Annotated in this window: 55 protein-coding genes (2 of these 55 cut by a window edge); 39 read left to right on the top strand and 16 right to left on the bottom strand. The window is 71.5% G+C overall.

The window, feature by feature from the left end:
* Positions 1-1,642, top strand: the 3' portion of a protein-coding gene (locus tag ACBJ32_RS22635) for a cellulose binding domain-containing protein (protein WP_375128373.1). The gene continues 1,031 nt to the left of window position 1, outside the view; only the last 1,642 of its 2,673 coding nucleotides appear in the window; the start codon falls outside the window, past its left edge; its stop codon occupies positions 1,640-1,642.
* Between the two features lie 260 nt (positions 1,643-1,902).
* Here the strand turns inward: ACBJ32_RS22635 and ACBJ32_RS22630 are convergent, their stop codons facing one another.
* The gene (locus ACBJ32_RS22630) at positions 1,903-2,313 is read right to left on the bottom strand and encodes a hypothetical protein (RefSeq protein ID WP_375128371.1); all 411 of its coding nucleotides are present in this window, start codon (positions 2,311-2,313) and stop codon (positions 1,903-1,905) included.
* A gap of 452 nt (positions 2,314-2,765) precedes the next feature.
* Between ACBJ32_RS22630 and ACBJ32_RS22625 the strand changes: the two genes are divergently transcribed.
* Positions 2,766-3,221 (top strand): hypothetical protein, encoded by a 456-nt coding sequence (locus ACBJ32_RS22625; RefSeq protein ID WP_375128370.1) that lies wholly within the window; start codon positions 2,766-2,768, stop codon positions 3,219-3,221.
* A 34-nt stretch (positions 3,222-3,255) separates the two neighbouring features.
* Here ACBJ32_RS22625 and ACBJ32_RS22620 read toward each other — a convergent pair whose 3' ends face one another.
* From ACBJ32_RS22620 to ACBJ32_RS22610, 3 genes are all read right to left on the bottom strand, one after another.
* Complete coding sequence (locus tag ACBJ32_RS22620; protein WP_357886677.1) at positions 3,256-4,167, bottom strand: carbohydrate ABC transporter permease; 912 nt, start codon at positions 4,165-4,167, stop codon at positions 3,256-3,258.
* The gene (locus tag ACBJ32_RS22615; protein WP_375128369.1) at positions 4,164-5,147 is read right to left on the bottom strand and encodes an ABC transporter permease; all 984 of its coding nucleotides are present in this window, start codon (positions 5,145-5,147) and stop codon (positions 4,164-4,166) included. Before ACBJ32_RS22615 ends, ACBJ32_RS22620 begins: the two co-directional genes overlap by 4 nt.
* A gap of 81 nt (positions 5,148-5,228) precedes the next feature.
* A complete protein-coding gene (locus tag ACBJ32_RS22610) occupies positions 5,229-6,863 on the bottom strand; it encodes an extracellular solute-binding protein (protein WP_375128368.1) in 1,635 nt (544 codons plus the stop codon).
* A 179-nt stretch (positions 6,864-7,042) separates the two neighbouring features.
* Here ACBJ32_RS22610 and ACBJ32_RS22605 point away from each other — a divergent pair, with 179 nt between their 5' ends.
* The 11 genes from ACBJ32_RS22605 (at position 7,043) to ACBJ32_RS22555 (ending at position 15,669) form a co-directional block, all read left to right on the top strand.
* Entirely contained in the window at positions 7,043-8,254 is a 1,212-nt protein-coding gene (locus ACBJ32_RS22605; protein ID WP_375128367.1) for an ROK family protein, read from the top strand.
* Positions 8,255-8,352: 98 nt separating this feature from the next.
* Entirely contained in the window at positions 8,353-11,124 is a 2,772-nt protein-coding gene (locus tag ACBJ32_RS22600) for a glycoside hydrolase family 3 C-terminal domain-containing protein (RefSeq protein WP_375128366.1), read from the top strand.
* Positions 11,121-12,125 carry a LacI family DNA-binding transcriptional regulator gene (locus tag ACBJ32_RS22595; protein ID WP_357886662.1) on the top strand — a complete coding sequence of 335 codons (1,005 nt, stop codon included), beginning with the start codon at positions 11,121-11,123 and terminating at the stop codon, positions 12,123-12,125. Before ACBJ32_RS22600 ends, ACBJ32_RS22595 begins: the two co-directional genes overlap by 4 nt.
* Before the next feature lie 141 nt (positions 12,126-12,266).
* Positions 12,267-12,740: a gas vesicle protein GvpJ gene (gene gvpJ, locus ACBJ32_RS22590; protein WP_375128365.1), complete on the top strand. Its 474-nt coding sequence runs from the start codon at positions 12,267-12,269 to the stop codon at positions 12,738-12,740.
* Positions 12,741-12,742: 2 nt separating this feature from the next.
* Positions 12,743-13,546: a GvpL/GvpF family gas vesicle protein gene (locus tag ACBJ32_RS22585; protein WP_375128364.1), complete on the top strand. Its 804-nt coding sequence runs from the start codon at positions 12,743-12,745 to the stop codon at positions 13,544-13,546.
* 14 nt (positions 13,547-13,560) lie between these two features.
* Entirely contained in the window at positions 13,561-13,785 is a 225-nt protein-coding gene (locus ACBJ32_RS22580) for a gas vesicle protein GvpG (RefSeq protein ID WP_375128363.1), read from the top strand.
* Between the two features lie 2 nt (positions 13,786-13,787).
* Positions 13,788-14,084 carry a gas vesicle protein GvpO gene (gene gvpO / locus ACBJ32_RS22575; protein ID WP_357886650.1) on the top strand — a complete coding sequence of 99 codons (297 nt, stop codon included), beginning with the start codon at positions 13,788-13,790 and terminating at the stop codon, positions 14,082-14,084.
* Position 14,085: 1 nt separating this feature from the next.
* Positions 14,086-14,424 (top strand): gas vesicle protein, encoded by a 339-nt coding sequence (locus ACBJ32_RS22570; protein ID WP_357886647.1) that lies wholly within the window; start codon positions 14,086-14,088, stop codon positions 14,422-14,424.
* Positions 14,417-15,193, top strand: coding sequence for a GvpL/GvpF family gas vesicle protein (locus ACBJ32_RS22565; protein ID WP_375128362.1), 777 nt, complete (start codon positions 14,417-14,419; stop codon positions 15,191-15,193). The genes ACBJ32_RS22570 and ACBJ32_RS22565 overlap by 8 nt, the downstream gene beginning before the upstream one ends.
* On the top strand, positions 15,190-15,384 hold the full coding sequence (locus tag ACBJ32_RS22560) for a gas vesicle protein (RefSeq protein ID WP_357886642.1): 195 nt from the start codon (positions 15,190-15,192) through the stop codon (positions 15,382-15,384). Before ACBJ32_RS22565 ends, ACBJ32_RS22560 begins: the two co-directional genes overlap by 4 nt.
* Complete coding sequence (locus tag ACBJ32_RS22555; RefSeq protein ID WP_375128361.1) at positions 15,385-15,669, top strand: gas vesicle protein K; 285 nt, start codon at positions 15,385-15,387, stop codon at positions 15,667-15,669. It begins immediately after the preceding gene.
* On the opposite strand, the gene ACBJ32_RS22550 is transcribed toward ACBJ32_RS22555, so the two are convergent.
* Entirely contained in the window at positions 15,623-16,219 is a 597-nt protein-coding gene (locus ACBJ32_RS22550) for a DUF6506 family protein (protein WP_375128360.1), read from the bottom strand. The two genes, ACBJ32_RS22555 and ACBJ32_RS22550, sit on opposite strands and share 47 nt — an antisense overlap.
* A gap of 140 nt (positions 16,220-16,359) precedes the next feature.
* Between ACBJ32_RS22550 and ACBJ32_RS22545 the strand changes: the two genes are divergently transcribed.
* Together ACBJ32_RS22545 and ACBJ32_RS22540 are read left to right on the top strand one after the other, a co-directional pair.
* Complete coding sequence (locus ACBJ32_RS22545; RefSeq protein ID WP_375128359.1) at positions 16,360-16,968, top strand: RNA polymerase sigma factor; 609 nt, start codon at positions 16,360-16,362, stop codon at positions 16,966-16,968.
* On the top strand, positions 16,958-17,950 hold the full coding sequence (locus tag ACBJ32_RS22540; protein ID WP_375128358.1) for a CU044_5270 family protein: 993 nt from the start codon (positions 16,958-16,960) through the stop codon (positions 17,948-17,950). The genes ACBJ32_RS22545 and ACBJ32_RS22540 overlap by 11 nt, the downstream gene beginning before the upstream one ends.
* A gap of 16 nt (positions 17,951-17,966) precedes the next feature.
* On the opposite strand, the gene ACBJ32_RS22535 is transcribed toward ACBJ32_RS22540, so the two are convergent.
* Positions 17,967-18,503, bottom strand: a complete 537-nt coding sequence (locus tag ACBJ32_RS22535; protein WP_375128357.1) for a GNAT family N-acetyltransferase — start codon at positions 18,501-18,503, stop codon at positions 17,967-17,969.
* Positions 18,504-18,718: 215 nt separating this feature from the next.
* Here ACBJ32_RS22535 and ACBJ32_RS22530 point away from each other — a divergent pair, with 215 nt between their 5' ends.
* From ACBJ32_RS22530 to ACBJ32_RS22510, 5 genes are all read left to right on the top strand, one after another.
* Positions 18,719-19,192, top strand: a complete 474-nt coding sequence (locus ACBJ32_RS22530) for a DUF1772 domain-containing protein (protein ID WP_375128356.1) — start codon at positions 18,719-18,721, stop codon at positions 19,190-19,192.
* A gap of 17 nt (positions 19,193-19,209) precedes the next feature.
* Positions 19,210-19,788, top strand: coding sequence for a calcium-binding protein (locus ACBJ32_RS22525; RefSeq protein ID WP_375128355.1), 579 nt, complete (start codon positions 19,210-19,212; stop codon positions 19,786-19,788).
* Between the two features lie 162 nt (positions 19,789-19,950).
* Positions 19,951-20,514 (top strand): AAA family ATPase, encoded by a 564-nt coding sequence (locus ACBJ32_RS22520; RefSeq protein WP_375128354.1) that lies wholly within the window; start codon positions 19,951-19,953, stop codon positions 20,512-20,514.
* Between the two features lie 68 nt (positions 20,515-20,582).
* Positions 20,583-21,242, top strand: coding sequence for a TetR/AcrR family transcriptional regulator (locus tag ACBJ32_RS22515; protein ID WP_375128353.1), 660 nt, complete (start codon positions 20,583-20,585; stop codon positions 21,240-21,242).
* Positions 21,243-21,282: 40 nt separating this feature from the next.
* Complete coding sequence (locus ACBJ32_RS22510; protein WP_375128352.1) at positions 21,283-21,558, top strand: hypothetical protein; 276 nt, start codon at positions 21,283-21,285, stop codon at positions 21,556-21,558.
* Between the two features lie 194 nt (positions 21,559-21,752).
* Here the strand turns inward: ACBJ32_RS22510 and ACBJ32_RS22505 are convergent, their stop codons facing one another.
* From ACBJ32_RS22505 to ACBJ32_RS22495, 3 genes are all read right to left on the bottom strand, one after another.
* Entirely contained in the window at positions 21,753-23,117 is a 1,365-nt protein-coding gene (locus ACBJ32_RS22505; RefSeq protein WP_375128351.1) for a hypothetical protein, read from the bottom strand.
* A 182-nt stretch (positions 23,118-23,299) separates the two neighbouring features.
* A complete protein-coding gene (locus ACBJ32_RS22500) occupies positions 23,300-25,051 on the bottom strand; it encodes an acetyl/propionyl/methylcrotonyl-CoA carboxylase subunit alpha (protein WP_375128350.1) in 1,752 nt (583 codons plus the stop codon).
* A 23-nt stretch (positions 25,052-25,074) separates the two neighbouring features.
* Positions 25,075-25,794, bottom strand: a complete 720-nt coding sequence (locus tag ACBJ32_RS22495; RefSeq protein ID WP_375128349.1) for an SDR family NAD(P)-dependent oxidoreductase — start codon at positions 25,792-25,794, stop codon at positions 25,075-25,077.
* A 120-nt stretch (positions 25,795-25,914) separates the two neighbouring features.
* Between ACBJ32_RS22495 and ACBJ32_RS22490 the strand changes: the two genes are divergently transcribed.
* The 3 genes from ACBJ32_RS22490 to ACBJ32_RS22480 all read left to right on the top strand — a co-directional run bounded on the left by ACBJ32_RS22490 (position 25,915) and on the right by ACBJ32_RS22480 (position 29,854).
* Entirely contained in the window at positions 25,915-26,187 is a 273-nt protein-coding gene (locus ACBJ32_RS22490) for a WXG100 family type VII secretion target (protein WP_168013589.1), read from the top strand.
* A 95-nt stretch (positions 26,188-26,282) separates the two neighbouring features.
* The gene (locus tag ACBJ32_RS22485) at positions 26,283-27,425 is read left to right on the top strand and encodes a S8 family serine peptidase (protein ID WP_357886615.1); all 1,143 of its coding nucleotides are present in this window, start codon (positions 26,283-26,285) and stop codon (positions 27,423-27,425) included.
* A gap of 98 nt (positions 27,426-27,523) precedes the next feature.
* The gene (locus tag ACBJ32_RS22480) at positions 27,524-29,854 is read left to right on the top strand and encodes a protein kinase (RefSeq protein WP_375128348.1); all 2,331 of its coding nucleotides are present in this window, start codon (positions 27,524-27,526) and stop codon (positions 29,852-29,854) included.
* 40 nt (positions 29,855-29,894) lie between these two features.
* Here ACBJ32_RS22480 and ACBJ32_RS22475 read toward each other — a convergent pair whose 3' ends face one another.
* Genes ACBJ32_RS22475 through eccCa form a run of 3 tightly spaced genes read right to left on the bottom strand, consistent with a single transcriptional unit; the run spans position 29,895 to position 35,246 of the window.
* Positions 29,895-30,974 carry a WXG100 family type VII secretion target gene (locus ACBJ32_RS22475; RefSeq protein WP_375128347.1) on the bottom strand — a complete coding sequence of 360 codons (1,080 nt, stop codon included), beginning with the start codon at positions 30,972-30,974 and terminating at the stop codon, positions 29,895-29,897.
* The gene (locus ACBJ32_RS22470) at positions 30,971-31,255 is read right to left on the bottom strand and encodes a hypothetical protein (protein ID WP_357886606.1); all 285 of its coding nucleotides are present in this window, start codon (positions 31,253-31,255) and stop codon (positions 30,971-30,973) included. Before ACBJ32_RS22470 ends, ACBJ32_RS22475 begins: the two co-directional genes overlap by 4 nt.
* 7 nt (positions 31,256-31,262) lie before the next feature.
* Complete coding sequence (gene eccCa / locus ACBJ32_RS22465) at positions 31,263-35,246, bottom strand: type VII secretion protein EccCa (protein WP_375128346.1); 3,984 nt, start codon at positions 35,244-35,246, stop codon at positions 31,263-31,265.
* Positions 35,247-35,347: 101 nt separating this feature from the next.
* Here eccCa and eccD point away from each other — a divergent pair, with 101 nt between their 5' ends.
* A complete protein-coding gene (gene eccD / locus ACBJ32_RS22460; RefSeq protein WP_357886600.1) occupies positions 35,348-36,781 on the top strand; it encodes a type VII secretion integral membrane protein EccD in 1,434 nt (477 codons plus the stop codon).
* Between the two features lie 20 nt (positions 36,782-36,801).
* Here eccD and ACBJ32_RS22455 read toward each other — a convergent pair whose 3' ends face one another.
* Positions 36,802-37,233: a YbaB/EbfC family nucleoid-associated protein gene (locus tag ACBJ32_RS22455; RefSeq protein ID WP_375128345.1), complete on the bottom strand. Its 432-nt coding sequence runs from the start codon at positions 37,231-37,233 to the stop codon at positions 36,802-36,804.
* A 124-nt stretch (positions 37,234-37,357) separates the two neighbouring features.
* Between ACBJ32_RS22455 and ACBJ32_RS22450 the strand changes: the two genes are divergently transcribed.
* The 9 genes from ACBJ32_RS22450 (at position 37,358) to ACBJ32_RS22410 (ending at position 43,474) form a co-directional block, all read left to right on the top strand.
* A complete protein-coding gene (locus tag ACBJ32_RS22450) occupies positions 37,358-37,672 on the top strand; it encodes a hypothetical protein (protein ID WP_357886595.1) in 315 nt (104 codons plus the stop codon).
* Entirely contained in the window at positions 37,669-38,517 is an 849-nt protein-coding gene (locus ACBJ32_RS22445; protein WP_375128344.1) for a WXG100 family type VII secretion target, read from the top strand. The genes ACBJ32_RS22450 and ACBJ32_RS22445 overlap by 4 nt, the downstream gene beginning before the upstream one ends.
* Positions 38,518-38,545: 28 nt before the next feature.
* The gene (locus tag ACBJ32_RS22440) at positions 38,546-38,989 is read left to right on the top strand and encodes a YbaB/EbfC family nucleoid-associated protein (protein ID WP_375128343.1); all 444 of its coding nucleotides are present in this window, start codon (positions 38,546-38,548) and stop codon (positions 38,987-38,989) included.
* A gap of 127 nt (positions 38,990-39,116) precedes the next feature.
* Entirely contained in the window at positions 39,117-39,440 is a 324-nt protein-coding gene (locus tag ACBJ32_RS22435; protein WP_375128342.1) for a WXG100 family type VII secretion target, read from the top strand.
* 12 nt (positions 39,441-39,452) lie between these two features.
* Positions 39,453-39,767 (top strand): WXG100 family type VII secretion target, encoded by a 315-nt coding sequence (locus tag ACBJ32_RS22430; protein ID WP_357886583.1) that lies wholly within the window; start codon positions 39,453-39,455, stop codon positions 39,765-39,767.
* A gap of 68 nt (positions 39,768-39,835) precedes the next feature.
* Entirely contained in the window at positions 39,836-40,246 is a 411-nt protein-coding gene (locus tag ACBJ32_RS22425) for a hypothetical protein (RefSeq protein ID WP_357886580.1), read from the top strand.
* Between the two features lie 12 nt (positions 40,247-40,258).
* Positions 40,259-41,698, top strand: a complete 1,440-nt coding sequence (locus ACBJ32_RS22420; RefSeq protein ID WP_375128341.1) for a WXG100 family type VII secretion target — start codon at positions 40,259-40,261, stop codon at positions 41,696-41,698.
* 10 nt (positions 41,699-41,708) lie between these two features.
* A complete protein-coding gene (locus tag ACBJ32_RS22415; protein WP_375128340.1) occupies positions 41,709-42,173 on the top strand; it encodes a hypothetical protein in 465 nt (154 codons plus the stop codon).
* A gap of 17 nt (positions 42,174-42,190) precedes the next feature.
* On the top strand, positions 42,191-43,474 hold the full coding sequence (locus ACBJ32_RS22410; RefSeq protein WP_375128339.1) for a hypothetical protein: 1,284 nt from the start codon (positions 42,191-42,193) through the stop codon (positions 43,472-43,474).
* A 2-nt stretch (positions 43,475-43,476) separates the two neighbouring features.
* Here ACBJ32_RS22410 and ACBJ32_RS22405 read toward each other — a convergent pair whose 3' ends face one another.
* Positions 43,477-44,394: a M23 family metallopeptidase gene (locus tag ACBJ32_RS22405; RefSeq protein WP_375128338.1), complete on the bottom strand. Its 918-nt coding sequence runs from the start codon at positions 44,392-44,394 to the stop codon at positions 43,477-43,479.
* A gap of 130 nt (positions 44,395-44,524) precedes the next feature.
* Here ACBJ32_RS22405 and ACBJ32_RS22400 point away from each other — a divergent pair, with 130 nt between their 5' ends.
* Together ACBJ32_RS22400 and ACBJ32_RS22395 are read left to right on the top strand one after the other, a co-directional pair.
* Positions 44,525-45,604 (top strand): hypothetical protein, encoded by a 1,080-nt coding sequence (locus tag ACBJ32_RS22400; RefSeq protein WP_375128337.1) that lies wholly within the window; start codon positions 44,525-44,527, stop codon positions 45,602-45,604.
* 16 nt (positions 45,605-45,620) lie between these two features.
* A complete protein-coding gene (locus ACBJ32_RS22395; protein ID WP_375128336.1) occupies positions 45,621-46,397 on the top strand; it encodes a hypothetical protein in 777 nt (258 codons plus the stop codon).
* 44 nt (positions 46,398-46,441) lie between these two features.
* Here the strand turns inward: ACBJ32_RS22395 and eccB are convergent, their stop codons facing one another.
* Together eccB and ACBJ32_RS22385 are read right to left on the bottom strand one after the other, a co-directional pair.
* On the bottom strand, positions 46,442-47,851 hold the full coding sequence (gene eccB / locus ACBJ32_RS22390; protein WP_375128335.1) for a type VII secretion protein EccB: 1,410 nt from the start codon (positions 47,849-47,851) through the stop codon (positions 46,442-46,444).
* A 72-nt stretch (positions 47,852-47,923) separates the two neighbouring features.
* Complete coding sequence (locus ACBJ32_RS22385) at positions 47,924-52,738, bottom strand: FtsK/SpoIIIE domain-containing protein (RefSeq protein WP_375128334.1); 4,815 nt, start codon at positions 52,736-52,738, stop codon at positions 47,924-47,926.
* Between the two features lie 311 nt (positions 52,739-53,049).
* Here ACBJ32_RS22385 and ACBJ32_RS22380 point away from each other — a divergent pair, with 311 nt between their 5' ends.
* The 4 genes in view from ACBJ32_RS22380 to ACBJ32_RS22365 are tightly spaced (at most 5 nt apart) and all read left to right on the top strand, a layout consistent with a single transcriptional unit that may run on beyond the window.
* Positions 53,050-53,721, top strand: coding sequence for a hypothetical protein (locus ACBJ32_RS22380; RefSeq protein WP_375128333.1), 672 nt, complete (start codon positions 53,050-53,052; stop codon positions 53,719-53,721).
* A 1-nt stretch (position 53,722) separates the two neighbouring features.
* Positions 53,723-54,439 (top strand): hypothetical protein, encoded by a 717-nt coding sequence (locus tag ACBJ32_RS22375; protein ID WP_375128332.1) that lies wholly within the window; start codon positions 53,723-53,725, stop codon positions 54,437-54,439.
* Positions 54,436-55,731, top strand: a complete 1,296-nt coding sequence (locus tag ACBJ32_RS22370; protein WP_357886546.1) for an ATPase, T2SS/T4P/T4SS family — start codon at positions 54,436-54,438, stop codon at positions 55,729-55,731. Before ACBJ32_RS22375 ends, ACBJ32_RS22370 begins: the two co-directional genes overlap by 4 nt.
* A gap of 5 nt (positions 55,732-55,736) precedes the next feature.
* Positions 55,737-56,092: the beginning of a type II secretion system F family protein gene (locus ACBJ32_RS22365; RefSeq protein ID WP_357886543.1), read on the top strand. Its footprint extends 496 nt past the window's final position; only the first 356 of its 852 coding nucleotides appear in the window; the start codon lies at positions 55,737-55,739; its stop codon lies beyond the right edge, outside the window.

The raw sequence follows: 56,092 nt of genomic DNA, 5'->3' as shown, positions 1-56,092 counted from the left end.
GCAGATCTCCTGGTGGCCGGACGTCATCTTCTTCCGCTCCACCGACTCCGGCGCGACGTGGACCCGCGTGTGGGACTGGACCTCCTACCCCAACCGCTCGTTCCGCTACAAGATGGACGTCTCCGCGAACCCGTGGCTGACCTTCGGCACCAACCCGCAGCCGCCCGAGGTCACACCCAAGCTCGGCTGGATGACCGAGTCGCTGGAGATCGACCCGTTCGACTCCGACCGGATGATGTACGGCACCGGCGCCACCATCTACGGCACCGAGGACCTGGGCCTGTGGGACTCCGGCGGCCAGTTCACCATCAAGCCCATGGCCAAGGGCCTGGAGGAGACGGCCGTGCTCGACCTGATCAGCCCGCCCAGCGGCGCGCCCCTGGTCAGCGGCCTCGGCGACATCGCCGGCTTCCGCCATACGAGCCTGGACGCCGTACCGTCCATGATGTTCACCCAGCCCAACTTCACCTCCACCACCAGCCTCGACTACGCCGAGAAGTCGCCCTCGATCATGGTCAGGGCCGGCAACTTCACCGACGCCGACCGCCCGAACGACAGCCACGTGGCCTTCTCCACCGACGGCGGCGCGAACTGGTTCCAGGGCACCGAGCCCGGCGGCGTCAACGAGGGCGGCACGGTCGCGGCGGCGGCCGACGGCTCCCGCTTCGTCTGGGCGCCCAAGGGCGTCACGCCCGTCTACTCCGTCGGGTACGGCAACTCCTGGCAGACCGCCTCCGGCCTGCCCACCGGCGCCACCGTGGAGTCGGACCGGGTCAACCCGATGAAGTTCTACGGCCTCAGCGGCGGCCGCCTCTACGTCAGCACCAACGGCGGCGCCACCTTCACCGCCACCGCCGCCACGGGCCTGCCCGCGACCGCCACCAAGTTCAAGGCCGTGCCCGGGATCGAGGGCGACCTGTGGCTGGCCGGCGAGGGCGGCCTGTGGCACTCGACGAACAGCGGCGCCTCGTTCACCAAGGTGTCCGGGGTGACGAACTCCGTGAACGTCGGCTTCGGCAAGGCGGCGCCCGGCGCGACGTACCTGGCGATCTACGCTGTCGCCACCGTGGACGGCACCACCGGCCTCTACCGATCCGACGACGGCGGGTCCGGCTGGGTGCGCATCAACGACGACAAGCACCAGTGGGGGAACATGGGCGAGGCGCTGACGGGGGACCCGCGGGTGTACGGCCGCGTCTACCTGGGCACGAACGGCCGCGGCATCATCTACGGCGACCGCACCGGCCCGCCCGTCACCGTCACCCCCACCGTGACCCCGACCGTGACCCCGACCGTCACGCCCACCGTGACGCCCACCGTGACCCCGACCACCGGGACCGGCTGCACGGCCACCTACAAGCCGGGCAACTCCTGGCCGGGCGGCTTCCAGGCCGAGGTCTCCGTCCAGAACACCGGCACGTCCGCCATCACCGGCTGGAAGGTGACCTGGACCTGGCCCGGTGACCAGAAGATCACCACGATCTGGAGCGCCGCCCAGACGCAGTCGGGCGCGAACGTGACGGCCGCGAACGCCGGCTACAACGGCAACCTGGCGGCCGGCGCCACGACGTCGTTCGGCTTCAACGGCAGCTACACCGGCACCAACACCGCACCCGGCACCCTCACCTGCACCCCGGCTTGAGGGCTCGGCGCCGCTCGCAGATGCGGACGAGGGGCGCGGCGCCTCGCCTCGCCCGACTGATCGCTTCCGGTGGATATTCGCTCGGTCGGTGGATTGGCACAACCCGCCGGCCAGCTCGCCCGCCTGCTGCGCCTGTCGCTGCGGCTGGCGACGTGACCTGTGCTCCTGTCCCCCGAGCGGCCCGCCCCCGGGCCGCCAGATCGTCATGCGGCCCGGCGGGGACCTCCGGAAAATACCTGGCTGCGCAGGCCGGCCTCCCATCAGGCGACATCGAGAGCCTCGGTGATCTTCCGGGCCATCTCGGCCATGGCGGGGCTGGGCTCACCCTTCTGTGACCGGGTGGCGGCTTCGACGGCGACGACGACGGTGCGGCGGAAGTTCTCCACCTCGGCCGGGTCCTGCTGCCTGAGCAGGTTCATGGACGCGGTCAGGGCGGGCAGCACCTGGTCGGCGAGTTCGGCCACGGTCCTGCCGTACCTCACGCCCTTCGGCGCCTTGGCGAGCACGTGCCCGACCAGGCCGGTCGCGGAGGTCAGGGCGATGGAGCCCTCGGTGCCGGCCTTGTGGGCCGAGCCGGCGGCGCCGGCGGCCGACATCAGGAAGACGGCGCCCCAGGCGGCGATCCGGAGGGTGAGCTGGTCCTGGTCGGTGAGGGCGAGGGTGACGGACATGGTGGTGTGCTCCTTCGCGGCTGGTGATCGCTGAACCGTTCGGTTCATGGCGTTCACTCTCGCCGGCCGCTCTGATGCGGGACCGTCGCCGCCCTGACGCGGCCACTGACACGAGACCGCCTCCCCGGCGGCGCCATCCGCATCCTGATGGCCCCCTCAACGACCGCCATTGGCCTCCGCCCCAGCGTGCTCCCCATGCCCCATCACCGGAGCGGCACGGGATGGCCGCTGCTCCCGTGCCGGACGGCCGGAGAGGCCCCGTACCCGTCGGCTCCGCCGTACCGGACATCACGCGCGCCATGCGCGACCTCACCCGGACCACCGGCCCGGCCTGGAACGAGGTACGCGACGGCACGTTGGGTACCTGGGGGTACCGCATCGTGTTCTCCCGAAGCGGCCGCAGTTCCTGCGGACCTGGGCCTGCGTAGCGGCCGCGCGGGTAGCAGCCCCACATGCACACAGTCGTCAAAAGCCTGATCGCGGGAGCGGCAGGCACCAGCGCGCTCAATATCGCCACCTATCTCGACATGGCGATCCGGGCCCGTGGCGCCAGCAGCACCCCGCAGCAGGCCGTGGAGAAGCTGACCGACCTGGCGGACGTCAGCCTCGGCGCCGGCGAGCAGGCCGAGAACCGCAAGGAGGCCCTCGGCTCGCTCCTCGGCTACGCCACGGGCGCGGGCGCGGCCCTCTGCTACAGCCTGCTCGCGCCGCCGGGCCGGCGCCTGCCGTGGCCGGTGGGGGTGTCGGCGCTGACGGCTCTCGCCATGACCGGCTCGAACGCTCCGCTGACCGCACTCGGCACCACGAACCCGCGCGAGTGGCCGCCCTCGGCCTGGATCTCGGACGCCGTCCCGCATCTGGCGTACGGGATCACCGCGTACGTGGCCTACGAGCTGCTGCGGTCATGACAGGGGAATCGCCGTCCCGGTTCGGGCGCGACTCTCAGCCCTTGATGGCACCCACAATGACGCCCTTGGTGAAGTGGCGTTGGACCAGCGGGTACATGATGAGGGCGGGGATGACGGCGATCACCACGATGGCCATTTTGATCGCCAGGGTGGGCGGGGCGTCTCCCGTGACGCCGGCCGTGGCCGCCGGCAAGGGGTTGGAGTCCACCACGTACTGGCGCAGGATCAGCGCCAGGGGCCATTTCCGGGTGTCGTCCATGTACAGCATCGCGTTGAACCACGCGTTCCAGTACCCCACCGCGTAGAACATCGCCACCACGGCCGTGACCGCCTTCGACATGGGCAGCACGATGCGGAACAGGATGCGGAACTCACCGGCCCCGTCGATCCGGGCGCTGTCCAGGATCTCCTGCGGGATGTTCATGAAGAACGAGCGCAGCACCACCACGTTGAACGCCGACACGGCCGTCGGCAGGATCAGCGACCAGTAGCTGTCCTTCAGCCCCAGCCCGCTCACCATCAGGTACACGGGGATGATGCCGGGGAAGAACACGAACATCAGCAACACGCTGAACAGCAGCGGCCGGTGCAGGAACGAGCCGGGCCGCGACAGCGAGTACGCCCCGAGGATGCTCACCCCTGCGCTGATCAGCGTGCCGACGACGGTGACGCCGGTGCTGACGAGCACGGCCCGGCTGACGACGGTGTCGGAGAAGATCTGCCGGTACGCCTCGAACGTGATCCCGTCGGGCACCAGCACGAGCCCGCCCGCGCGGGTGACGGTGGCCGAGGAGCTGAGGCTGGTCAGCACGATCGTGTAGAGCGGTCCCAGCACGGCGACGAGGATCAGGGTGATCAGGGCGCCCTTGCCGAGCTGGCCGACCGGTGAAGGGCGTTCCTCCCACGGTGCCAGCCGGGAGGGCTTCCGCGATGTCAGCGTGGTCATGATCTCGAATACACCCCTCGTTCGCCGAACGCGTGCGCCACCCGGTTGGCCGCGATGATGAGCAGCAGCCCCACGACGCCCTTGAACAGCCCGGCCGCCGCCCCGTACCCGAGGTCCCCGGTGCGGATGCCCGACCAGTACACGAACGTGTCGAACACCTCGGACGCCTCGCTGCCGACGGCGCTGCGTTGCAGCATGAACTGTTCGAAGCCGACGTTCAGGGCGTCGCCCAGGCGCAGGATCAGCAGCAGGACGATCACGGGGCGCAGGCCGGGCAGCGTGATGTGCCACATGCGCCGCCACCTGCGGGCGCCGTCCACGGCGGCGGCCTCGTACAGGTTGGGGTCGATGGTGCTGAGGGCGGCCAGGAAGATGATGGCGCCCCAGCCGGCGTCCTTCCAGATGGTCTGGGAGGTGAGCAGCAGGATGAACGTGTCGGAGTTCGTCATCAGGTCGACGCCCTCGTAGCCGTTCTGCCGCAGGGTCTGCGCCAGCAGGCCCGCGCCGCCGAACATCTGCTGGAAGATGGCGATGACCAGCACCCAGGAGAAGAAGAACGGCATGTAGACCACGCCCTGCACGAACGCCCTCAGCTTGGCCGAGACGATGCTGTTCAGCAGCAGCGCCAGCATGATCGGCACGGGGAAGTAGAAGACGAGCTGGAAGGCGGTGATCGACAGGGTGTTGGTGATGGCGCGGATGAACTGCGGGTCCTGGAAGAGCAGCGCGAAGTTGGTGAAGCCGATGATCGGGCTGCCGAGGATGCCGTCGGTGTACGGGTTGTAGTCCTGGAAGGCGATCACGTTGCCGAGCGCCGGGACCCACCAGAAGGCCACGACGACCAGCAACATCGGCAGGTTCATCACCAGCAGCGGCCAGTCCCGGCGGAGCTTGGCCCGCCAGGTCAGGTCGTGGGGCTTGGTACTGGTCGAGGGGGGTGTGGTGCGTCCGGGGGAGCGCCGGGTGGTCACGACGCCCACGGCATGCCCTTCTTCGCGCTGCGTCGCAAGCCCTGCGCCGTGGCCCATGACAGGCCCCTCATCGCGTTCATGAAGAGCTCCTCAAAGCCTGCCGTTCTCACGCGCGACCTTCATGTAGAACTCGCGCGCCTCGTTCCCGCCCTGCTCCTGCCACTCCTTGACGATCTTGGGCCACTCGGAGACGGGGCGCTTGCCGCGGAAGATCTCCTGCATCTTGTCCTCGATGGGGGTGGTCAGGCCGGCCATCTTGGACGGCGTCTCCACGCGGATGCCCACGAACGGGTCGTTCTCCAGGATCTTGGACGCCTTGGTCTGCCAGTCCCACATGGCTTGGACCAGGCCCTCGTACTGGCTCATCGAGTTGGCGTTGGGCCGGCCCGACAGGAACAGGTAGGTGGGCGCGACCTCCTTGCGGCCGAGCGCGGTCTGCTTGACCTTGCCGTCCTCGACCGTGTAGTGCTTGCCCTCGACGCCGTTGTAGCACAGCTCGTACTCCTGGGTGCCGAACGGCGCTGAGGCCCAGTTCGACAGCGCGAGCAGCTCGCGGGTGCGGGCGTCGCCGAGGCCTTTCTTGATGAAGACGAACATGCTGGCGGGCTCGTTGCGCCACATGATGGGCGTGCCGCCGGCGTGCGCCGGGTACGGGTCGACGATCTTCATGTCGAACTTCGGGTTGTCGGCCTGGAAGCGGCCCAGCGCCTCGTGCCAGGCGCCGAGGCCGTCGCGGTAGACGACCATCTCGCCGCTGCCGAAGATGGCCTTGTTGTCGGCGTCCTTGTTGGCCACGATGTCCGGATGCACGTAGCCGGCCTCGAAGAGCTTGGTGAGGAACTCGATGTGGGCGGCCCACTCCTCGGTCTCGTACTTGTAGACGAGCGTGCCGTCGCTCTTCTTGCGCCACTCGCGCGGCGCGCCGAAGGCTCGCTGGAGCTCTTGCTCCAGGCCGCCGCCGAACGCCCAGCGCTTCTTCTTGGCGTCGGTGATCGCCTTGCCGAGCGCGACCAGGTCGTCGGCGCTCTTGGGATGCTCCAGGCCGAGCTCCTGCAGGATGTCCTGGCGGACGAAGGTGGCGAACGGGTACGGGTCGTTCTGCCAGGGGATGCCCTGCAGGATGCCGCCGAAGACGCCGTACTGCCAGGCGGCGGTGTCGTAGTTGGCCAGCAGCGGGAACTCCTTGGCCTTGTCCCCGGCCAGGTAGGGGGACAGGTCGGCGAAGAGCTTGTTGGCGGCCTCCGTGAAGTGGCCGATCTTGATCAGCTCCCACTGCGGCACCATCACCATCTCGGGCACGTCGCCGCTGGCCAGGACGGTGCTGAGCTTCTGCCCGTAGGTGTTGCCGTCGGAGATGTTGAAGCGGACGACGCCCCCGAGGCGCTTGTTGACCTCCTCGTAGTAGGAGTTGTCGCCGATGCCGGGCGGCACCGTGCCCCACAGCGGCGTCATCGCGGTCACCTCCTTGCCGCTGGTGAGCGGCGGGGTGGTGACGGCCTGCACCATCTGGGCGGGGCGGGTCAGGAAGCCGGGCTGGACGAACTCGCTGCCGGCCAGGTCGGGCTTGAGCCCGGGGATGTCGAACGGGATCCTGTTGGGGACCAGGCTCTTGAGCTTGTCGGCCGCTACAGCCGTGCCCTTGGACACCTGTCTCTTCTCGGCGCAGCCCGCCACCAGAACGCTCGCGCCGACTAGGCCGAGGAACCCGCGGCGAGTCGTGGACATGGGCATGGCTCGCTCCCTTCTCCGAGTGGGGATGGCCTACAGAAATTAGTTGGTATTCCGGCCAAACAAATTAGTAGACTGTGACCGCACCCACAAGTGAGCGCGGTGGTCACAGGTTGGTGAAGGGAGCCGGCGATGCGGCATGCTGGGATCACTTCTTGGCGGGAACGGGGCTGATATTGATCACTTCTACGACCGGCCCTCAGCCGGCCGACTTCGCCGACGTACGGGCCACCAATCTCGCGGTCGTGCTGCGGTTCGTACGCGAGCACGCGCCGTGCTCGCGCGCCGACATCGCGGCCTCCACCGGGCTGAACAAGGCGACGGTCTCCAGCCTGGTCGCCGACCTGATCGACCGCCGGCTGGTACGCGAGACCGGGCTCACGGAGAACCGCGTCGGCAGGCCGGCCACGATGCTCGTGCTCGACGGCTCCCCGTACGCCGCCATCGGCGTCGAGATCAACGTCGACACCGTGTCGGCGGTGGCCACCGACCTGGCGGGGGAGCGGCTGCTGACCTGGCGGCGCTCGTTCTCGGGGGGCGAGTCGGTCAACCAGGGCATGGCGGCCGTCGGCGCGATCATCAGGCGCGTGGTGAACCGCATGGCCAAGGAGGAGCGCCAGGTGCTCGGCCTGGCCGTGGCCGTGCCCGGGCTGATCGACGTGCAGGGCACCGTACGCATCGCCCCCAACCTCGGCTGGCATGACGCCGACATCGGGGGCGACCTGGCCAAGGCGCTGCGCGACCCCGGCTTCCCCGTCCAGGTCGACAACGACGCCAACCTCGGGGCCCTGGCCGAGCAGCGCTTCGGCGCGCACGCGGGCGCCTCCGACCTGGTCTATCTCACCGGCGAGCTGGGCGTGGGCGCCGGTATCATCCTCGACGGGCGGCTGCGGCGCGGCGGGCGCGGCTACAGCGGCGAGATCGGCCACGTGCAGCTCGACCCCGAGGGTCCCGTCTGCCGCTGCGGCCGGCGCGGCTGCCTGGAGGCCATGGCGGGCATCGGCGCCGTGCTGCGCAGGGACCCGTCGCCGGCGGAGATCCAGATCGAGATCGAGGAGGTCGTGCGCCTGGCGCGCGCCGGTGACACCGGCACCCTCGGCACGCTCGGCGAGGTGGGCCGGAGCCTGGGCAGGGGCGTGTCCATCCTGGCGAACCTGCTCAACCCCGAGGTGGTGATCCTCGGCGGGTACTACGTGCCGCTGGCGCCGTGGCTGCTGCCCGGCGTGCACGAGGAGGTCGGCTCCCGCGTGATCGCCGCCGAGGCCGGAGGTCTGCAGGTCGTGGCCTCGACGCTGGGGTACGACGCGGCCGCGCTCGGGGGTGCGGCCAGGGTGCTCGACTCCGTCGATTCGGGAAGATTGCCGGGAGGATTGTCGCGAATCCCTTGACCTTGGTCACGGGGACGTGCACCCTTCAGTCAACCCACCGAAATGTCCGCGTAACTTCCCCAGGCCGGTCGTCGAAGCGCTTCGACACTCTCAGAGGGATGATCATGCACCAACCCCCCTTCCGCGACCCAGCGGCCCCGCTTCGAGACCGGATCGACGACCTGATGAGCAGGCTCACGCTCGAGGAGAAGGTGGGCCTGCTGCACCAGTACCAGGCGCCGGTCGAGCGGCTGGGGCTGGGCGCGTTCCGCACGGGCACCGAGGCGCTGCACGGCCTGGCCTGGCTCGGCCCCGCCACCGTCTTCCCGCAGGCCATCGGGCTCGCCTCGACCTGGGACCGCGACCTCGTCCGCCGGGTCGGCGAGGCGACGGGTGACGAGGTCCTGGCCTTCCACCACAAGGATCCCGCCGGGGCGGGGCTCAACGTGTGGGCGCCCGTGGTGAACCCGCTGCGCGACCCGCGGTGGGGGCGGAACGAGGAGGGGTACTCCGAAGATCCGTGGCTGACCTCGGTCCTGGCCACCGCCTACGCCTCCGGGCTTCGTGGGAGCGCTCCCGAAATCCTGAAGACGGCCCCGACCCTCAAGCACTTCCTGGCCTACAACCACGAGACCGACCGCTGCACCACCTCCAGCAACCTGCCGCCGCGGGTGCTGCACGAGTACGAGCTGCCGGCCTTCCGCGGGCCCATCGAGTCGGGCGCGGCGGTGGCCGTGATGCCGTCGTACAACCTGGTCAACGGCCGCCCCGCGCACCTGAGCCCGCTGATCGCGCGGGCGCTGCGCGCCTGGGCGCCGGACGACCTGATGGTGGTCAGCGACGCGTACGCGCCGGGCAACCTCACCGCGCTGCAGGGCTACCACGACTCGCTGCCCGAGGCGTACGCGCACGCGGTCAAGGCGGGGCTCGACAGCTTCACCCAGGACGACGACCGCTCCGAGGCCACGCTCGGCCACCTGCGGGACGCGCTCGCGCAGGGCCTGCTGGCCGAGGAGGACGTCGACGCGGCCGTGCGGCACACGTTGTCGATCCGGTTCCGGCTGGGCGAGTTCGATCCGGCGACACCGTACGACGACATCAACGACGGCGTGGTCAACTGCCCCGAGCACCAGGCGCTGGCCAGGGAGGCGGCGCGGCGCTCGTTCGTGCTGCTGGAGAACGACGGCCTGCTCCCGCTCAGGGACGTGTCGCGGATCGCGGTGATCGGGCAGCTCGGCGACACGCTGATGGAGGACTGGTACAGCGGCACCCTCCCGTACGCCGTCACCGCCCGCGCCGGGCTGGACGAGAGGTGCGCGACCACGTTCTGCGAGGCCGTGGACCGGGTGACGCTGACCGCCGACGCGGGGCCCGTCACGGCCGACCCCGCCGGCGGGCCGCTGCGCGCGGGGGCCGCGGAGCCGGGGCTGTTCGACCTGTTCGACTGGGGCGGCGGGGCGTACGCGCTGCGTGCCGTGACCACCGGCCGGTTCGTGTCGGTGGACGGGACGACGCTGGTCAACGACCAGCCGGGGCCGAACGGGTGGGAGGTGCGCCAGACGTTCCGCATGGAGGAGCGCCCGCGCGGCACGCTCGCGCTGCGCCACATCTCGACCGGCTGCTACGTCGGCGTGGCCGAGGACGGCGTGCTGCTCCTGGTGGACGACGCCGACCAGGCCGCGTGGCTGGCCATGGACGTGGTCAGGAGCGGCACCGACGAGGCCGCCCGCCTGGCCGCCGAGGCCGACGTGGCGGTCGTGGTGGTCGGCGACCACCCGCTGGTGAACGGCCGCGAGACCGAGGACCGCATGACGCTGGCCCTGGCCCCCGCCCAGGACGCCGTGGTACGCGCCGTGCGCAAGGCGAACCCGCGTACCGTCATGGTCATCACCAGCGGCTACCCGCTCACCTGGACCGAGGGCGAGCTGCCCGCCGTGCTCTGGTCGGCGCACGGCGGCCAGGAGTACGGCCACGCCCTGGCGGAGGTGCTGTTCGGCGACGCCGACCCCGAGGGCCGCCTCACCCAGACGTGGTACCGCTCCGAGCAGGAGCTGCCCGACCTGCTCGACTACGACATCATCGCCTCCGACGCCACCTACCAGTACTTCCGCGGCGTGCCCCTGCACCCCTTCGGCCACGGCCTCAGCTACACCACGTTCGACTACGCGGACCTGCGCGTCCGCCTGGCGGGCGACGTGCTGGAGGCCGGGGTCACGGTGACGAACACGGGCCCGCGCCCCGGCGTCGAGGTCGTGCAGTTCTACACCCACCAGCAGCGCTCGCGGGTCAAGCAGCCGCTGCGCCGCCTGCGCGGGTTCGAGAAGGTGCGCCTGGAGCCGGGCGAGAGCCGTACCGTCGAGCTCCGCCTGCCCGTGGCGGACCTGGCGTTCTGGGACGTCACCAGGGGCAGGTTCGTGGTGGAGCGCGCGCCGCACCGGCTCATGGTCGGCCGCAGCGCCACCGACCTGCGGCTGAGCGCCTGCTTCGAGGTCGAGGGCGAGGTCGTCCCGCCCCAGTCGGGGCTGCTGCGCGCGGCCGGTCACGACGAGTACGACGCGATCACGTTCGTGGACGAGACCAGGCAGGACGGCGACGCGGTGCGCTCCGACGCCGAGGGCGCCTGGATCCTGTTCCGCCAGGTGGACCTGACGGGCGCGACGGCGTGCGTGGCCACGGCGGGCAGCACCGAGGGCGGCATGATCACCATCCGGCTCGGCGACCCGCTCTACGGCAGGCCGGTGGCCGCGTTCCCGGTTCCCAGGACCGAGCGGTACGGCTATCACGCCATCACGGCATCGCTCCAGGGCGTGGACGGGGTGCACGATCTGTACGTGGTGTTCGAGAACGAGGGCGTGACCCTGACCGGTGTCGACTTCGGAGCCGGGGCTTGAGCGGGCGCACGGTCACGATCGCGCAGGTGGCCAAGCACGCCGGCGTGGCCGTGAGCACGGTCTCGTACGTGCTCAGCGGCAAGCGGACGATCTCGGCCGACACCAGGCGGCGCGTGCTCGACAGCATCAGCGCGCTCGGCTACCACCCCAACGCCGGCGCCCGCGCCCTGGCCAGCAAGCGCTCGAACGTGATCGCGCTGGTGCTGCCGCTGCGCGCGGGCATGCACGTCCCCGTGCTGATGCGCTTCGCCAGCGCGGTCGTCACGGCCGCCCGCCGCTTTGACCACGACGTGCTGCTGCTGACCGCCGACGAGGGCACGCAGGGCATCCGCCGGGTGGCCGCGAGCGCGCTGGTGGACGCGCTGGTGCTGATGGACGTGGAGCTGGACGACCGCCGGGTGCCGCTGCTGCGCGAGCTGGCCGAGCCGAGCGTGCTCATCGGCTTCCCCGCCGAGCCGGCCGGGCTGACCTGCGTGGACCTCGACTTCGCCGCCGCGGGCGCGCGCTGCGTCGAGCACCTGGCCGAACGGGGGCACGAGGAGATCGCGCTGCTCGGGGCCGCTTCGGTGGTGTACGACCGGGGCACCGGCTTCGCCACCCGCACCCGGGAGGGGTTCGTGGAGGCGCTGGACGACCACGGGCTCAAGGGGGTCGCGCTGCCCTGCGAGGAGACGTTCGACGAGGTGTACGAGACCGTGCGCGACCTGCTGCTCGACCGCCCGGGGCTGTCCGGCCTCGTCGTGCACAACGAGGCCGCGGTGAGCCACGTGCTGGCCGCGCTGCGCCAGCTCGGCCGCCGGGTGCCGGACGACATGGCCGTGGTGGCGATCTGCCCCGACGACGTGGCCGAGCGGGCCGGCCCGCCGCTCACGTCCGTGCTGATCCCGGCCGAGGAGGTGGGCAGGGAAGCGGTCCGGCTGGTGATGGAGAAGCTGGAGGGTCGTACGGTGCCCGACTCCACTCTCCTGACACCCCTTCTGGCCGTCCGCGCCAGCACCTGAGCCAAACTCTCCGGCACCTCAAGATTACGGCTCGTCATCGACCGGCGCCTCAACGTATGTCAAATCTGTCGGGTTTTTAGCTCTATGTGGTTCCCTGTCCTTTTTCCCGGGCACGCTCGCTGGGGTAAGGGGGAAAACCACATGACATCTGTGCAACCGGCGGCAGCAGCCGGGCAAGTGGGCGGCCGAGGCGGCCCCACGGGCCTGGCCGATGTGATCGACTCGATCCTGGACAAGGGCCTCGTGATCGACGCCTACGTCCGGGTGTCGCTCGTCGGGATCGAGATCCTGACCATCGACGCCCGCGTCGTCGTGGCCAGCGTCGACACCTACCTGCGTTTCGCCGAGGCCGCCAACCGGCTCGACATGTCCAAGAGCGAGAAGGGCCTGCCCGACGTCCTCAAGGAGGCGAAGGGCGTCCCGAGCCAGGACACCACCAAGGACGTCATCCAGGGCGTGGTCGAGACGGCGGGCGACGCGCTGCAGGAGCTCACGCAGAAGCAGCGTGACCCCGCGGCCGAGGCCGAGAGCGCCGCGGACGAGCCGGAGATGACGGTGGAGCGCGAGTCCGGGCCGCCCAAGCGGAAGATCCGGCCGAAGCGAGAGGAAGGGTGAGCATGGGACGCTCGACGAAGGTCTCCGGAGCCTCCGTGCCCAAGCAGGGCACGCGCAAGAGCCAGAACCTGGGTTGCTACGTCTACGGCATCGTGCCCGCCGACACCCGGTTGGCCCCCGACCAGCAGGGGCTGGGCGACCCGGCAGGCAAGGTCAAGCTCGTCAAGCACGGCGAGATCGCCGCCGTCGTGAGCGACGTCAACGTGGAGGAGCCCCTGGGCCGGCCCGGCGACTTCCTGGCGCACGAAGGGGTGCTCGACACCGTGGTGGCCAGGGGACCGGTGCTTCCCTTCCGGTTCGGCGCGGTGCTCACCAACACCGACGCCGTGGTGCAGGAGCTGCTGGAGCCGCACCACGACGACTTCCACGCCGCCCTCGGCGAGCTCAGGGGCATGGCCGAGTACGTCGTCAAGGGCCGCTACGCCGAGCGGGCCGTGCTCACCGAGATTCTCGCCGAGAGCCCGGAGGCGCAGAGCCTGCGCGAGACCCTCAGGGGCCGGCCGGAGGACGCCACGAGGAACGAGCGCATCAGGCTCGGCGAGATCATCACGGCCTCGATCGAGGCCAAGCGCGACATGGACACCCGCATGCTGCTCGACGGCCTGTCCGGGCACTACGCCCAGGCGTCGCTGCGGGAGCCGACCCACGAGTGGGACGCCGTGCACGTGGCCCTGCTCGCCAAGGTCGAGGACCAGAAGGGCCTGGAACGGGCGTTGCAGGAGTTCGGCGAGCGCTGGACGGACCGCGTGGACCTGCGGTTGCTCGGCCCGATGGCGCCGTACGACTTCGTCATCGCTCAGGCGTAGGGAGGTGAGCACTCGTGGGCCTGGTGAGCAGCATTTTCACCTGGCCGCTGGCACCGGTGCGCGGTCTGATGCGGCTGGGCGAGCTGATCCAGGAGCAGATCGACCGAGAGCTTCGAAACCCCGCCGCCGTGCGGAGGCGGCTGGAGGAGATCGAGGCGGCCAGACAGGCCGGGACGATCACCGAAGAGGAAGAACGCGAAGCGGTCGAGAGCATTCTGCGTCAGGCGACAGGAAGGTGAGCATGGCCACCAGGGAAGAGACCGCCACGGAGGAGCTGAACGCCGTGACGGCCGGTGGGGTCGGCCTGCGGCACATCGCCGACCTCACCGAGAAGGAGGTCGAGGGCATCACCTCGGTGCAACCGGCCGAAGAAGGCTGGCTGGTCAACGTCGAGATCGTCGAGGACCGGCGTATCCCCTCGTCTGGCGACATTCTCGCCATTTACCAGGCTCAGATCGATGAGGAGGGAAGATTGCTGTCCTATCGAAGACTACGACGATATAAGCGGTCGAACGCTGACTCGGGCGAGGCGTTGTGAGATGGACAGAATCTCACCGTCCGGTCCAGTGGTCCGCCCCACGTACGGCGCGGGCCCCGCGAACCGGGAGCCGGCCAACCTCGGGGACATCCTGGAGCGCGTGCTCGACCGCGGCGTGGTGATCGCCGGGGACATCCGGGTGAACCTGCTGGACATCGAGCTGCTCACGATCAAACTACGGCTCCTGATCGCCTCCGTCGACACGGCCAGGGAACTGGGCATCGACTGGTGGGAGCACGACCCTTACCTGTCGGGGCGGGACCGGGAGCTGGTGGCGGAGAACCGCCGCCTGCGCCGCCGCCTGGCCGCCGTCGAGGGCCGGGGGGAAGCCGATGCCTGACCTGACGTACCTGTACGCGGTCGCCCGCGAGCCGCTGCCCTGCCCTCCGGGCGTGGCCGGCGCCCCCGTGCGGACCGTCACCTCCTCCGGGCTGGTGGCGTACGTGAGCTCGGTGCCGCTCGAGCAGTTCGGCGAGGAGCCGCTGCGGCGCTCGCTGGAGGACCTGGACTGGCTGGCGGAGACGGCCCGCGCGCACCACCGCGTCGTGGACGCCGTGGCGGCGGCCACGACGACGGCACCGGTCAGGCTCGTCACGGTGTACGGCGACGACGCCCAGGTGGCGGAGCTGCTGGAGCGGCGCGCGGCCGCCTTCGCCGAGGTGCTCGCGCACGTCACGGGGCGCCGCGAGTGGGGTGTCAAGGCGTACTCGAGCCCGCAGGAGGAGCCGGTGAACGCCGGTGAGAGGCACGGCGGCGGCCGGACGTGCGAGGGCGACAGGCAGGCCGCTCGGCCGGGGACCGCGTACCTGCAGCACCGCAGGGCCACCCTGCGCGGGCGCGAGCAGGCCCGCAGGCAGGCGCTGCAGCGTGCCGACCACATCCACCGGGCGCTGACGGCGCTCGCCGCCGCCGGGCACCGGCACCGCGCCCAGGACCCGCGCCTGTCGGGCCGCGACGACGTGATGCTGCTGAACGGCGCCTACCTGGTGGACGAGGCCAGGGAGGAGGAGTTCGCCGCGCGGGCCGGCGAGCTCGGCGGCGACGGGGTGGAGATCAGGCTGACCGGCCCCTGGGCACCGTACTCGTTCACGGTCATGGAGCCGGCATGAGACGCGACGTGGTCGCCTGCGAGCAGCTGCCGCCCGAGCGCGTGGCCCTCGTGGACCTCCTGGACCGGCTGCTGGCAGGTGGCGTCGTGGTGACCGGCGACCTGGTGCTGTCGATCGCCGACATCGACCTCGTGCACATCTCGCTGCGCACCCTGCTCGTGTCGGCCGACGAGCTCGAAGGGAGCCTGTAGATGGACACGCCGCGCTGGCGCGTCACCGCCGACCCCGACACGGTCGAGCGCGACCTGAGCCGCCTCGTCCTCACGCTCGTCGAGCTGGTACGGCAGCTCGTGGAGCGCCAGTGCGTGCGCCGGATGGAGCAGGGCAACCTGACGGACGAGCAGATCGAGGTGCTCGGCGTCACCCTGATGCGGCTGGAGGGGGCGATGGCCGACCTGTGCGAGCGGTTCGACCTCGCCCCCGAGGACCTCAACCTCGACCTCGGCCCGCTGGGGACGCTCCTGCCCACGCAGTGACCCCCACGGGCACGCCCGCCTCCACGGCCGCGATGACGGGTGCGGCCGAATCCGGCCCCGGAGCGCCGTACAGCTCGATGAGCTGCAGCTCACCGGCCATCTTCCCGGCCACCGCGGCCGCCGACGCCTCGTCGGGCACCGCCACGAGCGTCGTGCTGCCCGTGTCCCTTTCCCGCACGACCCGGTTCACCTCGGGGTCGGCCCCTTCGTGCACGATGAGGAACGCCTCCGACAGCGTCTCCCCGGCCTCGAAGCGTTCCTTGTACGACGCCACGCCCGGCAGCGACTCGAACCCGTAGTAGATCGCGCCGACCTCCGCCTGCCCGCCCGCGGCCTGCCGCGCCCGCGCGTGCCACACCGCGCCGAACCCGCCGCACAGCTCGATGCGATCGACCCCCTTGCCGATCAGCTCCGTCACCAGCTGCACCAGCTGGGCCGGCTCGGCCACGGCACGCACTCGCGTGCGCCCGTGGTGGTTCTCCACTGACAGGACGTCGGCCTGGGGATCTGCCCCGGCCTCCTCGTAGATGATCACTCTGTTCTTCGTCATGTCCTCCAGAGTGCTACCTCGACCTTACTTGAGGTCAAGTGTTCCGGGCGGCGGGTGGGCGGCCGGCTCCGGCGAGAACTCGAAATCCGCGTCCGGGTGAAAGAGGGTGACAAGACAGCAGAAACGGAGCTCTGAGCTTGGTGCCGGACACAGAGGTTGACGACGCGGAGGTGATCAGGCGTGCCCGGAGCGACCCCGCGGCCTTCTCGGCGCTGTTCGACCGGCACGCCCCCGCCCTCCACCGGTACGCGACGCGGCGGCTGGGGGACGAGCTGGCCGACGACGTGGTGGCCGAGACGTTCCTGGCCGCGTTCCGGCGGCTGGGCCGCTACGACACCGCACACCGCGACGCCAGGCCCTGGCTGTACGGCATCGCCGCCAATCTCATCGGCAAGCACCGCCGGGCCGAGGTGCGGGCGTACCGGGCGCTGGCCAGGACCGGGGTGGACGAGGTCGCCGAGGGCTACACCGACCGCGTGGAGGCCCGCGTGTCGGCCGGGGCCGCGCAGCGCGAGCTGGCCGCGGCGCTGGCGCGGCTGTCGCCGGAGGATCGCGAGGTGCTGCTGATGATCGCCTGGGCCGACCTGTCCTACGAGGAGGTGGCCACGGCGCTGGGGATCCCGGTCGGAACCGTGCGCTCGCGGCTGCACCGGGCCAGGAAGAAGACCCGGGCGGCGCTGGGCGGCGTCGATCCGACCGCCGTTGCTGACGAGGTGGCCGACGAGGGAGGGGCTGGGCGTGGACGATGACCTGATGCTGCTGAGGGAGCTGCGCGCCGACGCCCCCGAGCCCGGCGCCGAACGCCTGCGCTCGCTGCGCACCCGCGTCCTGGAGCCGCGCGAACGGGGGGCGCGACCGGGGAGGCGGCGGCGGTTCTGGCTGGCGCCCTCCGTGCTGGCGGTCACGACCGCCGTCGCCGCGGTGCTCGTCGTCCTCACCGCCACCGGGGACCGCGTGCCCAGGGCCGTCACCGCCGTGCGGACCACGCCGATCGACACCCCGCGGGCCGTGCTGCTGAAGGCCGCCCTGATGGCCGAGCGGCGGCAGGCGAGCGGCACGCCGCGCGACGACCAGTGGATGTACCGGATGGTCACGGTCCAGCAGCCCGGCGACGCCCGCCGTACGGTGCAGGAGTACTGGACCCGCTACGACGGCACCGAGCAGGCCTTCCGCGAGGACGAGGGCCCGATGGAGCGGCGCCGGATCGAGCCCGACCCGGACGACGACGACCTGACGCCGAAGCAGTACGCCGCCAAGCTGGCCGCCCTGCCCACCGATCCCGGCAAGCTGCTGGCCCACGTGCGGGCGGACCGGCACTGGCAGACCAGGCCCGCGGAGAAGGGCGCGGAACGCCCGGATGCGCTGGCGTTCCGCGTGCTGTCGGTCTACCTCGAACAGCAGGTGCCCATGCCGCCCGAGCTGGAGGCGGCGATCTACCGCGCACTCGCCGAGATCCCGGGCATCCGGATGGACCACGGCGTGCCGGACGCGGTGGGCCGGCAGGGCCTCGGCATCGCCTACGACCTCGACGCCCAGCGCGACGCGGAGGGCCGGCTCGTCTCCCGCTCGTACCTGGTGCTCGACCCCACCACCTTCGAGTTGCTCGGCAGGCGCGTGGAGAACCTCCAGGACGACGTGCTCGGCGGCGAGGTGCTGGCCGGCAAGGGCACCTACTACGCGACCGCCGAGCTGGCCTCGGGGGTCGTGGACCGGCCCGGCCTCACCCCCTGAGGGGCGCCTGCGGACGTCACGCGCGGGTCATCTCGACGGTGATGGCCCAGCGCTCGTGATCCCGCCAGGCGCCGTCGATGAACTGGAAGTTCGGCGAGTACCCCTCGCGCTGGAAGCCGACGCGCTTGATCAGGTTGAGGGAGGGGCCGTTGTCGGGCTGGATGTTGGCCTCCAGGCGGTGCAGCTCCATCTCGCCGAACGCGTGCCCGACCAGCAGCCCGAGGCCCTCCGTCATGTACCCGCGGCCGGTGGTGGTGGCGTAGGCGGAGTAGCCGATGGTCGCGCTCTGCTGGGTGCCGCGGATGATGTTGTTGACGTTGACCCGGCCCACGATCGCGCCGGTGTCACGCAGGCAGATCAGGAAACCTTCGTGCAGCGGCCCGTCGAATCTGGCCATGTACCGCTCGAAGTCCACGTACGTGACGATGGGGCCGCCGGGCATCCACCGGGCGAGCATCTGCGCGCTCTCCTCGTGCAGGACCGCGAGCTCCTCGAAGTCCCGCAGGCTGACGTAGCGGATGGCCACTCTGGGCCCTTCGGCAAGGTAGATCACACCAGCCATTCTGGTGGCACGGCTCACCGGCCGAGCAGGGCCGCGGCGCCTCCGGTCGAGTGCGGGCGCAGAGCTGGCCCGTGGCTGCCGATGAGCCTCCTGCTCCGCCCTGGCCGGCGCCTTCTGCCACCCATGCTTCGGACCATATTGACTAGATGTATCTCTAATGAAAGAGTGCAGATCTAGCCAACATCCCGCAGCGAAAGGGGCTCACGGTGTCCCTGGCTCTCACCGTGCTCAGGGCGGCCGGGCTGGCGATGGTCGGCCTGTACGCGGGCGGCGTCCTCTTCGTGGTGATCGCCCCATCCGTCACTCGGCTCCCCGGCCCCGCGTACGTCAGGTACTGGCAGGCCCTCAACGCCGACCACGGCCGGACCATGCCCCCGCTGCTCCTGGCCACCGTCGCGGTCCTGCTCGTCGCGGCCGTCATCTCCTGGCGTCACGGCAGGCTCGTCTTCGGCCTCGGCGTGGCCGCCCTGATCCTGGTCGCCCTCACGATCGTGCTCACGGTGGCCGCCCTGGAACCGCTCAACCAGCTCGCCAACACCTGGGTCGCCGACCGGCTACCGGTCGGCTGGCACGAGAGCCGCCGGCAATGGTCCCACCTGCACCTCGTACGGACGGCGCTCGCCCTCGCGGCGTTCGGCTGCCTGATCACCGCCCAGGTCATCGACCGATCGCACCCCTGAAACCGAGAGGAAGCTCCATGACGCTCCACGCCTTACTGACGACGCTGGTGCTGCTCAGTCCCCAAGCCGCCGTGGCCGAGCCCGAGTTCGCGGGCACCTGTACGGTCGTCGGCCAGGAACTCCGTTACACGGCCGAGCCCGGCGTGGACAACGAGCTCACGATCACCAGGAGCAAGTACAACCTCTACCTCCACGACGGCGCCGGCCCGATCAAGGGGTGCACCCCGGACGCCGAACCGGGCGACGTCATGTCGTTCGCCGTGTTGAAGCGCGTCAAGATCACCGTCGGTGACGGGGACGACCGCGTCGACATGAAGGCCCCCGACCAGGTCATCCTCCAGGGTGGCGACGGTGACGACGTGCTGCGCGCAGGCACGAACGAGGATCTGCTGATCGGTGGCGACGGCGACGACGACCTGCGCGGCGGCGACGGCAAGGACGAACTCAACGGCGGCAAGGGCGACGACGAGCTCAACGGCGGCAAGGGGAACGACGAGCTCAACGGCGGCAAGGGCGAGGACGGCCTCGAAGGCGGAGCCGACACCGACACCTGCGACGGCGGCCCTGGCACCGACAGCGTGGAGAACTGCGAGTAGGCGCACCGCCCCGCCCAGCGGTACGGGCCCTGAACGCCAAGGCTGCAGACCCCGGCACCCGGCCATATCCAACAAGTCAGAAATCTGGACGGCGCTCCGGCCTCGCGTCAATCATTTGCTGGAAAGCCGCCCCCTTCCCAGAAGTCCGGCAGCATGAGAGGCATGCTCATCGTCATCGGCGGCCTTCCGGGCACGGGCAAGACGACGCTGTCCCGCCTCCTCGCCAAGCACCTGGCCGGCGCGGTCCACGTCCGCATCGACACCATCGAACAGGCGATCGTCCGCTCGGGCCTGGCCCGCCACCCCCTCGGCCCGGCCGGATACACCGTCGGCTACGCCCTTGCCGAGGACCACCTCCGCCAGGGCCTCACGGTGATCGCGGAGTCGGTGAACCCGCTGCCGATCACCCGCGACGCCTGGCGCGAGGTGGGGGCCCGGGCCGGGGTGCCGGTCGCCGAGGTGGAGGTGACCTGCTCCGACCAGGACGAGCACCGGCACCGCGTGACTTCACGCACCACCGACATCCCGGACCTTCGGCTGCCGGGGTGGGGAGAGGTGGTGGAGCGCGAGTACGAGCCGTGGGACCGCGACCACATCACCCTCGACACCGCGGGCCGGACCCCGCAGGCGTCGCTCGAAACTCTCCTGGCTCAGCTGGGACCGATGAGTACCAGTGCCGGAGTGGCTGTCCCGAGGAACACGGGAGACGGTGGCCGGAAGGGGTGACGCGTCCGCCGGTAGCGTCGGAGAGAGGCGATCTTCTGGTCAATTCCGTTCTGGAATCATGGTGCGCGATGACCGAGCAGAAGAAGCGCCGCCCCTACTCCAGCGCGCTGCGGCAGGAGCAGGCCGAAGCCACGCGGCAGAAGATCGCGAGCGCGGCGCGGGAATTGATGATCAGGAAGGGTTACGCCGACACGACCATGGCCGAGGTCGCTCGCGAGGCCGGGGTGGCGCTCCAGACGCTGTACACGTCCTCACCCGGCGGCAAGCCCGCCCTGGCCAAGCTCGTCTACGACATCACGCTGGCCGGCGATGCCCGGCCCTTGCCGCAGGGCGACCGCCCCGAGGTCCAGGCGATCATCGACGAACCCGATCCCGCACGCAAGCTGGCCCTTTACGCCGCCATGGCCACCGGGATCCTCTGGCGCATCCAGCCCGTGCACCGCGTTCTGCGCGCGGCCGCCGCCGCCTCTCCGGCCGACGCGGGGCTCCAGGAGGTCCTGGCCGACATCGAACGCGAGAGGCTGAAGGGCGGCCACGGACCGGCCCACCACCTGCACGCGCTCGGGGCCCTGCGGGCGGGCCTCACCCCGGCCAGAGCGGCCGAGCAGATCTACGTCCTCACCTCGACGGAGAACTTCGAGAAGCTGACCGAGGTCTGCGGGTGGACCGAGACCGAGTACGAGGAATGGCTCGCCTGGATCCTCGCGGCCACCCTCCTTCAGGCCTGACCACCCGGACGCGGCCGCGCCGCACGTCTATCATCACGGTGTGTCCATTCTCGATCACGCCATGCGACGAGCCCGGGCGGCCACGGCCACGGTCCTCGCCACCACCGCCGTCGTCGTTGCCACCGGCTCCCCGGCCGTGGCCGACTGCGTCACCAGGTCCGACTACGAGGAGTACCCCGCGTCGGGGCAGGGCGGAGGCGGTCTCTACCCCGAGGGATACGTCGACCACGCCGGATACAAGTGCGTCGACGGCGCGTGGGTGCACGAACGCCGGGCCGAGGTCGACAGGGACCTGGGAGGAAGCTTCCACGGCTAGCGCACGCTGCCGGGACTGGGCGGGCCGGGCCGGGCCGGCAAGCTGCCCGGCCTGGCCTGCGAGCTTCGGCGACCTCACGTTCCTCCCGGTCGGCACGCCGCACGGCAAGCGAAGAGCCTCAGATCACGAAGGGATCTGAGGCTCTGCCTTGCCGATTGCGGAACCCGGTCAGGACGCCGGGAGGCCCGCGGCTGTCACCAGTCGCCGCCGCCGAAGTCTCCGCCGCCGAAGTCGCCTCCGCCGCCGAAGTCGCCCCAGCCGGCGTCTCCGCCGCCCATGTCCCCGGCGCCCGCGTCGGAGTAGCCCTCGGCGTAGCCGGCGCCGTAGCCGCCGTAACCGAAGCCGCCGCTGAGCATGCTGCCCATCATGGTGCCGATGAACATGCCGGTCATGATGTCGCCGAAGCCGCCGTAGTAGCCGTACGCGTACGGCTGGTACGCCGGGCCCGCGTCGTAGTACGGCCTGCGCTGGCCGTCGACCATGACCTCGCGCATCTGCGGGTCGAAGCCGCGCTCCACGGCCTCCGCGTCCATCCGGCAGGCGGGCACGTCGCGCACCGCGCCGCCGGGCGGGGCCCAGCGCACGTCGCGGGCGGACGGGCCGTGCTGCGGGTTGAAGAAGCAGGGGGCGCGGCGCTCGGGCACCGGCTCGTTGTTGACCTTGGCCTTCACCACGGCCAGCGCGTAGCGGCCGTCCTCGAGGGTCTGGGTGACCTCGCGGACCTGGTCGGGCCGCTGGACCGTGTTGAGCTGGGTCTTGGCCTTCTCGTAGGAGTCGAGCGCCGTCTGCCACTCGTCGATGTGCGCGCCGCCCTGGCCGGCCAGCGTGACGTCGGTGTCGAGGGCGGTGATCTCCTCGCCGAGCTTGGTGACGTCCTCCTCGACGGTCTGCTTGACCGCGGCGAGGTCCTTGGCCTCCTGGATGGCGCGCTTCTTCTTCTTGTTGCTGGAGTAGAGGAAGTAGCCGCCACCGCCGACCAGCGCCAGCGCGCCCAGGCCGATCAGGGCGGCGGTGCCGCCGGCACCCGGGTTGGCCTGGCTGCCGGAGGACAGGGCCGAACGGTCGCCCTTGGCGGCCATGTCCACGCGGTTGGCGAAGTCCTTCATGCCGGCCACGATGTCGCCCGAGTTGGCGGTGACCGAGAGGTCGGACAGCCGGGCTGCCAGACCCTGCTGCTTCAGGGCGCTCGAGGCGGCGAACATCGTCTGGCCGTCGAGCACGACGAACGTCGCGCTGGGGCGGCCGGCGGCGCTCAGCGCGGTGTTGAGCTGGGACATGTAGGGCGCAACGGTGGTGCCGTCCACCGTGCCGTCAGGCAGCGCAACGGCGTAGATCTTGGTGTCGGCGCCCTTGAGCGCGTCATTGATCTCGCTCTGCTGGTCAGACGACAACGAGGAGCCGGACACCGCGTAGAGCGGGTCCTTCTTCCAGTTGGACACCACGGAGTTCGCGTCCGGAGGGGCCGCCGCGTTGGCGGCAGGGGACAGCGCAAGAACGACGATGAGACCGGCGATCAGAGCCGCGATCGCGGCCCCTGCTCGGCGCAGCGAGTGGGTCATTGGCAGCAAGCCTCCTTCGCCCTTGAGGACGAATGGGCGGTCGGCAAAGTTCCTCAATGGGCACGCTACCCGTCCGGGGACATGCAGGCGCACATCGTGGCCGAAGTGCCGGGCACCGGTTGTGCGCAGGGCCGGGAGATTCACGGTCAAGGGGCCGTCGCCCCGGGCGCGCACGCCCCTTCTCAGGTGTTCTTGATCTCGCAGATCGTGGCGCCCGCCGTGACCGTCTGGCCGATCGCCGCCGTCAGGCCCGTGACGGCGCCGGACTTGTGCGCCGCCAGCGGCTGCTCCATCTTCATGGCCTCCAGTACGACGACCGTGTCCCCCTCGTTCACCACGTCGCCGTCGGACGCCACGATCTTCACGATCGTTCCCTGCATCGGGCTGACCAGCGCGTCGCCGCCCGCCGTCGAGCCCTTCCTGGCCTTGCTCCCCGTCCGCCGCGCCGTCTTCGCGGCCGCGGCGGGCGCGGGCGCGGCGCCCAGGCCGGCGGGCAGGACGACCTCCAGCCGCTTGCCGCCGACCTCGACCGTCACCGTCTCCCGCCCGGGCGCCTCACCGGAGGAGGCCACCTCCCCGTCGTACGGCGCCACGGGGTTGTCCCACTCCGTCTCGATCCACCGCGTGTGGACGGAGAACGGCGCGGACGTGAACGCCGGATCGGCGACGACGGCCCGGTGGAAGGGCAGCACGGTCGGCATGCCGGTGATCTCGAACTCCGCCAGCGCCCGCCGCGCCCGCTCCAGCGCCTCCTGCCGGGTCCGCCCGGTCACGATCAGCTTGGCCACCAGCGAGTCGAACGTCCCGGGCACCGTCATGCCCGCCTCGTAGCCGGAGTCGAGGCGCACCCCGGGCCCGGAGGGGGCGCGCATGGTGGTCAGCGTGCCGGGGGCGGGCAGGAAGTTGCGGCCGGCGTCCTCGGCGTTGATCCGGAACTCGATCGAGTGGCCGCGCAGGGCGGGGTCGTCGTAGCCCAGCGGCTCGCCGTCGGCGATCCTGAACATCTCGCGCACCAGGTCGATGCCCGACACCTCCTCGGAGACGGGGTGTTCGACCTGCAGGCGGGTGTTGACCTCCAGGAAGGAGATCGTGCCGTCCTGCCCGACGAGGAACTCGCAGGTGCCGGCCCCGACGTAGCCGGCCTCCTTGAGGATGGCCTTGGAGCTGGAGTAGAGGATCTCCACCTGCGCGGGGGTCAGGAACGGCGCCGGCGCCTCCTCCACCAGCTTCTGGTGGCGGCGCTGGAGGGAGCAGTCGCGGGTGCTGACCACGACGACGTTGCCCGCCCGGTCGGCCAGGCACTGGGTCTCGACGTGGCGGGGCCGGTCGAGGTAGCGCTCGACGAAGCACTCGCCGCGCCCGAAGGAGACGACCGCCTCGCGTACGGCCGACTCGTACAGCTCGGCGACCTCCTCGATGCGGCGAGCCACCTTGATGCCGCGCCCGCCACCGCCGTACGCGGCCTTGATCGCGATCGGCAGCCCGTGCTCCTCGGCGAACGCCACCACCTCGGCCACGTCGGCCACCGGGTCCTTGGTGCCCGCGACCAGCGGCGCGCCGACCTTCTGGGCGATGTGCCTGGCCTGCACCTTGTCGCCGAGCGCGGCGATCGCGGCGGGCGGCGGGCCGATCCAGGTCAGGCCCGCGTCGATGACGGCCTGGGCGAAATCGGCGTTCTCGGACAGGAAGCCGTAGCCGGGGTGCACGGCGTCGGCGCCGGAGCGGCGCGCGACGTCGATCAGCTTGCCGATGTCGAGGTAGGTCTCCGCCGGGGTCCGGCCGCCCAGCGCGTACGCCTCGTCGGCGACCTTGACGTGCAGGGCGTCGAGGTCCTGGTCGGCGTAGACCGCGACGCTGCCGATCCCGGAGTCCGCACAAGCCCGGGCCACACGTACGGCGATCTCGCCGCGGTTGGCGATCAGAACCTTCCGCACCTGCGTTGTCCTTCCTCCTAGGGTCAGCGGCCCAGGTACGCGCCGCCGTTCACGTGAAGCACCTGCCCCGTGACGTGCCGGGCACCCGGGGAGGCCAAGAAGAGCACGGTATCGGCCACGTCGGCGGGGCTGCCAGGGCGGCCGTTGCGGGTGTTCTCCACGCGGGCCTTGATGCCTTCCTCCGTCAGGCGGCCCCTGAAGAACTCGGTGTCGAGGACGAGGCCGGGGGAGACGACGTTCGCGGTGATGCCCCGGGGGCCCAGTTCGGCGGCCAGGTCGGCGGTCCACGACTCCATGGCGGCCTTGGCGGCGCCGTACGAGCCGGAGCCGGTGCCCCTGGCGGCGATCGAGCCGATCGAGACGATCCGGCCGCCCTCGGCCATGCGCGGGGCGAGCGCGGTCGTGACGAGCACGGCGGACATGAGGTTGGCGTTGAGGTTGGCCCACCACGCCTCGGCCACGTCGATCAGCTCGCGCGGCTGCCTGCGGCCCAGGTTGGTGTTGCCGCCGGCGTTGTTGACCAGGACGTCCACCCGCTCGGGCAGGTCGGCGAGCGCGGCCTGCACCTCGGCGGGGCTGGAGGCGTCGAACGGCAGGAACCGTGCCCCGATGCTGCCGGCGGCCTTGGCGAGCACGTCCTCGCGGCGGCCGGTGATGGTGACGCGGTCGCCGAGCGAGGCGAAGGCGGCGGCGATCGCGTATCCGATTCCGGTGCCGCCCCCGGTGACCACGACCTCGCGCATGAGCCCCCCACGCGATCCGAACATTCCTCGGGTAGACCATAGCCGCTCGGCATAACGGCGGCGATGTCCGTGCGTGCTTCCTTAGGGTGATGGCGCTTTCACAGGTGCCAGGAGGTATGCATGAGCCACAGCATGGTCGGCGGAAACCTGCAGGAAATGCAGCAGATGTCCAACCAGTTCACGCAGCAGGCCGAGGCGGTCCGCGCCACGATGACCGCTCTCGACCGCGAGGCCGCCAAGGTCGGCACCGCGTGGACGGGGCAGGGCGCGCAGCGCTTCCAGCAGTCGTGGCAGAACTACCGGACGGCGTTCCAGCGGATGGCCGAGGAACTGGGTGAGGCTTCGCGGGTCATCACGACGTACCGCCAGAACATCGACACCGCCACGCAATGAGCAACGGGAGAGGCCCTGGCGGGAAGGCTGCTGGGGCTTCTTCCCGTTGAGGGGCCTGTCCGCGCCTTCACGCGGGCGGGATACGCTCTTTCGTCATGATTGGTCGCGTTCTCCTGGCCGGCGCGCTCGCCCTGCAGTTCGCAACCGTATCCGCGCAGGCGGCACCCGAGCGGTGCGAGCCCGAGAAGGCCAGCCCGTCCGTGGCGGAGAGCTGGGCCCAGCGGCGGCTGGACGTCAAGCGCGTCTGGCCCCTGACCATGGGGCAGGGCGTGACGGTCGCCGTCATCGACAGCGGCGTGGACGAGACGCACCCCCAGATCCGCCTGGCGGGCAAGGCCGACCTGACCAACACCAGCTTCCGCGACTGCGTCGGCCACGGCACCGCGGTGGCCGGCATCATCGCCGGTCAGCCCCGCTCCGACCTCCCCTTCCACGGCGTCGCCCCGGCCGTCAGGCTGCTGTCGATCAAGCAGACGACCACCTCGCTGGGTGACGTGGCGCTGCTGGCCAAGGCCATCAGGACGGCCGCGGACGAGAACGCCGACGTCATCAACGTCTCCATCCAGGCGCACGACCAGCCGGAGCTCAAGTCCGCCGTCGACTACGCCCTCGGCCGGGACATCGTGATCGTGGCCGCCGCGGGCAACGTGGAGAAGAACGACGGCTCCACCGGCCCGGCCTACCCGGCGGCCTACGACGGCGTGCTGTCGGTGGGCTCGGCGACCCCGAACGGCGGGCGCTCGACGTTCTCCAACCCGAACGCCGTCGCGGTGCTCGGCCCCGGCGAGGGCCTCAGCTCCACGTGGACGGGCAAGGGCTACCGGAGCAACCTGGAGGGCACGAGCTACGCGGCGCCGTACGTGGCGGGCGTGGCCGCGCTCGTCCGCTCCCGCCACCCCCAGCTCGACCAGCTCCGGGTACGCCGCCGCATCACGCTGACCGCGGACGGCGCCTCCGGCAAGGGCACGGGGGCGGGCATGGTCAACCCGCTGCTTGCGGTCACCGCGGTGCTGCCGTCGGAGCAGGTGGCGGTGGCCCCGCCGGTGCCGGAGCCGCTGCCCGCCTCCGCGGTGCGCAAGGTCGTGCCGCCCGACCAGCGCTCCATCGAGGTGGCCACCGCGGTCGCGGCGGGAGGGCTGTCGCTGGCCGGAGTGACGATCATGGCGTGGATCTTCGTGCCGATGGGACGGCGGCGCGGCTGGCGGGCGGGCTCCTCGGGCGGCTCCAGCGCTAATTGACGGTTAATAGTCAGAGCGCCTAACCGAAACCCCTGATGCGTATGGGGCATATTTGATTAAATGTCCTCCGATCATGACGTAATGCCGGAAGGATGGTCATGGCGGAGAAGGACTCCCAGAAGCCTGAACGGATCGGCGGCCACGAGATCGTCGGCCGCCTGGGCGAGGGCCCGCGCGGTGCCGTCCATCTGGGCCGGGAATCCGAGGACGCGCCCCAGGTCGTGGTCAAGACGCTGAGCACCGACCCGGCGGCCGACCCCGGCTTCGCCGAGCGGCTGCGGAACGTCACCCGGGTGTCCAGCTCCTACGTGGCCCGCACGATCGCCGCCGGCGTCGAGGACGGCCGGCCGTACGTGATCAGGGAGTACGTCGAGGGCCGCTCGCTGGCCGAGGCCGTCGCGGCGGACGGGCCGCTGAGCGGTGACGCGCTGGAGCGGGTCGCGGTGGGCATGCTGACCGCGCTGACCGCCGTGCACGTCGCGGGGTTCGCGCACCGGGGGCTCACGCCGTCGAACGTGATCCTCACCGCCGACGGGCCGCGCGTCACCGACATGGAGCTGGGCGAGCCCGCCGGCGAGCTCGGCTTCCGGGCGCCCGAGCAGCTCGCCGGGCTGCAGTACGGCCCGTACGCCGACGTCTTCTCCTGGGCCGCGACCGTGGTGTTCGCCGCCACCGGCGCCGCACCGTTCGAGCACGACAAGGAGAGCGTGCTGAACGGGGAGCCCCGGATCGGGGAGCTGCCGGAGCCGCTGCGGCAGGTGGTGGTGGCCGCGCTGGCCAAGGAGGTGACGGGGCGGCCCACGGCGTACGTGGCGCTGCTGCGGCTCCTCGGCGACGCGAACGCGCCCATGCCCGCGCCGGCCGTCCAGGGCGTTCCCGTGCCGCCGCAGGGATCCGGCGATCTCGCTCCGACGTTGCTCGACGGCGTTCCCGTGCCGCCCCAGGCCGGCCGGCCGGGCTCCGGCCCCGTGCCGCCGCCCGGCGGGCAGCCGCCGCTGATCCTGCCGATCCAGCTCTCCATCGAGGGCGCTCAGGTGCCCCGGCAGCCGGACGGCCCGATGCACCCGCAGGGCCCGGTGCCCGCCGGCCCCGGCCCGATGATGCCGGGTCCCGCGGCCGGCCCCGGCCCGGTGGGCGAGGGTCCTCCCGGTCCGATGGGCGAAGGGCCGATACCCCCCGGCACCGCGTGGGGGCCGCCGCCGGTGGGGGAGGGCCCCGCTCCGCACGGCATGCCGCCGGCTCCCCTGGGCCCCGGCGCGCCGATCCCCGGCCCGATGGGCCCGGACGGCATGGGCCCCGGCCCGATGGGGCCGGACGGCGTGCCGCCGCAGCACGGTGTCGTCGTGCCGCCGCAGCAGGGCGCCGTCGTGCCGTCCCCGATGGGGCCCGGCCATCACGAGCCCCCGGTGTGGGGCCCGCCGCCCATCGCGGAGCAGCAGCACCCGCCCCAGCACCCGCCGCACCTCCTCCACAGGCAGGGTGACGGCCAGCCGCGCAAGCCGTTCCCCATCGGCCTGGTGGCCGGGGTGACGGCCGTGGTGCTGCTGTCGGGACTCGGCCTGTGGGGCGCGAGCCAGTACTCGGACAAGGTCACGTTCGCGCCCGCCGCCGCGGCCTCCAGCAGCCCGAGCCCGGACAACGCCGCCGCCCACGGGCAGGGAACCCCTCCGGCCGCGCAGCCGCAGACCGAGGTGACCGCGCCGTGGGCGACGACCACGCCCAGCCCGGACGACAACGGCGTCGGCCCCATGGAGCTGCCGTCCCAAGGCCCCAGCAGCTCGGCGGAGGTCCCCGTGCTCACCACGGTGCCGACCCCGCCGGCGATCACGCAGCAGCCGGTGCCGGTCCCCACCGTCACCGTGACGCCCACCAGGACCAGGACGCCGAAGACCACGCCCACGGCCAAGCCGTCGAAGACGGCCAAGCCCAAGCCGACGGCCACGGTCACGAAGACGGTCGAACCCACCAGGAAGCCCACGCCGACCCCCACGCCGACCCCCACGAAGACGACCAAGGAGCCGACGCGGGAGCCGGAGCCGCGGCCCACCCCGACGAAGACCACCCAGAAGCCCCAGCCCACCAAGACCACCGCGGCGCCGAAGCCGAACCCGTACAGCGCGACCCAGGTGTGCGGGAGCGGGTTCGTCGTGCAGCGGTCGAGCTCGTTCAGCGGGGGCACCACGTACCAGCTCTGGAACAACGGCACGGGACAGAACTGCGTGGTCACCCTCAAGTCGGGGGCGAACGTCGGCAAGGCGACGCCGGTCAGCGCCACCCTGGAGGTGCAGGGCGGCGGGAGCCAGACCGACTCGGGGAACTACGAGTACTACGCGGGTCCGGTGAAGCTGTCCGCCAAGGGCAAGTGCGTGCGTTACTCCGGCAGCGCCGGGTCGGGCAGCACGAGCGCCCCGTGGGACAACTGCGGCTAGCCCGGGCGTCCCGCGCCGTGGCACCACGGCGCGGGACGGATCAGTAGCCGCTGTAGCCGACCCCGGTCTTCATGCCCACGACGCCGGGCACGGCGGACACGCTGCCGTAGCGTTCGATGGCGTACCGCACGCCCGCGACGATGTTGGACACCGGGTCGTAGATGCTCCCGCCGAGGGAGTAGGCGTCGAACGTCGGGTCGATGGTCTGCATCAGGCCCTTGGAGGGGTGCCCGGCGGCGGCGTTGGAGTCCCAGAGGTTGATCGCGTTCGGGTTGCCGCCCGACTCGTGCTGGATGACCATCCAGATGTCGTTGGGGTTCATCTTGTCGGCCGGGTAGCCGTGGTCCCGCAGGATGGCGATGGCCTGCTCGATCCACTCCTTGACCTGTCCCGTCGGGGCGGGGCCGCCGCCGGCCGGCGGCAGGCCGCTGGGGCCGTACCCGCCGGGCCCGGCGCCGACGACGGGGCTGCCGCCCGGACCGCCCGCGGCGGTCTGCGCGGTGTAGCTCTCCGTGCGCCTCCAGTCGAAGCGGTATCCGGAGTCCGGCGTGAACCTCTCCTCCCCGGCCAGGCCGATCTGCCGGAACGTGGTGTCCCGCTCGCTCATCAGGGTGCCGAGCGCCTCCTTGGCGTCGTTGACCGCGTCCCTGGCCTCCTGCACCGTCGGGCGCGCGACGGCGATCTCGTCGTTGACCCACTGGCCGATCCGCTCGTCGAGCTTCTCCTGTTCGGCGTCCGGGTTGTTCTGCCTGTACGTGCCCACCCGGGTGAGCAGCCGGTCGCAGATGCCGTCCACGACGCGCTGGGACGACTCCAGGGTGTCGGCGGCCTTCTCCAGCTTGCCCGCGCAGCCGACCAGGGCGTCGTGCAGGTCCTGGCCGGCCTTGCCGTACTTCGACATGTAGCCGACGAAGGCGTTGGCCGACTCGCCCTCCCAGGCCAGGTCCACGGTCGAGACGGCGCCGCCCAGCGTGCCGGTGCTGGTGCTCACCCGGCTCGCGGCCGCGCGCCAGCGGGCGGCGATGTCGCGGATCGACGACGGGCTGCCGCTGACCTCGTCGGCCAGGTCGGCGAGGGCCTCGCCGTTGGGCAGCTCGCGGATGCCTTCACGGGCGCTCATGACGGCTCGTTCGCCCTCCGTACGTTGCTCTGCACCAGGTCGAGCGCCCGTTCGACGCTCTCCAGCAGGCTCTTGGCCTTGCCGAACTCGCTGTCGCAGGTGGTCTCCACCGTGCGTACGGCGTCGGCCAGCGCCGACGCGCCGCCCACCCGGCCGAAGATCGTCGAGTCGGGCCGGTCCGCCGGGTAGTCGTCGGCCAGGCCGCCGAACTGGCCCATCAGCGTCCTGGCCGCGGTGCGGCAGTCGTCGAGCGCGTCGTAGTGGATGTCGAGACCTGCCATGATCCTTTCAGTCCTCCGATGGCGGCCAGAGCGCCGTCTGCGCCAGCCGCGAGCCGTACTTCCTGTCCACGAGGAAGCCGCGTCCGGGTGGCAGCGGCTGGGCGCGGACGTTGCCGAACAGGAAGCCCTCGTCCTTGGTCCCGGACAGGATGACGGCGGGGCTGGCCATGTCCTTGAGCCGCTGGATCAGCGGCTCGAACATGGCCCGGCCCGCGCCGCCCATCGCCCGCGACAGGATCAGGTGCAGGCCGATGTCGCGGGCCTGGGGCAGCAGGTCGGCCAGCGGCATCAGCGGGTTGTTCGAGCCGGAGACCAGGTCGTAGTCGTCGACCACGATGTACAGGTCGGAGCCCTTCCACCAGTCGCGGGCACGCAGCTGCTCGGGGGTGAGGTCGGCCGGCGGCAGCCGCTTGAGCAGCGCGTTGCGGGCGTCCTGGACGAGGTCGAGCGCCGCCTTGGCGGAGGCGGCGTAGCCGATGCGGTTGTCGCCCACGGCCGTGTCCAGCAGGGAGCGCCGGTAGTCGATGAAGATCATCATCGCCTCGCGCGGCTCGTACCTGGCCGCGACGCTCTCCGTGATCACCTTGAGCAGGTTGGACTTGCCGCTCTCGTTGTCGCCCAGCACGACGAAGTGCGGGTCGGTGTCGAAGTCGAGGAACACCGGGGAGAGCGTGGCCTCGTCCACGCCGATCGCGATCCTGCTCCTGCTGCCGCTCTCCTCGGGCCCGGGCAGCGACGCGGCCGGCAGCACCGAGGGCAGCAGCCGCACGCTCTTGGCCGGCGGGCCCTGCCAGGAGTCCCGCACGGCCGTGACCAGCCCCTGCACGCCGGTCGTCAGGTCCTCGGCGTCCTGCACGCCGTCGATGCGCGGCAGCGCGCTGAGGAAGTGCAGCCCGTCCCTGGTCAGGCCGCGCCCTGGCACGCCCTCCGGCACGGCGAGCGACTTCTTCCTGTTGATCTCGGACTCGTACGCGTCGCCCAGCTTCAGCTCGATCCTGGTGCCGAACAGGTCCCTGATGCCGGGCCGGAACTCCGACCACTTGTTCGTGGCCGCCACCACGTGGATGCCGTAGCCCAGGCCGCGCGCCGCCAGGTCGGTGATGACCGGCTCCAGCGCGTCGAACTCCTGCCTGATCGTGAGCCAGCCGTCCACCACGAGGAAGATGTCGCCCCAGCCGTCGCCCTTGAGCGAGCCGTCGGCGATCCGCCTGCGGTAGGTGACCATGGAGTCCACGCCCTGCTCGGTGAACATCCGCTCGCGTTGCTGCAGCACGCCGGCGATCTCGGCGACCGTACGGCGGACCCGGTCGGCGTCCAGCCTGCTGGCCACGCCGCCGACGTGTGGCAGCCCCTCGATCCCCGACAGGGCGCCGCCGCCGAAGTCCAGGCAGTAGAACTGCACCTCGGCCGGCGTGTGCGTGAGCGCCATGCTCGCGATCAGCGTGCGCAGCACCGTGCTCTTGCCGCTCTGCGGCCCGCCGGCCACGCCGACGTGCCCTGACGCGCCCGACAGATCCAGCCAGTACGGGTCCCGCCGCTGCTCGAACGGCCGGTCGATGATGCCGACGACGGCCTGCATCCGCCCGCGCCCCGGCCAGCCGGGCGTCGAGAGCCCCAGCTCGGGCGTGATCGACAGCGGCGGCAGCAACTGCGCCAGCGTCGGCGGCTCGGCCAGCGGCGGCAGCCAGATGCGGTGCGCGGGCGGGCCCTTGCCGACCAGCCGGCCCACGACGACGTCGAGCAGGCTCTGCTGCGACCTGCTCTCCTCCTGGGGAGCGGCCTCCACCGGCTCCTCGACGAGCGGCACGGGCACGAAGTCGGGGCCGTACGGGACGACCTCCCTGATCGGCACCGTGCCGTCGGCGGCGGCCACGTGCCCGGAGGCGGGCGTGAACGGGCCCGACACGTACGCGGCCTTGAACCGGGTCATCCCGGTCGTGTCGAACTTCAGGTAGCCGTTGCCGGGCGCGGACGGCAGCTCGTACGCGTCGGCCACGCCCAGCACGACCCGGCTCTCCATGGCCGAGAACGTCCGCAGGCCGATCCGGTACGACAGGTGCGTGTCGAGCCCGCGCAGCCGGCCCTCCTCGAGCCGCTGCGAGGCGAGCAGCAGGTGCACGCCCAGCGACCGGCCGAGCCGCCCGATCATCACGAACAGGTCGATGAACTCGGGCTTGGCCGACAGCAGCTCGCTGAACTCGTCCAGGACCACGAACAGCGTGGGCATCGGCTGCAGGTTGGCGCCCTGCTCGCGGGCGCGCTCGTAGTCGCGCAGCGAGGCGTAGTTGCCGGCCGCGCGCAGCAGCTCCTGCCTGCGCACCATCTCGCCGTGCAGCGCGTCGTGCATGCGGTCGACCAGCGGCAGCTCGTCCTCGAGGTTGGTGATGACCGCGGAGACGTGCGAGAGGCCGTCCAGGCCGAGGAACGTGGCGCCGCCCTTGAAGTCGACGAGCACGAAGTTGAGTATCTCGGAGGAGTGCGTGACGGCCAGGCCGAGCACGAGCGTGCGCAGCAGCTCCGACTTGCCGGAGCCGGTGGCCCCGATGACCAGGCCGTGCGGGCCCATGCCGCCCTGCGCGGACTCCTTGATGTCCAGCTCGACCAGCCGGCCGTCGCTGCCGAGGCCGATCGGGACGCGCAGCCGGTTGCGGCCGGCCCGGGGCCGCCACGTCTGGCCGGTGTCGAGCCGGGTGGGGTCGCCGACGCCGAGCAGGTCGGTCAGCGTGGTGTTGGTGGACAGCACGTCCTGGGCCTCGCCGCCCTTGGCCGTGGAGGCCCGCAGCGGCGCGAGCTGGCGGGCCAGCCCCTCGGCCCTGATGTAGTCGAGCGCGTCGGGGTCGCCGAGCCGGTTCGTGCTCTCCTTGCCCGCGTGGTCGATCTTGACCATGTGGAAGCCGGTCTGGTTGATGCGCAGGCGCAGCGTGCTGCGCTCCTCGACGACGCCTGAGGAGTTCGACAGGTCGATGACGGTGACGCCGTCGATGGCGTCCGCGCCGAGCTGCGAGTCCTGCGGCACGTGCCCGTGGTCCAGGATGAGCACGTGGTACGGCAGCGCGTCCGGCGAGGCGCCCGGCTTGAACCGGGCCCGCTCCTTCAGCTCGCCGCCCACCAGCCGGTCGAGCTGGGCCAGGTTCTCGGCCATGAGCCTGACCTGGCCGGCGCCGTCGTTCTCCTCCGGGTGCAGGGCGTGGGGCAGCCACTTGACCCATTCCCAGTGGCCCATCCACTCCCGGCCGGCGCAGACCATGATCCGCATGTCGTCCGGCGAGTGGAACGTCACCATCTGCGCCACCATCGCCCGCACCAGGTCGCGGACCATGGCCGGGTCGCCGTCCAGCTTGATCCGGGCGAACGAGTGCAGCGCCACGGCCACCGGGAGCTGGGAGACCGTGGAGTGCGTGCGGATGAACCTGCGCAGCGCGCCCGCGGTCAGGGCGTCCAGGTCCTCGACGGGCTTGGAGTCCGGCGGGATGAGCTGGATGGCCAGCTTCTGGGTGCCGGTGCCCAGGCGTACGGTGCTGAAGTCCTCGTCGCGGGGGCGGCGCTCCCACAGGCGCGGGCCCATCGCGGTCCACCACAGCGTGTCGGGGGCCGGGCCGCTCCACTCCAGCGCCTCGCGCTGCTGGACGGCGGCCTTGCGGACGCGCTTGCGGATCTGGGCCAGGTAGCGGAAGTAGTCGCGGCGGGCGCCGTTGAGCCGCTGCTTGCGCTCGCCCGCCTGGCGGCCGAGCTGGCCGAGCGTCATGCCGACCATGGAGAAGGCGAACAGGCCGCTGGCGACGTACATGATGGGGTTGGCGTTGCTGCCGTTGGCGGTGAACATCAGGCCCATGGCCGCCGCTCCGGCCACCATCGGCAGCCACGTGAGGGCCGCCATCATGCCCTGTGACTGGACCTCGGGGATCTCCGGGGGCGACTCCAGGAGGATCTCGCCACGCGGCGGCTTCGGGCTGGGACGGCGCTCGGGACGCCGTACGACGACGATGCTCACCCTTGGACAGGCCCTTCTGACGCTCGGAAGAACCTTCTTACCAGATGTGCCTTACGTCCGAGTTGGGGTATGAGTTAACTTCTCCTCGCTATGTTGGCCCTGTGACTTCGCTGGCCGAGATCCCGCCTTCGCCGCACGGACTGCACCAGATGCCCGCGCCGCTCCCGCCGCTCTGCCACGTCACGGTGGTGGGACCGCGCAGGAAGGCCGACCTGGCGCTGCCCGCAGACATCCCGCTGCCGCACGTGCTGCCCGGCCTGTTGCGGGCCATGGGCGAGCTGGGCGGCGAGACGGCCGCGGCGCCCGGCTGGACGTTGCAGCGGATCGGCGGGCCGCCCTTCGACCTCGGGCAGAGCCTGGCCCAGCTCGGCGTGCTCGACGGCGAGATCCTCTACCTGCGGCCGCGCCAGGTGGCGCTGCCGCCCGCCAGGTTCGACGACGTGGCCGACGTGGTCGCCACCGGCGTGCGCGAGGGCAGGGGGAGCTGGGAGGCCAGGCACACGCGCGCGATGGGCGGCGGGGCCGCCTGCGGGCTACTGCTGGCCGGGGTCGTGGCGCTGGCGTTCGGCGGGCTGACGCCGCTGGTCACCGCGATCGTGGCGGGGGCGCTGGCGCTGGTGCTCGTCGGGGTCGGCGTGGCGCTGTCCAGGGCGGTCGGCCACTCGGGCGCGGGCGCGCTGATCGGGCACGCCGCGCTGCCGTACGCGTTCCTGGCCGGGCTGCTGGCTCCCGCCGCGGGCGGCGGGCTGGCGGCGCTGGGGGCGCCGCAGGTGCTCGGGGCGCTGGCCTGCACCGCGCTGGTGGCCACCATCGGCGGCACCGCGATCGCCGGCGGCGTGCCCGGCTTCCTCGGCACGGCCATCGCCTCCATGGTGGGCGCGGTGTGCGCGGCCGTGGTGATGGTGGCCGGGGCGTCCCCCGGAGGGGTGGCGGCCGTCGCGGCGGCCGTCGTGATGGCGTTCGGGCCGCTGGTCCCCGTGCTGTCGTTCCGCCTGGCCAGGGTGCCGCTGCCGACCATGCCGACCAACGCGGAGGAGCTGCGCGGCGACAACCAGAACCTCGACAGCGCCTCCGTGCTCCAGCGCACCGGCGCGGCGCAGCGGTACGCGACCGGCATGATCGTCGCGATCTGCCTGGTCGGGCTCGGGGCGCACGCCCTGCTGCTGGCCGAGGGCACGTGGATCGCCGCCATCATGTCCGTGGTGCTCGCGCTGGCGCAGCTCATGCGGGCGCGGGTGTTCCAGGGCGTCGGGCAGCGGATGTGGCTGATGCTCGTCGGGTTCGGCGGGCTGGCCGCGGTGGGCGTGCAGATCGGCGTCGTGGTGGGCGGCCTGGCCGCCGTCGCGGTGCTGCTGGGGCTGCTGTGGACCGCGATGATCGTGGTCGGCATGGGGGTCTGGCTGCCCGACGGGCGGCTCTCGCCGTTCTGGGGGCGGGCAGCCGACATCGTGGAGTGGCTGCTGATCGTGGCGCTGGTGCCGCTGGCGCTGGGCGTGCTGGACGTGTACGCCTGGGTGCGCGGGCTCGGCGGCTGAGCCCCTGACCGGCCCTGGCCTCAGTCGTCGTCGAGCGAGCGGCGGCGGATGGCCTCCAGGTCGGCCATCCGCTCGTGCATGTCGCGCGTGAAGGAGTCCTGGATCTCGTCGAACTGGCGCTGGATCTCCTCCAGGGAGACGCTGCCGAGCTGGGGGGAGACGGGGATGAGCGCCATGGCCCTGCGGGTCTGGTCGTCCTGGGCGGCCCGTACGGCCTGGACGATCTCCTCGGTCAGCTCGTCCAGCTCCATGCGGCTCGCCCTGGCGGCCAGCTTGAGCTGGTCGAGCCGGCCGTTGGCGTCCACCGTCGCGGTGACCGCGCCGCTGCGGCTCTCTCCCGCGCCGGAGATGCTCTGCAGCTCGCCGATCATGCTCGTCAGCTCGCGCAGCGAGCGCTCGCTGTCACGCAGCAGGCTGTCGAGGTCGTCGGGGTTGAAGTCGCGGGAACTCATGCGAGCACGCCACCCGGTCCGGGTTAACAGTTGGGGAGTGCCACATGACCAGATGCTGAAGTGATCAGAAAAATCCCGCTATGAGTGATGAAACGGGTGCAAACCACCGCAAGAATCCAGATCTGTGGGAACCACACGCGAGATCCACATCACCTCGAGCACCATCCGCAAGACGCGCGGGCGCATCGACCGGGAGCTGAAGGACGACATGGTCGGCTTCGTCCGCGGCATGATCCCGGCCGCCGACGTGCAGGGCAACGGCTTCGGGACGTTCGGCGACCCGATCATCGGGGGCACCTACAAGGACGTCCAGGCCCGGTGTGACCAGATCATGGGCGAGGCCATGGAGACCCTGGAGAGCTGGGTGACGGCCATGACCCACTGCGAGCGTAACTGGAACGCCGCCGAGAAGGCGAACATGGTCGGATACCGCGCATGAGCGACCCGTACCTGAACGCCCTCTCCCCGGTGTCCCGGGGGTCGTCGCCGCTGATCCCGCTCAACCCGGAGAGCGGGAAGCTCGGCTCCCTGTCGGCCGCGGGCGCCGAGAGCTCCGCCTCCAGGGGGCTGGCCTCGCTGCGGGCCGCCGGCCGGATCTCCGCCTGGGTCATCCCCGCCGTCATGGTCGCCGCCACCGTCAACGCGGACGAGGGGGAGATCGCGCGGGCCGGCACGATCTGGAGCGTCGGCATGAGCGCCCGGCTCGACGACGGGGTCAAGAACCTCATGCCGCAGATACTCAAGACCTCCGAGACCGGCTGGATCGCGGCCGACCAGCAGGAGTACGCGCGCGTGCACGCGCGCTTCCACGGCGAGATCGGCGCCCTGCGCAAGATGTTCGACGACATCGGCAAGGTGCTCGACGAGATCGCCGCCGCGTTCCGCGCGTACTGGGTGGCCATCTCGGTGCTGGGCGCGGCGACCGTCGCGGCGCTCATCAGGGCCCTGTGGCTGAAGATGTTCCCCGCTCCGCACACGCGGGCCCTGGGGATGCTCCTGGAGCAGCTCACCGGCGCCAAGGTCCTCACGGCGGTGACGATCGGCACCGGCGTGATGGGGGCGCTGCTGTCCAAGGGCGGCGACACGCTGACGACCATGGCCAAGAAGGAGCGCCAGTTCGGCTACGTGGCGCCGACGGGCGTCGCCGCCATCGACTTCCAGCGGGCCCGCCTCGACGTGAGCAACTACCCCTCCTTCAAGGAGCCGCCCGCTCCTGGGCGTCTTCCGGCTGGTTCGCAGAACTTTGACTGGATCGCGCCGGGTGTGAGCACAACCACGCCGTGAACGTGGCTCTTGGTGCAAGATGTGACTCGTGACGGATTTCGGGGACTTCGCCAACATCGACGTCGATCGTCTGTTGCGCGGCGTCGACGAGCAGCTCGCCAAGTCCGACGAGCTGCAGAGGCGTCTGCCGATGGTGGTCGGCAGGGGTGAGGACGCCGACGGCATGGTCGTCGTCGAGTACGCCCAGGAGGGCATCCGCACCCTGGACATCCACCCCAAGGCCATGCGCCTGGCGGCCGCGGAGCTGTCGGAGAAGGTCAAGGAAGCCGTGCACGCCGCGACGACGGACCTGCAACGCGAGATCGAGGAGCTCATGGCCGAGCTGTTCGGGACGGCTGCCACGCCGTCGCGCCTCATGAACGATCCGGAGGCCCTGCTCAAGCCGATCAGGCAGGCGGAGGCCAACTACGACCGGGCGTTCGAGAACGTCATGGGCGAGCTGGACCGCATCCGCCGAGACCTCGACCTCTGATTTACCAGCGGGTTTGCTCCCCTGTCGAGATCCTGTTACATCTTCGCCATAGGGACGCCTGTTACTCAAGAGGCAAATGGTGCTTATATGGATAAGCGACCGAAATTGCACACCACGGAGGTAGCAAGTGAGCTATTTTGGGGCGTCAAGCTCCCAGATCAACCTGGCGGCGGGACACGTCACTGACACGGCCCAGTTCATCGAGGGTCTGCGCGTCGCGGTCGAAACCACCTCCAACGGTCTGCTCAACGCCGACTGGCTCGGCCCGGCGGCCAACCGGTTCCGCACCATCATGGAGAGCTGGGACAACCAGATGCGGACCGTCCGCCAGGACCTCGAGGGCATCGCGGAGAAGATGGGCGCCAACGCGATCACCTACAGCATGACCGACGACGACGTGCAGGCAGGTGTCGGCAAGGTCGAGTCGCTCATCAACGCGGACGTCAGGTAAGGGGGGACCGACATGCCTGAGATGGATTTCACCAAGGTCAACTTCAAGAACATGGACCTGGCCGCCAAGGACTACGAGGACATCGTCAAGGCCTTCGACCAGGCCCTCGACGACCTGGTGGCCAAGCTGCTGCAGCAGCTAGAGGAGAACTGGGACGGCGACGTCGAGGGCGCCAAGGCCGAGTTCATGCGCTTCAAGACCAAGTGGGACAACGCCGCCGCCACCATGAGCACGAACCTCGTCGAGCTGCGCGGCGCCGTCCAGATCGCGAACCAGAACTACCAGGCCGCGGAGGCCCGTAACAAGGCGATGTGGTACGACGGCTGAGCCGTCACTCCGCCGTCGTTCTTTCTTCGGCCACCGCCCGCGGTGGCCGAACGCGTGAGGAGAGGATCATGGGGGAGCTCGACCCCGCGCAGTGGCGGGGGCTGGACGACACCGACGCCGATCTGTTCTACAACGTCGGCAAGATGCGTGCCGTCGCCGACGACCTGGAGATCGCCCTGGTGCCCACGCAGGGCCCAGGGGGCACCAAGGACGGCGGCACGGGCGCGGTGGAGGCCCTCACCAGGTACTTCGACCTGACCCAGCAGCACATCGGGAGCTGGCCCGCCGCCGCCGCGTTCGCGCACAGCGTGGGCACCACCGGGCCCGACCCGGGCGGCCAGGTGTCCCTGGAGGGCCGCGGGCAGCGCCTGGCGACCCTGTACCAGGAGTACGTCGAGTGCTGCCAGCGCGTCGTGCAGGCGATCAGGGACAGTGCCGCGGTCTACGAGCGCACCAACCCCGTCAGGGGCGAAAGCTGAAGGTGAGAGTCAGTGGCTGAGCGGACCGTCGACATCCGCGACCCCTCCAGGCGGCCGAACGCCGGCGAGGTCAGCGCCTCCCGCGAGGAGATCCAGCGGTGGCTGGACGGCACCTCCCCGCTGGAGGTGCACGACCGCGGCATGACCTACGGCCGGGTGGCCGAGGCCATCAAGGCGGTGGCCGACGCGCTGCCCGACATCGGCGTCGCGCTCAACGGCGCCTGGCGCTCGGAGGCGGCCGCGAAGACCCAGCGCGCGCTGCAGATGCTGCACGCCAGCGGCACCGAGCTGGCCGACGCGATGACCAAGATGTCCGAGGCACTCACCCTCTACGGGCGCGACTACCTGCCGACGGCCATCGAGGAGGTGCGGGCGGCCTCGAACCAGCGGTCCGACGCCGAGCCCCAGCCCTCGCCCGGCCCCTCGCCGACGGCCTCGGCCAGCCCCGAGCCCACCACGCCGCCGATGCTCGGCCCCCAGACCACGAACGGCTGGGACCAGCCCACGCCCGGCGCCACCCCGCAGGCGTCCCAGCTGGACGACGAGGCCGCCAGACGGGCGATGGAGAAGCTCGACCGGCACATCGTCGACCTGTACGACTTCAAGATCCCCGAGAGCGTGACCATCGACCTGCCGGCGGTCACGCCGGTCACCGACGACGGCGGCCGGGACATGCCGGTGATCGACCAGGGCACGCCCTACGACTTCCGCGACTCCCGGAGCAGCGGCGGGTCCACCGGCGGCTCCTCCGGCTGGGGCGGCTCCAGCGGCTCCACCGGCTCCTCCGGCTCGTCGGGCTCCAGCGGGTCGAACGGCTCCAGCGGGTCGGACGGGTCGCCCGGCTCCGGTTCAGGCCCGGGCACCGGCTCGGGAACGGGCCCCGGAGACCGGCCGGGCGCCGAGACCCCGGGCGGAGACGGCCCGGGCTCGTCCGACACCCCGGGCTCCTCCGACAACCCCGGCTCCTCCGGCCCACCCGCCGACCAGGGCTCCCCGGCGCCCGGGAACCAGAGCGACGACACCGACGGCACCACGCCGTCCGTGATCGACAGCAGCACCACCGACCCGGAACGCGCCACGCAGACCGGGACCGAGACCCAGGACCCCCGGGCCACCGAGACGGCGGGCACCCCGCCGGCGCCCACCACGCCGACGCCGACGCCGACGCACACCCCGGTCACGACGCCGCAGACCACCTACGTCACGCCCCCGGGCAGCGCCGCCCCCGCCGTGATCGGCGGGTCCGGCCCGTACACCCAGCCGGGCGTCCCCGGTGCCGCGGCGGCGGCCAGGGCGGGCGCGGGCGGCATGGGCTACCCCTTCATGCCGATGGGCGGCGGCGCGCCCGCCGGCGAGCAGGAGCAGCAGGAACAGGGGACGAACCTCAAGGGAGAACGCGACGACTGGCACTCGGCGACGGAGAGCACCATCTCGCCGGTGATCCGCAACTGAGGGAGGCGGCATGGCCATCCAGCTCGACCAGAACTGGCCGGGTGCGTCGGACGACGACGAGAACGAGGACCCGTACACCGACCGTGCCGAGGTGCGGCGCATCGCGGGAGACCTGCACGAGCTGCTCAAGAAGCTCACCACCTCCTCCGGCGTCCCGGTGACGGAGTACGCCGTCGCGCCCGGCGACCCGGTGCCGGGGCCGCAGCTCCCGCCGGGCGCCGGCTCGCTGCCGGACCTCCAGGCGCACTGCGCGCTCAACCAGGAACAGATGGGCCAGTGGCAGGCCGCCATGCAGTACGGGACGGCCGCCTTCAGCGCCTACTCGATGCTGATCGGCGAGCCCGGCACCACCAGCGGCCTCTACGCCGGCCTGAACAAGCAGGCGGAGGAGTCCTTCGACGCCGTGCTGGAGATCGCACGGACGTCCCAGACCGCCGAGCAGGCGACCGAGGAAGCCACCTCGCGTCAGGCCTGAGACGAAAGAAGAGCGCCATGGCTGACCAGCCCGAGACACAGACCTTCACTCTCCGCTACGGCGACCAGCCGATCGACACGTCGGTGCGCGAGGCCGGGTTCATGGAGAGCATGTTCCGGGACACCATCGGTGAGATCCGGGACATGATCGACGCGACGGACCCGGCCGCGGTCCAGCTCGCGGGGCTGTACTACCAGGCCGCCGAGCCGCTGCTGAACGAGTTCGCCGCGGACCTCAAGACGAAGGCCGCCGAGCTGGCCGAGCACTACAGGGGCCCCGCGGCGTACCAGACGCAGCTCCAGCTCCGCAGCCTGCACGCCAGCGTGGTCGAATTGGCCGCCAAGCTCGGCGCGATGGGCAGGTCGCTGAAGCCGTACGGCGACACGCTGCAGTGGGCGCAGGCCAACGTGGTCGAGAGCAGGGGCCGTGACTCCCGCTCCGACAACGACATCGACTGGGCCGACCAGGTCCCGTTCTACGGCATCAAGCGCAGCAGCGACCGGGCCACCCAGCACCTGCGGGAGGTCAACGAGCGGATCGCGCAGCACTACGAGACCCTGCCGGCGGACGTGCAGCAGGCGCTGCCGATCGTCGTCGATCCTGAGATGCCGGACTTCAACAACACCGGGCTGCGCGGGCCGCAGGTCGGGAGCCTGGGCAACGGGGACGTCCCTCCCCACCAGAACGCCTCGTTCGACCCCGGCTCGGTCCCCCGCGGCCCGTCCGCCGACGGCTCCTACCCGTCGGCTCCCGGGCAGTACCCCGGCAGCTACGGCAACGGCGGGCTGGACCCCGGCGCCGGCACGGGCGGCACCGGAGGACTCGGCGGGCCGGGCGACAGCGACGCCTACGGCGGCGGTGACCCGTCCGCGCTCGCCAACGGCACCCTCGGCGCCACGCCGGGCGCGCCGACCGTTCCCTCCGCGCCCTCCGCTCCCTCGGCCGTCTCACCCCGCGACTACGACTCCACGAACCTGGCGAATTTCGACCCCTCGCAGGTGGGGGTGCCCAACGGCCCGAACAACACCACCGCGACCTATCCGGGCAACGGCCCGGGCATGTCCACCACCGTCAGCCCGAGCAACACGGCGATGAGCAACCCCGGCGCGAACGCGGCGGCGAACGCCGCCTCCGCGGCCGGACGGATGGGGCTCGGCGGCATGGGCATGCCGCTGCTGCACGCCCCCGTCTCCGCCCGCCGCAAGGAGGAGGAGTCGGGCGGGGAGAACACCTCGAACCTCTACGAGGACGACGACGTATGGGGTGGGCCCGAAGGCACCACCCCATCCACGCTGGTCTGAGCTCAGTCGCAGTGCTCGAGCGGGCTGTCGTACCTGGCGGAGCCGATGGCTCCGCCCCACTTCACGCAGGTCTTGCGGGCGGTGTCCTTCACCGGGCCCGCGTAGTACTGGTAGCTGCCGGAGTCGGTCTTGCGGGCCTTGCCCTGGACCTCCAGGTACGCCTGCACGGCCGCCTTGCCCGAGCCGCTGTTGCGCAGCGTCGTGACGCAGTTCTGGCCGGTGGCGGCCGAGTAGAGCAGCACCACCTTGCCCGCGGAGCCGAGGTTCTGCGAGTCGATCTGCTTGAAGCCGGAGCCGCAGATCTGCGTGGCCGAGTACGGGTTGCCGCTGCCGCCGCTGTTGTTGTTGCCGTTGCCGGTCTGCGTCTGCGTGCCGCCGCCGCAGTTGCGCGAGGTCAGCGTCTGGTTCGGGTAGCGGTAGGTGGTGCCGTTGAACTTGGCGGGCACGATGCTGCCGGACGACGTGCGCTGCTCGTAGTGCAGGTGGGCGATCATGCCCTTGTACTTGGCGGACGACCTGCCCACCGTGCCGATCTTCTGGCCCTGGCGGACGCTGGCGCCCTTGGCGACCGAGCGGGCGTTCAGGTGGGCGTACAGGGTCACGGTGCCGTCCGAGTGCCGGATCTTGATGACGTTGCCGAAGCCGTCCGTCCTCCGGTACTCCGACATGATCACCGTGCCGGCGCCCGCTGCCACGACCGTCCTGCCGAGGTCGGCGTTGCCGTCGGTTGCGCTGCCGTTGAAGTCGATCTCGTAGCCCGCGGTGTGGGCGCGGCTCTTGCTGCTGCCCACCCAGGTCTCGCCACACGGGAACGGCAGCTGCAGCGTGGAGGCGGCCGTTGCGGCATCCGCCGTGCCCACGCCGGTCAGAGGCACTACGGCCAGGCCGCACGCGCCTGCTATCAGGGTCTTGATCCGCATGCGGAAAGGCTGCCATCCGGATCATACAGGCGTCTAGATCATTGGCCAACTGTTCACGCAAGAAGTTGATTTCTGTCGATATCGTAGCCAGGTCCGCACATAACGCGATTTATGGGCTGGGAGGGTGTGCATGGCCACCGACAACGGAGGCGCTCAGTACGCTGGCGGCTCGCTCGCCGGCGCCACGATCCAGTTCGAGGACGGCCGCATCAAGCAGGTCGGCCAGGATCTGGGCGCACAGGCGCCCAACATGAACGCCATCGCCCAGAACGTCGGCGGTATCCGCGTCGAGCCGCCCGCCTTCGGCGTCATCGGCATCGGCCTCAACTACGCCCACGACCAGCTCAAGGACAGCGCCCACAACAACCTCAAGACGGCCAGGGACGTCCTGTCGGACTACCGGACGGCGCTGGCCAAGCTGGAGGAGAACTACCAGAAGGCCGACAAGGACAACGACGGCATCATCAAGACCGACCCCTACGCGGGCCCCGGCACAGGCCCGGGCATCGACCCGGCCTCGCTCGGCGGTGGCATGCCGAAGACCGGCGACCTGCCGGGCGCGGGCGATCTGCCGTCCACCAAGATCCCCAGCTCCGAGCTGCCCGACTCGAAGCTCCCGGACTCCAAGCTGCCCGACACCGACCTCCCGAAGACGGACGTCCCGACGCCGGACATGCCGGACACCAAGGTCCCGGACACCGATCTGCCGGACCCGAACGTGCCGGACCCGAACGTGCCGAACCCGAACCTGCCGAACGCCAACCTGCCGGACCCGAACGCCACGCTGCCCACCACCCCCTCCATCGAGGACCAGCTCAACCACAACGTCCCCACCGTCCCGACCGTCCCCAACACCTCCCTGCCGACCGACCCCACCAAGACCGACCTGGCCAATTTCGACCCCTCGAAGCTGGGCACGATACCCACCCCCTCCGTCCCCAGCACCACCACCACGCTCGGTCCCGGCCTGTCCCCCGGCAGCCCCACGGGCGTCTCGCCCGGCAGCGTGCAGCAGGCCGCCGCGGCCAGCCCCGCCTCGGCGCGCGGCATGAACGGCATGGGCATGGCGGGCATGCCCTTCATGCCTCCCATGGGCGGCGCGGGCGGCGACCAGAACAACGAGCGCGACAAGCCCGACTACGTGCGCGGCGACGAGGCGGACTGGGTGGACGACATCGACATCGCCCCGCCCGTGATCGGCGAGGCCTGAGAGAGACAGGAAGAACATGGGCACAGGAAGCGACCGCGGGCAGTTCATCTACGCGGCCACGACGGCGACCGCCGCGGCCGCGATGTTGTACGAGTACCCGATGGCCAGGAACATCGCGCTGATGATCGGCACGATGGTGTCCAACCCGCACAGCATGACGCTGGCCGCCGAGCAGTGGAGCAATCCCGAGGGCGACGGTGACATGAACATCGAGTCCGTCAAGCAGGCGGTGCGCGCCCTGCGCGAGGAATGTCTCGAGCAGGAGTGGTGGAAGGGGCCCGCCTGCGACGCGTGCATCGCCTCGCTGGACACCCTGATCGAGCAACTGGACAAGGCGGGGCAGTACCACCTGGGCGTCGGCCAGGGCGTGGGAAGCCTCGCCAACGCCTACCACTGGGCCGCGGAGGTGGCGACGATCGTGGCCACCTCCATGCTGCTGCTCGCCGGCTGGAAGAAGCTCGTCCCCATCTTCGCTCCCTGGCCCGGGGTCCAGGCGGCCATGGCTCTCGCGATCTTCGTAGCGCTGACCCGCATGGGCATGGTGGTCAGGGGCATGCTGGGCAAGCAGATGAAGTCCGTGGCGATGCTCACCGTCCTCGTGGGCGCCATCAACTTCATGTGCATGTCGCTGGGCCAGTTCATCGAGCAGAGCCGCCCCCGGCCGGACTTCGCGCCGGCCGCCCTGGAGTACGTCGGCAACGACGCCACCGGCGTGGGCACCCTGCAGCCCAAGAACGGCGGCATGCCGAGCATCCCCACCACCGGCATGGGCGGCATGAGCGCCTTCATCTAGACCTGTTGTCCGGCACGCGGGGGGCCGCCCGGCCCCCCTGGCGGTCACTGAGCGGTGACCTGCAGCGGCGAACGCGCGACCTGCGGGTCCAGCGCCGGCCCCTCGGGCAGCAGGTGGACGAGGTTGCCGGGGATCGGTGCCACGTCCTCCACGCCATACCCCAGCTTGTTGATCTGGTCGCCCGACTGCAGCTGGTACCGCCTGCCCTGGTCGCTGATCAGGAAGTAGGTCTGGACGAACGCCTTCTGGCCGTCGCCCGGCAGCAGCCCGCCCAGCGCCGCCGAGCCCGCCGGCATCAGCACCTGGTCGAAGTGCTCCTGGTCGCCCCGCACGCTCGGCGCGGGGATGGCCATGGTGCCGCCGACCGTCACCTTCGCCTTGGCCGAGCCGTTCTGCGTGTCGGCGTACACGGAGCACAGCGGAGACGACGAGGACGCGACCGCCTTGGGCAGGCTGGTGGGCATGCCGCCCACGGTGAGGGTCCGGCCGCTGCTCGCGGCGTTGGCCGTGGCCGCGTCGAGCTCCAGCGGCATGGCCGCCTTCCCGCCGTACGCCCGCTTGAGCCCGGGCTCCTCCAGCAGCAGCGTGGCCTGCGTGACGTTGACGGTGGCCAGGCCGTCGGCGAGCAGCACGTACCAGCGGTCGGGGGCGCCGCCGACGCCCTTCACGGTGTAGACGCGCCCGATGGCGGCGGTGCGGCCGTCGGGGCCGCGCGTCTTCTTCCCGAGGCCCGGGATCCCGGGCGCCTTGAAGTCGGGGCCGGTCGGAACGGCGTTGATCCAGGCGGAGGGCACCCGCTTGGGGCGCGCGTCGAGCACCCGCACGCCGGCGTCGCCGGTCTTCATCCGCTGGTCGTTCCAGATCACCCAGTTCTCCTGGCCGTTCGTGACGACCATGGCGCCGGTGCCGATCGGCGTGCCGCCGACGGCACTGCCGCCCACGAGCGTCACGTACGGGACCGCCGTGCCCGTCGCGTCGGGCGCCTCGGTCACGCAGACCGACCACGGGCCCTTGACCAGCTTCTCCCTGGGCGGCAGCGAGTCGGGGGCGCCGGCGATGCCCACGAGCGGCCCGCGCGGGTACTTGGCGAGCGAGGCCGCGGTGACGTTCCTGACCTCGAAGTTGGTGGAGTCCAGCAGGAGCAGCGCGGAGACGTAGTTGGCGACCGGCAGCATCCGCTTCTGCTCCTGGCTGTAGACGTACTTGGCGCCGGTCTCCTCCTCCACGAGGAGCTGCCCGGCCGCCTCCAGGTTCGTCGCCGCGCCCGGCTTGAGCAGCCCCCAGATCCCGAACGCCGCCGTGACCAGCAGCGCGACGATGATCCCGCAGAACATGGCCACGTTGTGCCGCCGCATCGGGGACTCGGGCACGTCCGGCTCTGCCTGCAGCAGCGCCATCCCCAGGCGCTGCTGCATGAGCTTGTGCGCCTGGTAGAGGTCCTTCCGGGTCTGCATCTCTCTCCCCACGTGTCGCCGGCATCAGCATAGAACGCGCACATAGGGGAGTTTCGGTCATCCGCCTGAATATCAGACGTTGTCCGGCAGAGCCGCCTGAACCTGGGTGATGGTGCCGGTCGTCACGAGGAGGCCGCGCCCGGACGGACCGCCGCCCGCGCCGCGTGGCAGGCGGATCGAGAACAGGTCGCCGTCGGTCTGCCCCTGCACGGCGAGCAGCACCCCGGTACGGGACTTGCGCGCCTCCGCCACGAACCCGCGGTAGGCCACGGCCAGATCGCCCGTCGCGCCCGCGATCAGCAGGCCGTGGTCCCCGTCGCGACCCGTCCGGATCACCTCCTCCAGCGCCGTCCCCAGTGGTCCGTCCGGGTTCACCAGCTCGGCGTCGTCGACCAGCACCACGTAATGGTCATGCCCGGCCACCAGCTCCTGCAGGTTCGTGGCGTCGCCGTTCAGCACGGCCAGCGCGCCCTCCAGCTCGCGCAGCGGGCTGCGCCTGGGCGCGACGGCCACGACCGGCGTGCCCCGGGCGATCAGCGACCGGGCGGCCGTCATCAGCGCCGACGAGCGGCCCGAACGGGACGGCCCGGCGATCACCGCGCCCGGGCCCTGGGCCTGCAGGTCGATGCCGAGCGGCGCGAGCGCGTCCCCGCCCGCGCCGACCAGCGCCCACAGCGGCGACGGCGGCGCGAACTCCGGATCTAGGGCCAGCGTCTGGGCGGCGGTGATCCGCATCGGGAGCGCGTCCACCCGCAACGGCGGCGCCCCACCCCAGCGCCAGGAACCCCGGCTCGCTCCCAGGGCATGCGAGGGACTGGGCCGCCTGGCCCCGCCGCCCCCCGCGGCATGGGCGGCAGCGCCCTCCGCCCCGAAGGCATGGGCGGCGTCTTCCGCCCCGGAGTCGTGGGCGGCGTCCTCCGTTCCCGCCGCCGGATCGGCCGCGGCGGCGCGGGCCAGGGACTGGAGTGCCGCCACCTGCGCCGGTCCAGCCGGATCGGCGGCCAGCAGGGCGATGTGGTGCTCCACGATCCCGTGCTCGCCCATGGACAGCGCCCGCCCGGGCGGCATGGTGGCGGGCAGCCCCTTGAGCGGGAAGCCCGCCAGACCGTAATCCGCGCTGTCGGACAGCCGCAGCAGCAGCCGGTCGTCGAAGACCGTCGAGACCTGCCCGAGCAACCCGGACCGGTCGCTGCTGACGACGGCCCTCAGCCCCACCGCGGGCCCTTCCCGCAGGAGCTGCAGCACCGCCTCGATCAGCCGCCCGTAGTCGTAGTTCTCGAAGGCCGCGACGAAGCCCTCCCAGCGGTCCAGCATGAACACCAGCCACGGCACCCGATGCCCCGCCTGCCGGTACTCGGCCAGCGACGCGTGCCCGGCCTCGGCCAGGAGCTGCTGCCGCCGGCCCACCTCCGCGCGCAGCCGGGTGAGCAGCCGCTCCACCCGGTCGAGCTGGTCGCGGGTCACCACGGCGCCGCAGTGCGGCATGGCCACCAGCGGCAGCAGCGCGCCCGAGCCGCAGTCCACCGCGTGCAGGTGCACGTCCTCGGGGGAGGCGTGCGCGGCGATCGAGCCCGCGATGGTGCGCAGAGCCGTCGATCTCCCGCTGCGGGCCGCCCCGGCGATGAGCAGGTGACCCCCGTGGGCCACGTCGAGCGCCAGCGGGCACCGGTCCTGCGCCCAGGGCCGGTCGGTGATCCCGAACGGCAGCGGCTCCACCTCGGCGAACCCGTCGCCGGACGCCGGGGCCTCGTCCGGGAGGTCGAGGACGAGGTGGGTGGGCAGGGGGTCCAGCCACGGGCTCGGCTGGGCGGGCACGCCGGCCAGCCTGGCGGCCTCGATGAGGGCGTCGGCGACGAGCGTGAGGTCCGTGGTCGTGGAGTCCTCCTCGTCCGGACGCGGAGGCGGCGGCAGCGGCTTGCCCAGCGCACGCCAGCCCACGTCGAGCACCCGCAAGCTCCCACCACCCAGATCACCGCCCGCCAGGCCACCGCCTGCCGAGCCGTTGCCGTGCGAGCCGCCGGGTGGCGCGACCGGCCCGCCCGCTCCATGGCCGGCCGCCGTGGGGAGGACCGGGCTGCGGCCGCCGACCCTGGCCGTCTGCACGGCGACCGCCGCCCCCACCCCCGACCGCACGTAACACCGTCCAGGCGTGGACTTGGAGATGTGCGCCGCGTCAGGCAGGTCGATGACGTCGGCGGACTCGGCGGGCTCGGTCACCCGCAACACGATCCGCAGCGACGTGTTCGCCTGGATGTCGGCCGTCACCACACCGGCGGGCCGCTGCGTGGCCAGGATCAGGTGGATCCCCAGCGACCGCCCCCGCCGCGCGATGTCCACGAGCCCCGCCACGAAGTCCGGCAACTCGGCCACCAGCGCCGCGAACTCGTCGATGATCAGCACCAGCCGCGGCAGCCCCGGCCCGGTGTAGTCGTCGATGTCCTTGGCCCCGGCGGACGCCAGCAGCCGCTCCCGCCGCCGGATCTCGGCCGCCAGCGAGTCGAGGGCCCGCTGCGTCAGATGCCCGTCGAGGTCGCTGACCATGCCCACGGTGTGCGGCAGCCGTACGCACTCCTTGAAGGCCGCCCCGCCCTTGTAGTCGATCAGCACGAACGTGAGCTGGTCGGGCCGGTTGGCCACGGCCAGCGAGCAGATCATCGTCTGAAGCAGCTCCGACTTGCCCGCGCCGGTGGTGCCGGCGATCAGCCCGTGCGGGCCGTCGAGCCGGAGATCCACCGAGAACGGCCCGTCGGGCCCCACCCCGATCAGCGCCTCGGTGCTGCCCCGCCCGCCCCACCGGGCGGCCAGCTCCGCCCCGGACGGCACGGTCAGGCCCATCAGGTCGAGCAGGCGGGCCGCGTCGGGGAGGTTCCCGCCCGGATCGTCCCTGCTCACGTCGCGGATCGGGGCCAGCGCCCTGGCCAGGCGGTCGCACCAGGCGGGGGAGACGAGGTCGCCCAGGAGGGGGCCGATGACGTCGAGGCCGCCGCCGCGCAGGCGTACGAGGCCGTCGGCGCCGCACTCGGCCACGGTCTGGCACTCCTCGGGCAGCAGCCGCTGGTCCTCGTCGATGGCCAGCGTGAACACGCCGCAGCGAGGCCCCTGGCGCAGCACCTGCGGCATGTTCGGCAGGCCGCGCAGCACCTGGGCGCCGTCGAGGATCACCAGCACGTCGTAGGGGCGTACGTCATAGGAGGAGAACGAGGGCTTCTCCGGCCCGCCGAGGTCGTCCCAGCCGGTGGGGACCTTGCCCAGCTCGGGGATGGTGGTGTTCTGGCGCTCGTCGATGAGGGCGGCCAGCTCCGCGACCCGGCGGGCGGCCGAGTCGGGGTCGGCGCCCACCAGCGCCACGCACTCCTCGCCGGCGCGCGGCGCGCAGTGCGGCAGCCAGCGCATCCAGCCCCACTGCCGCTCGGCGTCGGGGTGCGCGGACACGATCACGATGGCCAGGTCGCGCGGGCTGTGCAGGGTGGCGGCCTGCGCGATCAGCCAGCTCGCCAGGCTGGCCGCGGCCGTACGGTGCCCTGTCACGCCCGCCACCCCCAGCCGCCGCATGGGCAGCGCGACCGGCACGGAGCGGCAGATCGGCGGGTCGATGCGCCCGCCCTGCTCCTCCGACAGCTCCAGGCCGGCGGGCAGGTCGGCGAGCCCGACCCGCAGCCGGAGCGAGTCGGCGTCGTGGATCCTGCGCTCCCACAGCCGCCTGCGCGGCCCGGTGGCGGTCAGCAGAACCCTGGCGGGGTCGGGCGCGTCGTCCCTGCGTGCCGCCTCGTCGGCCACGCGGGCGCGCTCCACGTCCTCGTCGTAGGCGCGCAGCTTCTCCTGATGCTCCTTGAGCGCCTTCTTGTGCTGCTTCTTGCCGTGGCGGCGGTCGCTCCACCACTGGCCGATCATGATGACCGGCGTCATGAGGGCGACGAGCAGGTAGAACGGCTGCTTGAGCGCGATCGCCAGGGTGACACCGAGCACGGCGGGCAGCAGGGCGGCCAGCAACTGCAGGCGCAGCCCCTCGTTCCTGGTCGGCTCCTTCGGCCGGACGAACGTGCGCCGCGGCTCGGGCCGCCGCAGCCTGGGCGGGCGGTTGTAGGCGACCCCGCCTTCCCCGCGCGGCGCCAGGTGGGCGTCCCTCGGCTCGATCGAGGTCAGCACGAACACCGAGGACCCGCAGGTGAGCACGGCCTGGTCGGGCCACTCGACCGGCTCGGTGAGCGGCTGCCCGTCGAGCTCGGGCACCTCGCCGTAGCCGGCCGCGAGCTCGGCCCGCTCCCGTTCCGCCGTGCGCGCCGTGAGCTCGGCGACCTCCTCGGCCCAGCGCCCCTTGAGCTTGAGCTTGGGCGCGTCGGCGGGTGGCCGCCAGGCGCGCTCCACGGTGATCGCGTCCGGCGTCACGCGTACGGTCACCGCCTCGGGGGCCAGCGCCGGATCGCCCGCCGCCACCGCGCACATGGGGTCGGAGCCGATGACGTGCACGCCCAGCCCCAGCCGGTGCACCGCCCCGGCGGCGGGACCGCCCACCACCCGCACCTCGGCGACCCCGCCGGGCTCCTCGACGACGGTGGCAGGGGCCAGGTGGGCCTCCAACGTGACCTTGTCGCCGTCGCGCAGCACGGCGGTGACCGGGGCGAGCGGGTCGAGCGGGCGGCCGTCGCGCCACAGCGCGGGCGGCCCCATGGCGGACCTTTCCGGCCTGCGGGGGAGCGGCACGCGGGCGCCGTCGCCGGTCGCGGACATGCCGTAGGGCGCCCTGGCCTTGGGCAGCCGGACGACCTCCGCCAGCGAGCCCTGATCGCTGAGCTCCTCGCTGAGCCTTCCCACCGTGGCGCCGTCGTCGCCGTCGATCACGACGTCGCGGTCGCCCTGCCCGCCGATCACGGTGAGCATGATCCGCATGGTGCCGTCTCTCCTCGGTCGACTTCGGGCGCCAAGGTAGCGCCAGGAACGGGGCAGGGCGCGCCGGTTGACGGCAACGGCATGGCAGGACCGCAAGCATGTGACTTATGCGCCGGAAGTTAAGAAAGGGGCGGCTAACCGGATAATTGCCCATCCGTCAATGCGGTAGAAACAATAGGCATTGATTATTTCCGCTTGACATCATGTCACCTGCGAAACAAGCATGGGTCCGCCAATTCCGCCTCCGCCACTCGGGTGATCCCCACATAATGGCGTGAATTCCGCAATTCACCTTCGGGAGCCCCCCACCCATGAGGACCAGTGAAAAGCAGCCTGCCGCCAACGCGGCGGCGGGGTTGTCCGGGCCGGCCTCGCGCAAGCTCCCCGTCCCGCCCCGAGAACGCAAGCCGGCGCTGGCCGCGCTGGCCGTCCTGCTCATCCTGGGCGGCGCGCTGGCCACGACCCTGCTCGTGCTGAACAGCGGCGACCGCGTCTCCGCGATCCGCGTCACCCAGCAGGTCGGCGCGGGGCAGAAGTTCGGGCCGGAGGCGATCGAGGAAGTGAAGATCGCCGACACGGGCGTCGACTACGTCTCCTGGTCGCAGCGGCAGCAGGTGCTCGACAGCTTCGCGGCCGTCACCATCCTGCCCGGCACGCTGCTCACCAATCAGATGGGTGTACGGGCCAGCAGCGAACTGGGGCCGGGAAAGGCCACCGTCGGGCTGGCGCTCAAACCCGGTCAAATGCCCGCCGGTGTGCAGCAGGGTGACCGCGTACAGGTGATATTCGTACCGAGCAGGGCGAGCGAGGGAGAAAGCCGGGTGCTCGCCGCGAACGCGCTCGTCTTCGCCGTGGGAGACAGATCAAGAACGGGAAATTCCGGCCAGATCACCGTGGTCGTCGAGGCGCCGGCCGCGCCGGAGATCGTGGCCGCCGCCTCCAGCGGGCAGGTCGCGGTGGCCGAGCTCCCGGGGGCACGCTGACGTGGCGCTGATCGTACTGGCCGCCGACAAGGGCGCGCCCGGCGTGACCACCGCCGCCACGGCACTCGCCGCGGTCTGGCCCCGTCCCGTGCTGCTGGCCGAATGCGACCCGGCGGGCGGCGACCTCGCCTACCGGCTGCCCGCCGCGGGCGGCGGCGTGCTCAACCCCGGCAGGGGGCTGCTCACGCTGGGCGCCACCGCGCGGCGCGGGCTGGAGGCCGCGCAGATCCACCAGCACACCCAGAAGATCGTCGGCGGGCTCGACGTGCTGGTCGGGCTCACCCACGGCGAGCAGGCCGCCGGCCTCACCTGGCTGTGGGGCCCGCTCGGCAGGTCGCTGGCCGCCATCCCGAACGCCGACGTGATCGCCGACTGCGGACGCCTGGGCGCCCACCCGCAGCTCGCCGACCTGATGGCCGAGTCCGAGCAGGTCGTGCTGCTCACCAGGGCCACCCTCGACCACGTGGCCCACCTGCGCGAGCGCCTCCAGATCACCAAGGCCCACGGCGTCGTCGTCATCGCCGACCCGCGCAACTACCGCGGCTCCATCGAGGACGTGCGCAGGATCGTCGGCCCGAGCGTGCAGTTCGTGCACGGCCTGGCCTACGACCCCAAGGGCGCCGAGCTGCTGCGCGGCCAGTGGGGCGGCCGGCTGGACCGCTCGCTGCTCATCCGTACGGCCAGGGACCTGGCGGCGAGGCTGGTGAGCCACCGATGATCGACCACTCGCTCGTCAAGCGCTTCCGCCAGGAGGTCGGCGACCGCCTGGCCCACCAGCGCCGGCTCGACCAGGCCAACGGCCTGCCCCCGATGACCGGGGAGGACGAGCGCCAGTTCGCCAGGGCGCTGATCTCCCAGGTGCTGGAGGAGCACGCGCGCAGCGAGATCGGCCTGGGCCGCACGCCGCCCACCGTGGAGGAGGAAGAGGCCCTCGCGGCCGGCATCCACGCGGCGCTGTTCGGGGTGGGCCGGCTGCAGCCGCTGCTCGACGACGGCGAGGTCGAGAACATCGACATCAACGGCTGCGACAGGGTGTTCGTGAGCTACGCCGACGGCCAGGAGCTGATGCACGACCCGGTCGCCGAATCCGACGACGAGCTGATCGAGCTGATCCAGATCCTGGCGGCGTACTCGGGCCTGTCGAGCAGGCCGTTCGACACCGCCAACCCGCAGCTCGACCTGCGCCTGCCCGACGGCTCCCGGCTGTCCGCGGTCATGGACGTCACGGTCAGGCCGGCCGTGTCGATCCGCCGCGCCCGCCTGGGCAAGGTCTTCATGTCCGATCTCGTGGGCAACGGCACGATAAGTCAGGACATTGGGCGGTTCCTCAGGGCAGCGGTCGCCGCCCGCAAGAACATCATGATCGCCGGGTCCACCAACGCGGGAAAGACCACCCTGCTGCGCGCCCTGGCCAACGAGATCCCGCCCAACGAGCGCCTCATCACCGTCGAACGCGCCCTGGAGCTCGGCCTCGACCAGTTCCCCGAGCTCCACCCCAACGTGGTCGCCTTCGAGCAGCGCCTGCCCAACTCCGAGGGCCAGGGCGAGATCTCCATGGCCGAGCTCGTCCGCCGCTCGCTGCGCATGAACCCCAGCCGCGTCATCGTCGGCGAGGTGCTCGGCGACGAGATCGTCACCATGCTCAACGCGATGACCCAGGGCAACGACGGCTCCCTGTCGACCATCCACGCCAACTCCAGCATGGAGGTCTTCAACCGCATCTCCACCTACGCCCTGCAGGCCAGCGAGCGGCTGCCCATCGACGCGACCCACATGCTCATCGCCGGCGCCATCGACTTCGTGGTCTTCATCGAGAAGCGCAACGACTACCACGTGGGCGGCCGGCTGCGCCGCTACGTCTCCAGCATCCGCGAGGTCAACGGCTGCGACGGCCGCGTGCTGTCCAGCGAGGTGTTCGTGCCGGGGCCCGACGGCGGTGGCGTCCCGCACGCCCCGATCTCCTGCCTGGAGGAACTCGCCGCCCACGGCTACACCCCCGGAGGCTGGTGAGAGGCATGCCGTTCACGATCGACCCGCTGGCGCTGCTGGCCGGCGCGACCGCAGGCGGCGGCCTGTTCCTGTTCGTCCTGTCCCTGTACGGCCTGCGCCCCCGCCCCACCCGGCCCAGGAGCGACCTGATCAAGGTGGTGACCACCCGCGGCGCCGTCGCGGCCGTGGCCGCCACCATGGTCCTGATCATCACCGGCTGGCCGGTCGTCGCGGTGGGCACGGTGCTGCTCGTGTTCGCCTGGCGCGGCCTGGCGGGCGGCGCGGCCGAGGAGCGCGCCGCCATGCACCGCCTGGAAGGGCTGGCCGCCTGGACGGAGTCGCTGCGCGACACGATCGCCGGCGCCGCCGGCCTCGAACAGGC

This window comes from Nonomuraea sp. GTA35 (assembly GCF_041950525.1).
Classification (GTDB): domain Bacteria; phylum Actinomycetota; class Actinomycetes; order Streptosporangiales; family Streptosporangiaceae; genus Nonomuraea.
The sequence above is the reverse complement of the archived record's forward strand: the minus strand, read 5'-3'. Positions and strand labels throughout refer to the sequence as shown.

Bases quoted from the DNA above. Each gene is read 5' to 3' on its own strand.
- ACBJ32_RS22630 (WP_375128371.1), bottom strand. From the start codon at position 2,313: ATGTCCGTCACCCTCGCCCTCACCGACCAGGACCAGCTCACCCTCCGG.
- ACBJ32_RS22625 (WP_375128370.1), top strand. From the start codon at position 2,766: ATGCACACAGTCGTCAAAAGCCTGATCGCGGGAGCGGCAGGCACCAGC.
- ACBJ32_RS22620 (WP_357886677.1), bottom strand. From the start codon at position 4,167: ATGACCACGCTGACATCGCGGAAGCCCTCCCGGCTGGCACCGTGGGAG.
- ACBJ32_RS22610 (WP_375128368.1), bottom strand. From the start codon at position 6,863: ATGTCCACGACTCGCCGCGGGTTCCTCGGCCTAGTCGGCGCGAGCGTT.
- ACBJ32_RS22600 (WP_375128366.1), top strand. From the start codon at position 8,353: ATGATCATGCACCAACCCCCCTTCCGCGACCCAGCGGCCCCGCTTCGA.
- gvpJ (WP_375128365.1), top strand. From the start codon at position 12,267: ATGACATCTGTGCAACCGGCGGCAGCAGCCGGGCAAGTGGGCGGCCGA.
- ACBJ32_RS22585 (WP_375128364.1), top strand. From the start codon at position 12,743: ATGGGACGCTCGACGAAGGTCTCCGGAGCCTCCGTGCCCAAGCAGGGC.
- gvpO (WP_357886650.1), top strand. From the start codon at position 13,788: ATGGCCACCAGGGAAGAGACCGCCACGGAGGAGCTGAACGCCGTGACG.
- ACBJ32_RS22570 (WP_357886647.1), top strand. From the start codon at position 14,086: ATGGACAGAATCTCACCGTCCGGTCCAGTGGTCCGCCCCACGTACGGC.
- ACBJ32_RS22565 (WP_375128362.1), top strand. From the start codon at position 14,417: ATGCCTGACCTGACGTACCTGTACGCGGTCGCCCGCGAGCCGCTGCCC.
- ACBJ32_RS22560 (WP_357886642.1), top strand. From the start codon at position 15,190: ATGAGACGCGACGTGGTCGCCTGCGAGCAGCTGCCGCCCGAGCGCGTG.
- ACBJ32_RS22555 (WP_375128361.1), top strand. From the start codon at position 15,385: ATGGACACGCCGCGCTGGCGCGTCACCGCCGACCCCGACACGGTCGAG.
- ACBJ32_RS22550 (WP_375128360.1), bottom strand. From the start codon at position 16,219: ATGACGAAGAACAGAGTGATCATCTACGAGGAGGCCGGGGCAGATCCC.
- ACBJ32_RS22525 (WP_375128355.1), top strand. From the start codon at position 19,210: ATGACGCTCCACGCCTTACTGACGACGCTGGTGCTGCTCAGTCCCCAA.
- ACBJ32_RS22520 (WP_375128354.1), top strand. From the start codon at position 19,951: ATGCTCATCGTCATCGGCGGCCTTCCGGGCACGGGCAAGACGACGCTG.
- ACBJ32_RS22515 (WP_375128353.1), top strand. From the start codon at position 20,583: ATGACCGAGCAGAAGAAGCGCCGCCCCTACTCCAGCGCGCTGCGGCAG.
- ACBJ32_RS22505 (WP_375128351.1), bottom strand. From the start codon at position 23,117: ATGACCCACTCGCTGCGCCGAGCAGGGGCCGCGATCGCGGCTCTGATC.
- ACBJ32_RS22495 (WP_375128349.1), bottom strand. From the start codon at position 25,794: ATGCGCGAGGTCGTGGTCACCGGGGGCGGCACCGGAATCGGATACGCG.
- ACBJ32_RS22490 (WP_168013589.1), top strand. From the start codon at position 25,915: ATGAGCCACAGCATGGTCGGCGGAAACCTGCAGGAAATGCAGCAGATG.
- ACBJ32_RS22485 (WP_357886615.1), top strand. From the start codon at position 26,283: ATGATTGGTCGCGTTCTCCTGGCCGGCGCGCTCGCCCTGCAGTTCGCA.
- ACBJ32_RS22480 (WP_375128348.1), top strand. From the start codon at position 27,524: ATGGCGGAGAAGGACTCCCAGAAGCCTGAACGGATCGGCGGCCACGAG.
- ACBJ32_RS22475 (WP_375128347.1), bottom strand. From the start codon at position 30,974: ATGAGCGCCCGTGAAGGCATCCGCGAGCTGCCCAACGGCGAGGCCCTC.
- ACBJ32_RS22470 (WP_357886606.1), bottom strand. From the start codon at position 31,255: ATGGCAGGTCTCGACATCCACTACGACGCGCTCGACGACTGCCGCACC.
- ACBJ32_RS22455 (WP_375128345.1), bottom strand. From the start codon at position 37,233: ATGAGTTCCCGCGACTTCAACCCCGACGACCTCGACAGCCTGCTGCGT.
- ACBJ32_RS22445 (WP_375128344.1), top strand. From the start codon at position 37,669: ATGAGCGACCCGTACCTGAACGCCCTCTCCCCGGTGTCCCGGGGGTCG.
- ACBJ32_RS22430 (WP_357886583.1), top strand. From the start codon at position 39,453: ATGCCTGAGATGGATTTCACCAAGGTCAACTTCAAGAACATGGACCTG.
- ACBJ32_RS22425 (WP_357886580.1), top strand. From the start codon at position 39,836: ATGGGGGAGCTCGACCCCGCGCAGTGGCGGGGGCTGGACGACACCGAC.
- ACBJ32_RS22415 (WP_375128340.1), top strand. From the start codon at position 41,709: ATGGCCATCCAGCTCGACCAGAACTGGCCGGGTGCGTCGGACGACGAC.
- ACBJ32_RS22410 (WP_375128339.1), top strand. From the start codon at position 42,191: ATGGCTGACCAGCCCGAGACACAGACCTTCACTCTCCGCTACGGCGAC.
- ACBJ32_RS22405 (WP_375128338.1), bottom strand. From the start codon at position 44,394: ATGCGGATCAAGACCCTGATAGCAGGCGCGTGCGGCCTGGCCGTAGTG.
- ACBJ32_RS22400 (WP_375128337.1), top strand. From the start codon at position 44,525: ATGGCCACCGACAACGGAGGCGCTCAGTACGCTGGCGGCTCGCTCGCC.
- ACBJ32_RS22395 (WP_375128336.1), top strand. From the start codon at position 45,621: ATGGGCACAGGAAGCGACCGCGGGCAGTTCATCTACGCGGCCACGACG.
- eccB (WP_375128335.1), bottom strand. From the start codon at position 47,851: ATGCAGACCCGGAAGGACCTCTACCAGGCGCACAAGCTCATGCAGCAG.
- ACBJ32_RS22385 (WP_375128334.1), bottom strand. From the start codon at position 52,738: ATGCGGATCATGCTCACCGTGATCGGCGGGCAGGGCGACCGCGACGTC.
- ACBJ32_RS22380 (WP_375128333.1), top strand. From the start codon at position 53,050: ATGAGGACCAGTGAAAAGCAGCCTGCCGCCAACGCGGCGGCGGGGTTG.
- ACBJ32_RS22370 (WP_357886546.1), top strand. From the start codon at position 54,436: ATGATCGACCACTCGCTCGTCAAGCGCTTCCGCCAGGAGGTCGGCGAC.